Origin of the sequence: Psychrobium sp. 1_MG-2023, assembly GCF_030689115.1 — a bacterium.
In the GTDB taxonomy this organism is placed as follows: domain Bacteria; phylum Pseudomonadota; class Gammaproteobacteria; order Enterobacterales; family Psychrobiaceae; genus Psychrobium.
The window spans coordinates 1-57,671 of sequence record NZ_JAUYVJ010000018.1 but is presented as its reverse complement, the minus strand read 5'-3'; the positions used below and the strand labels follow the sequence as shown (position 1 = coordinate 57,671).

Annotated in this window: 50 protein-coding genes; 28 read left to right on the top strand and 22 right to left on the bottom strand. The window is 41.6% G+C overall.

Annotation, left to right across the window (positions count from 1 at the left end; all coding sequences use genetic code 11):
- Positions 1-14 precede the first annotated feature (14 nt).
- Positions 15-1,892, top strand: coding sequence for a DUF4105 domain-containing protein (locus Q8W26_RS10795; protein ID WP_101214962.1), 1,878 nt, complete (start codon positions 15-17; stop codon positions 1,890-1,892).
- Positions 1,893-1,985: 93 nt separating this feature from the next.
- On the opposite strand, the gene Q8W26_RS10790 is transcribed toward Q8W26_RS10795, so the two are convergent.
- Positions 1,986-2,393 carry a hypothetical protein gene (locus Q8W26_RS10790; protein ID WP_101214961.1) on the bottom strand — a complete coding sequence of 136 codons (408 nt, stop codon included), beginning with the start codon at positions 2,391-2,393 and terminating at the stop codon, positions 1,986-1,988.
- 153 nt (positions 2,394-2,546) lie between these two features.
- On the opposite strand from Q8W26_RS10790, the gene Q8W26_RS10785 reads away from it, so the two are divergent.
- Complete coding sequence (locus tag Q8W26_RS10785) at positions 2,547-4,385, top strand: S8 family serine peptidase (protein ID WP_101214960.1); 1,839 nt, start codon at positions 2,547-2,549, stop codon at positions 4,383-4,385.
- Between the two features lie 116 nt (positions 4,386-4,501).
- Here Q8W26_RS10785 and Q8W26_RS10780 read toward each other — a convergent pair whose 3' ends face one another.
- A complete protein-coding gene (locus Q8W26_RS10780) occupies positions 4,502-6,745 on the bottom strand; it encodes a DUF5916 domain-containing protein (protein ID WP_305473345.1) in 2,244 nt (747 codons plus the stop codon).
- 161 nt (positions 6,746-6,906) lie between these two features.
- Between Q8W26_RS10780 and Q8W26_RS10775 the strand changes: the two genes are divergently transcribed.
- Positions 6,907-8,940, top strand: a complete 2,034-nt coding sequence (locus Q8W26_RS10775; RefSeq protein ID WP_305473343.1) for a winged helix-turn-helix domain-containing protein — start codon at positions 6,907-6,909, stop codon at positions 8,938-8,940.
- Between the two features lie 16 nt (positions 8,941-8,956).
- Positions 8,957-9,142, top strand: coding sequence for a hypothetical protein (locus Q8W26_RS10770; RefSeq protein ID WP_101214957.1), 186 nt, complete (start codon positions 8,957-8,959; stop codon positions 9,140-9,142).
- An 80-nt stretch (positions 9,143-9,222) separates the two neighbouring features.
- Here the strand turns inward: Q8W26_RS10770 and amrS are convergent, their stop codons facing one another.
- Positions 9,223-10,305: an AmmeMemoRadiSam system radical SAM enzyme gene (gene amrS, locus Q8W26_RS10765; protein ID WP_101215034.1), complete on the bottom strand. Its 1,083-nt coding sequence runs from the start codon at positions 10,303-10,305 to the stop codon at positions 9,223-9,225.
- A 69-nt stretch (positions 10,306-10,374) separates the two neighbouring features.
- Here amrS and amrB point away from each other — a divergent pair, with 69 nt between their 5' ends.
- Entirely contained in the window at positions 10,375-11,175 is an 801-nt protein-coding gene (amrB, locus tag Q8W26_RS10760) for an AmmeMemoRadiSam system protein B (protein ID WP_305473341.1), read from the top strand.
- On the top strand, positions 11,144-11,713 hold the full coding sequence (gene amrA / locus Q8W26_RS10755) for an AmmeMemoRadiSam system protein A (RefSeq protein WP_101214955.1): 570 nt from the start codon (positions 11,144-11,146) through the stop codon (positions 11,711-11,713). Before amrB ends, amrA begins: the two co-directional genes overlap by 32 nt.
- 12 nt (positions 11,714-11,725) lie before the next feature.
- Here amrA and Q8W26_RS10750 read toward each other — a convergent pair whose 3' ends face one another.
- Entirely contained in the window at positions 11,726-13,048 is a 1,323-nt protein-coding gene (locus Q8W26_RS10750) for a PAS domain-containing sensor histidine kinase (RefSeq protein ID WP_101214954.1), read from the bottom strand.
- Positions 13,049-13,050: 2 nt separating this feature from the next.
- A complete protein-coding gene (locus Q8W26_RS10745) occupies positions 13,051-14,469 on the bottom strand; it encodes a sigma-54 dependent transcriptional regulator (protein WP_101215033.1) in 1,419 nt (472 codons plus the stop codon).
- A gap of 232 nt (positions 14,470-14,701) precedes the next feature.
- Between Q8W26_RS10745 and Q8W26_RS10740 the strand changes: the two genes are divergently transcribed.
- The 3 genes from Q8W26_RS10740 to Q8W26_RS10730 are packed head-to-tail and all read left to right on the top strand — an operon-like array spanning position 14,702 to position 19,086.
- Positions 14,702-15,964, top strand: coding sequence for an efflux RND transporter periplasmic adaptor subunit (locus Q8W26_RS10740; RefSeq protein WP_101214953.1), 1,263 nt, complete (start codon positions 14,702-14,704; stop codon positions 15,962-15,964).
- Positions 15,965-15,983: 19 nt separating this feature from the next.
- Positions 15,984-16,685 carry an ABC transporter ATP-binding protein gene (locus tag Q8W26_RS10735; RefSeq protein ID WP_101214952.1) on the top strand — a complete coding sequence of 234 codons (702 nt, stop codon included), beginning with the start codon at positions 15,984-15,986 and terminating at the stop codon, positions 16,683-16,685.
- Position 16,686: 1 nt separating this feature from the next.
- The gene (locus Q8W26_RS10730) at positions 16,687-19,086 is read left to right on the top strand and encodes an ABC transporter permease (RefSeq protein ID WP_101214951.1); all 2,400 of its coding nucleotides are present in this window, start codon (positions 16,687-16,689) and stop codon (positions 19,084-19,086) included.
- Between the two features lie 150 nt (positions 19,087-19,236).
- On the opposite strand, the gene Q8W26_RS10725 is transcribed toward Q8W26_RS10730, so the two are convergent.
- From Q8W26_RS10725 to Q8W26_RS10710, 4 genes are all read right to left on the bottom strand, one after another.
- Positions 19,237-20,766 (bottom strand): polyamine aminopropyltransferase, encoded by a 1,530-nt coding sequence (locus Q8W26_RS10725; RefSeq protein WP_101214950.1) that lies wholly within the window; start codon positions 20,764-20,766, stop codon positions 19,237-19,239.
- On the bottom strand, positions 20,767-21,585 hold the full coding sequence (locus Q8W26_RS10720; RefSeq protein WP_101214949.1) for a hypothetical protein: 819 nt from the start codon (positions 21,583-21,585) through the stop codon (positions 20,767-20,769).
- Between the two features lie 11 nt (positions 21,586-21,596).
- Positions 21,597-22,436: a DUF350 domain-containing protein gene (locus tag Q8W26_RS10715; protein ID WP_101214948.1), complete on the bottom strand. Its 840-nt coding sequence runs from the start codon at positions 22,434-22,436 to the stop codon at positions 21,597-21,599.
- 644 nt (positions 22,437-23,080) lie between these two features.
- Complete coding sequence (locus Q8W26_RS10710; protein ID WP_101214947.1) at positions 23,081-23,314, bottom strand: RNA-binding protein; 234 nt, start codon at positions 23,312-23,314, stop codon at positions 23,081-23,083.
- A gap of 125 nt (positions 23,315-23,439) precedes the next feature.
- Between Q8W26_RS10710 and Q8W26_RS10705 the strand changes: the two genes are divergently transcribed.
- Both Q8W26_RS10705 and Q8W26_RS10700 read left to right on the top strand, forming a co-directional pair.
- Positions 23,440-24,285, top strand: a complete 846-nt coding sequence (locus Q8W26_RS10705; protein WP_101214946.1) for an alpha/beta hydrolase family protein — start codon at positions 23,440-23,442, stop codon at positions 24,283-24,285.
- A 621-nt stretch (positions 24,286-24,906) separates the two neighbouring features.
- Positions 24,907-25,689, top strand: coding sequence for a hypothetical protein (locus Q8W26_RS10700; RefSeq protein ID WP_101214944.1), 783 nt, complete (start codon positions 24,907-24,909; stop codon positions 25,687-25,689).
- Positions 25,690-25,734: 45 nt separating this feature from the next.
- On the opposite strand, the gene Q8W26_RS10695 is transcribed toward Q8W26_RS10700, so the two are convergent.
- From Q8W26_RS10695 to Q8W26_RS10680, 4 genes are all read right to left on the bottom strand, one after another.
- Positions 25,735-26,574, bottom strand: a complete 840-nt coding sequence (locus Q8W26_RS10695; protein ID WP_101214943.1) for a zinc-dependent peptidase — start codon at positions 26,572-26,574, stop codon at positions 25,735-25,737.
- Between the two features lie 62 nt (positions 26,575-26,636).
- A complete protein-coding gene (locus Q8W26_RS10690; RefSeq protein WP_101214942.1) occupies positions 26,637-27,854 on the bottom strand; it encodes a cation:proton antiporter in 1,218 nt (405 codons plus the stop codon).
- A 229-nt stretch (positions 27,855-28,083) separates the two neighbouring features.
- Positions 28,084-28,296, bottom strand: coding sequence for a hypothetical protein (locus Q8W26_RS10685; RefSeq protein ID WP_101214941.1), 213 nt, complete (start codon positions 28,294-28,296; stop codon positions 28,084-28,086).
- A 79-nt stretch (positions 28,297-28,375) separates the two neighbouring features.
- Entirely contained in the window at positions 28,376-29,059 is a 684-nt protein-coding gene (locus Q8W26_RS10680; protein WP_101214940.1) for a pirin family protein, read from the bottom strand.
- A 130-nt stretch (positions 29,060-29,189) separates the two neighbouring features.
- Between Q8W26_RS10680 and Q8W26_RS10675 the strand changes: the two genes are divergently transcribed.
- The 5 genes from Q8W26_RS10675 (at position 29,190) to Q8W26_RS10655 (ending at position 33,971) form a co-directional block, all read left to right on the top strand.
- Positions 29,190-30,095: a LysR family transcriptional regulator gene (locus Q8W26_RS10675; RefSeq protein ID WP_305473332.1), complete on the top strand. Its 906-nt coding sequence runs from the start codon at positions 29,190-29,192 to the stop codon at positions 30,093-30,095.
- Positions 30,096-30,115: 20 nt separating this feature from the next.
- Entirely contained in the window at positions 30,116-31,213 is a 1,098-nt protein-coding gene (gene opgC, locus Q8W26_RS10670) for an OpgC domain-containing protein (RefSeq protein WP_101214939.1), read from the top strand.
- 287 nt (positions 31,214-31,500) lie between these two features.
- Positions 31,501-31,770, top strand: coding sequence for a type B 50S ribosomal protein L31 (locus tag Q8W26_RS10665; RefSeq protein WP_101214938.1), 270 nt, complete (start codon positions 31,501-31,503; stop codon positions 31,768-31,770).
- A gap of 2 nt (positions 31,771-31,772) precedes the next feature.
- Positions 31,773-31,898 carry a type B 50S ribosomal protein L36 gene (gene ykgO, locus Q8W26_RS10660; RefSeq protein WP_101214937.1) on the top strand — a complete coding sequence of 42 codons (126 nt, stop codon included), beginning with the start codon at positions 31,773-31,775 and terminating at the stop codon, positions 31,896-31,898.
- 51 nt (positions 31,899-31,949) lie between these two features.
- Entirely contained in the window at positions 31,950-33,971 is a 2,022-nt protein-coding gene (locus tag Q8W26_RS10655) for a TonB-dependent siderophore receptor (RefSeq protein ID WP_101214936.1), read from the top strand.
- Between the two features lie 117 nt (positions 33,972-34,088).
- Here Q8W26_RS10655 and Q8W26_RS10650 read toward each other — a convergent pair whose 3' ends face one another.
- On the bottom strand, positions 34,089-34,316 hold the full coding sequence (locus Q8W26_RS10650; RefSeq protein WP_101214935.1) for a hypothetical protein: 228 nt from the start codon (positions 34,314-34,316) through the stop codon (positions 34,089-34,091).
- Between the two features lie 193 nt (positions 34,317-34,509).
- Positions 34,510-34,965, bottom strand: a complete 456-nt coding sequence (locus tag Q8W26_RS10645; protein WP_101214934.1) for a nuclear transport factor 2 family protein — start codon at positions 34,963-34,965, stop codon at positions 34,510-34,512.
- 204 nt (positions 34,966-35,169) lie between these two features.
- Here Q8W26_RS10645 and Q8W26_RS10640 point away from each other — a divergent pair, with 204 nt between their 5' ends.
- The 3 genes from Q8W26_RS10640 to Q8W26_RS10630 all read left to right on the top strand — a co-directional run bounded on the left by Q8W26_RS10640 (position 35,170) and on the right by Q8W26_RS10630 (position 37,422).
- Positions 35,170-35,553 carry a VOC family protein gene (locus Q8W26_RS10640; protein WP_101214933.1) on the top strand — a complete coding sequence of 128 codons (384 nt, stop codon included), beginning with the start codon at positions 35,170-35,172 and terminating at the stop codon, positions 35,551-35,553.
- Positions 35,554-35,668: 115 nt separating this feature from the next.
- On the top strand, positions 35,669-36,349 hold the full coding sequence (locus Q8W26_RS10635) for a YafY family protein (RefSeq protein WP_101214932.1): 681 nt from the start codon (positions 35,669-35,671) through the stop codon (positions 36,347-36,349).
- A 110-nt stretch (positions 36,350-36,459) separates the two neighbouring features.
- Positions 36,460-37,422: a collagenase gene (locus Q8W26_RS10630; RefSeq protein ID WP_101214931.1), complete on the top strand. Its 963-nt coding sequence runs from the start codon at positions 36,460-36,462 to the stop codon at positions 37,420-37,422.
- 156 nt (positions 37,423-37,578) lie between these two features.
- Here the strand turns inward: Q8W26_RS10630 and Q8W26_RS10625 are convergent, their stop codons facing one another.
- A complete protein-coding gene (locus Q8W26_RS10625; protein ID WP_305473327.1) occupies positions 37,579-41,649 on the bottom strand; it encodes a hypothetical protein in 4,071 nt (1,356 codons plus the stop codon).
- A gap of 173 nt (positions 41,650-41,822) precedes the next feature.
- On the opposite strand from Q8W26_RS10625, the gene Q8W26_RS10620 reads away from it, so the two are divergent.
- The 3 genes from Q8W26_RS10620 to Q8W26_RS10610 all read left to right on the top strand — a co-directional run bounded on the left by Q8W26_RS10620 (position 41,823) and on the right by Q8W26_RS10610 (position 45,914).
- The gene (locus Q8W26_RS10620; protein ID WP_101214930.1) at positions 41,823-44,321 is read left to right on the top strand and encodes a cation:proton antiporter; all 2,499 of its coding nucleotides are present in this window, start codon (positions 41,823-41,825) and stop codon (positions 44,319-44,321) included.
- Positions 44,322-44,509: 188 nt separating this feature from the next.
- On the top strand, positions 44,510-45,265 hold the full coding sequence (locus tag Q8W26_RS10615) for an ABC transporter substrate-binding protein (RefSeq protein ID WP_101214929.1): 756 nt from the start codon (positions 44,510-44,512) through the stop codon (positions 45,263-45,265).
- A gap of 199 nt (positions 45,266-45,464) precedes the next feature.
- Positions 45,465-45,914 (top strand): redoxin domain-containing protein, encoded by a 450-nt coding sequence (locus tag Q8W26_RS10610; protein ID WP_305473324.1) that lies wholly within the window; start codon positions 45,465-45,467, stop codon positions 45,912-45,914.
- 22 nt (positions 45,915-45,936) lie between these two features.
- Here the strand turns inward: Q8W26_RS10610 and Q8W26_RS10605 are convergent, their stop codons facing one another.
- Positions 45,937-46,125, bottom strand: coding sequence for a DUF2892 domain-containing protein (locus tag Q8W26_RS10605; protein WP_101214927.1), 189 nt, complete (start codon positions 46,123-46,125; stop codon positions 45,937-45,939).
- A 114-nt stretch (positions 46,126-46,239) separates the two neighbouring features.
- A complete protein-coding gene (locus Q8W26_RS10600) occupies positions 46,240-46,887 on the bottom strand; it encodes a Crp/Fnr family transcriptional regulator (RefSeq protein WP_305473322.1) in 648 nt (215 codons plus the stop codon).
- A gap of 327 nt (positions 46,888-47,214) precedes the next feature.
- On the opposite strand from Q8W26_RS10600, the gene Q8W26_RS10595 reads away from it, so the two are divergent.
- On the top strand, positions 47,215-48,615 hold the full coding sequence (locus Q8W26_RS10595; protein ID WP_305473319.1) for a tryptophanase: 1,401 nt from the start codon (positions 47,215-47,217) through the stop codon (positions 48,613-48,615).
- Positions 48,616-48,850: 235 nt separating this feature from the next.
- On the top strand, positions 48,851-49,057 hold the full coding sequence (locus Q8W26_RS10590; RefSeq protein WP_101214925.1) for a cold-shock protein: 207 nt from the start codon (positions 48,851-48,853) through the stop codon (positions 49,055-49,057).
- Positions 49,058-49,171: 114 nt separating this feature from the next.
- Here Q8W26_RS10590 and Q8W26_RS10585 read toward each other — a convergent pair whose 3' ends face one another.
- Positions 49,172-51,466 carry a peptidase U32 family protein gene (locus tag Q8W26_RS10585; RefSeq protein ID WP_101214924.1) on the bottom strand — a complete coding sequence of 765 codons (2,295 nt, stop codon included), beginning with the start codon at positions 51,464-51,466 and terminating at the stop codon, positions 49,172-49,174.
- A 126-nt stretch (positions 51,467-51,592) separates the two neighbouring features.
- Here Q8W26_RS10585 and Q8W26_RS10580 point away from each other — a divergent pair, with 126 nt between their 5' ends.
- Positions 51,593-52,264, top strand: a complete 672-nt coding sequence (locus tag Q8W26_RS10580) for a glutathione S-transferase (RefSeq protein ID WP_101214923.1) — start codon at positions 51,593-51,595, stop codon at positions 52,262-52,264.
- Between the two features lie 70 nt (positions 52,265-52,334).
- On the opposite strand, the gene Q8W26_RS10575 is transcribed toward Q8W26_RS10580, so the two are convergent.
- Together Q8W26_RS10575 and Q8W26_RS10570 are read right to left on the bottom strand one after the other, a co-directional pair.
- Complete coding sequence (locus Q8W26_RS10575; protein ID WP_101214922.1) at positions 52,335-53,009, bottom strand: hypothetical protein; 675 nt, start codon at positions 53,007-53,009, stop codon at positions 52,335-52,337.
- Between the two features lie 69 nt (positions 53,010-53,078).
- Positions 53,079-53,420: a hypothetical protein gene (locus Q8W26_RS10570; protein ID WP_101214921.1), complete on the bottom strand. Its 342-nt coding sequence runs from the start codon at positions 53,418-53,420 to the stop codon at positions 53,079-53,081.
- 378 nt (positions 53,421-53,798) lie between these two features.
- Between Q8W26_RS10570 and Q8W26_RS10565 the strand changes: the two genes are divergently transcribed.
- The 3 genes from Q8W26_RS10565 to Q8W26_RS10555 are packed head-to-tail and all read left to right on the top strand — an operon-like array spanning position 53,799 to position 55,486.
- Positions 53,799-54,443: a CsgG/HfaB family protein gene (locus Q8W26_RS10565; RefSeq protein WP_370694277.1), complete on the top strand. Its 645-nt coding sequence runs from the start codon at positions 53,799-53,801 to the stop codon at positions 54,441-54,443.
- Between the two features lie 13 nt (positions 54,444-54,456).
- On the top strand, positions 54,457-54,816 hold the full coding sequence (locus Q8W26_RS10560; protein ID WP_101214919.1) for a DUF4810 domain-containing protein: 360 nt from the start codon (positions 54,457-54,459) through the stop codon (positions 54,814-54,816).
- Complete coding sequence (locus Q8W26_RS10555; RefSeq protein ID WP_101214918.1) at positions 54,803-55,486, top strand: DUF799 domain-containing protein; 684 nt, start codon at positions 54,803-54,805, stop codon at positions 55,484-55,486. Before Q8W26_RS10560 ends, Q8W26_RS10555 begins: the two co-directional genes overlap by 14 nt.
- Before the next feature lie 122 nt (positions 55,487-55,608).
- On the opposite strand, the gene Q8W26_RS10550 is transcribed toward Q8W26_RS10555, so the two are convergent.
- A complete protein-coding gene (locus Q8W26_RS10550) occupies positions 55,609-57,396 on the bottom strand; it encodes a choice-of-anchor I family protein (protein ID WP_101214917.1) in 1,788 nt (595 codons plus the stop codon).
- Between the last annotated feature and the right edge of the window lie 275 nt (positions 57,397-57,671).

The following is a 57,671-nucleotide window of genomic DNA, read 5'->3' as shown; positions in this document are numbered from 1 at the left end:
GAACTTAATACCACATGAAATCGATTACCAAGTTAGTGTTGCTGCTTTGCCACCTTTATCTAGCTGCCCCAGCTTTAGCCGCGCCACAGTCGTCAGCCGTTTATACCACCGAGCAATTACAACTGTTAGCTACGCACCCTACTTGGTTAAAGTTAGGACATTATGAAACAGGTTTTCTTTCTTCACTAAGAAGTGAAGTAACCTCGGATAGTTTTTTTATCGCTAAAGAAGGTAAAAGCTCACCTTTACACGAGCTACAGGCCACCATTTCTGAAATGCAAGTCAAGGTTGACGATGACAATAAATCTGCACAATGTCGTTTTCCAGCGAGAAGATTGTGGCTGATTGGCAAGCTTCCTAAACTTACAAGCCAGCTTCCTCCAGTTAACTGTACCGAGTATAAACAGCATCGTATCGATAATCATGCAGATCAAATTAGTTTGGTCTATGCATCTGGCTACCTAGGCAATCCAGCCTCCATGTACGGGCACTTACTGCTAAAGCTCAAAAATAATAATAATGAATTATTAGAGAATACCTTTAACTATGGGGCGATGGTGCCGCCTAAAGAAAACAAATTAAAATATATAACATTAGGTATACTTGGTGGCTACCAAGCGCGATTTTCATCTGAAGAGTTCCACCGCCATAGCCATATTTATAATGAATCCGAACTCAGGGATTTATGGGAATACGAACTCAACTTAACCCAAAATGATATTACATTTCTGCTAGCTCACCACTGGGAGTTAAAAACTCAAACCTTTACCTATTACTTTTTTAAGCAAAACTGTGCTTATCAAATAGCCAAGCTATTAGAGTTAGTAGTCGATCTGCCGTTAATGAATGATAACAAGCCGTGGGTTATGCCTTATGACGTCATCTCAGGTATCACGAAAGAAAAACCTTCAGGGGGCAGTGTTGTTGATAAGATTCGTCGTCATGAATCAAGACAAGAGTCCTTAAGTAATAAATACCATCAATTAAATAGAGAAGAACAGTCTACTGTAAAAGCTATTGCCTCAACCAATAGCACGTCACTAAAAGAAAGTTTAAGCCCTTTGAGCTTATTAGAGAAAAACCGGGTTATCGATACACTTTTTGACTATTATAGCTTTTTAAAAATTAGCCAAAGCGAGTTAAGCAAGCAAGATACAGAAAAGAAAAGACAGTTGCTCGCGCAACGATTTTCACTGCCTCCAGCTAAAACAACGTGGAAAACGCCCAATAAAAATCCGCCACATCAATCCCAGTACCCGACAATGTTACAATTATCGCCAACCTATAATGATAAGTTGGGTTCAGGCCTTCAATTACGTTTTAGAGCAAGTTATTACGATTTATTATCGCTCGATGCTGGGCGCTTACCGTTTTCATCCCTAGCCATGTTTGATTTAAAGGTGATCGCACAAGATGACAAGCTGACGCTCAAGAGCTGGGATTTGTTTAACATTGAAAACTTGAGCGTTTCAAATACAGGGCTTGCTGGCGACGGCGGTTACAGCTGGTCATTACGTGCAGGCGTCCATAATATTGATCTAACTTGTAACGATTGCTTAGTAACCAACGTCTCGGGCGCATTTGGTAAAAGCTACCGAATCAATGAACAAACAGCCTTTTACAGCATGGTAGACGGAAGGGTTCAAGTACCAGATAGACAAAGGGGTCACCTTAAAGCAGGTATTAAAAGTGGGTTAGTATCCCAATTAACACCTTACTGGCGTACTTCAGTTTCTGTCGGCTATCACTATTATTTAGATAATACGGAACAACACAGTCATTCAATAAACTGGGAGCAGCGCTTTGGTGATGCTAAAAGTTGGGATGTTCGCACCCAATATCGTTATGATGGTGCCTCAGAATTAAGTCTGTCGTACAGTTATTATTGGTAACAAAGCGGTACCAACTGCAACCTAAAAGCGTTAGGTAAAATATAGTGCCATGGGTATTCGTTGGTGCCAATAAGTTAGATATGGGGGCTCAATTTACTCCCAGAATTTCCACCATTTTTTGCTTTTTTCTGCGGTTGCTTCTTTCGCTTTTTCTGATGCCTTACTTTTTTGGCTCTCAAGCTGCTGAAGTTTTTTCTGTTTCTGCTTTTCTAAACCATGATTAACTTTTGCACTGGTTTCACTGACTTTCTTCTCAACGTTTGAGCGCTGCTTATCAAACTCTTTTTGACCCTGCTCTTTGAGTTTGTTGTATTTGTCTTTTGCTTGAGCTTTCGACTCTTTAAGTTTTTGCTCGGCCTTATTCTTTTCCGCCATTGCTTTTTTGTGCAATGCCTTTTGCTCTGCTGTTGGTTTACCATTACCAGCCCATTCAGGCTTATTGGCTAATGCAGGTGTTGAAACCACAGCTGAGATAGCTAACATGCTTAATATCTTTTTCATTAAATCCTCTTATTTATTCATTCACACCATAGGGTTAACCGTCAGTATAACAGAAGCTTTTGCAAGCCTCTTTACAAAACGAGCAAACGGTTGTTAAATTAATGTTAATAACATGAGTAAACTATAATAATAAAATATGCCTTGGAGCTCAGTATGAAGTCAATTGCGATAAAATCTTTACTAGCCATCGCTGTAGGTTGTGCTTTCACCGCACAAGCTGCCGACCAGCGTTACATCATTCAAGTGGATAACCAACATAAAGGGTTAATCAAAGCACTTAGCAAGAAAATGGGCGGGGAATTGCAGGTCGATGCCCAAGGCTTTATTGCGGCAACCTTTAATGGTAAAAGCCTGACTCAGGTAAAAGGCTTGCTAAAGAACCCCCATATTACGCTTATCGAAGAGGACCAACGCCGAATTCCTTTTGCAGCATTTAATGATGATGCAGGAGATCCTAGTGTTACACAGGTCACTCCTTATTCAATCTATCAGTCTCAAGCTGACCAGTTAACTTACCAAACCAATACAGCCACTAAGGTCTGTATTATCGACTCAGGGCTTGACCGCTCAAACTCAGATTTTAATTGGAATAATATTACCGGAGACAATGATTCAGGTACGGGTAACTGGGATGAGCATGGTGGCCCTCACGGCACGCACGTCGCTGGTACAGTTGGCGCTGAAAATAACAATGAAGGTGTGGTTGGAATGGCTCCTGGTGTGCCAATGCATATTATTAAAGTGTTCAATGCTGACGGTTGGGGTTATTCTTCAGATCTCGCACATGCCGCTCAAAAATGTAGTAGCGCGGGTGCAAACATTATCAGCATGAGTTTAGGTGGTGGCGGAGCCAATTCGACAGAGGAAAATGCATTTAAGAGCTTTACAGAGACCGGTGGCTTAGTGGTCGCAGCTGCCGGTAATGATGGTAACAACGTACGCTCTTACCCCGCTGGCTATTCATCAGTAATGATGGTTGGTGCAAATGACTCAAACAACAATATCGCGAGCTTTTCACAATTTCCTAGTTGTACTGTCACAACAGGTCGTGGTCGCAACCGTCAAACGACCGATGACGAAACAATTTGTGTCGAGATCACCGCTGGCGGCGTTGACGTACTCTCTACCTACCCCGCTGATTTAGCGACAACCGCAACGTTAAATGCCGACGGACAATACCTCGAAACCTCTGCCATGGAAAATGCAGGGGATATCAGTGCCGCGACCTTCTATATGGGCACAGCCGAGACAGAAGATGCCAATGCTAATGGCAAAATATGTGTTATCGACCGTGGCAATATTTCTTTTCACGATAAAGTTAGTAACTGTGAGAACTCAGGAGGACTAGGCGCTGTTATTATCAACAATGAGCCAGGTATGTTATACGCGACCCTTGGAGAGACAAATAGCACAACTATTCCAGCCGTTGGAGCGGCAATGGAAGATGCGACATTATTATACTCAGCAAACAATGTAAGTATTAATATTGGCACTTCTAATTACGGTTTAATGAGTGGTACATCAATGGCGACACCTGCCGTATCAGGCTTAGCTGCATTATTGTGGTCAAATCACAGTGACTGTACTGGTACTGAAATTAGAGGCGCATTAAAAACAACAGCTTATGATGCAGGACAGTCAGGTAAAGATGTTTATTTTGGTTATGGTATTGCTAAAGTTGCAGCAGCGGATAATTACCTAACTCAACAAGGCTGTGCTGGAGGGGGAACACCACCACCACCGCCACCAGCAGGCGATATTTCAATGAGTATATCAACTGAAAATGCTAAAGGAAAACAACGAATAACCTTATCATGGAGTGGCGCAAGTACAGCGTCTGTTGGTATCTATCGCAACGGACAATTAAAAGCGACCACTGCAAATGATGGTGATTACACTGACACACTAAAGCGCCCATCAGGAACTTACACTTACAAAGTATGTGACGATCAAACTACGAACTGTTCACCCGAGCTTTCTGTTAGTTTCTAAGTGAATCAACCGCTATAAACCAAAATAACAAATAGAGACAGGCTTTGCGCTTGTCTCTATTTATTCGTTTACATAGCAGTTAGTTGTTTTATACCAACTCTATTATTTGAGTATCGTTAAAACATATATCGAATCTTAGCCGTTATTTGGTCTTGATCTCGCTCTTGCCACAGTGTATTGAGGCTACGTAACCAAGGACGGCTGCCAACCTCTTGTTGGAAGTCGACACCACCGCGACTATAAACTAAGTAAATATCTGAATAGGCCCCTAAGCGATAGCGCAATTTAACCTGACTAGTGAAGCGCTTATCTTCAAGGTCTTTACCTACAAACTCGCTGCGAGCTAATAGACGATCCCTAACATGGTAATGATCTTTGGCTTTCGCTTCTAAAATCGCCCACTGCAAATTAAAACTTAGCTCTAAGTTCTCTCTTAACAGGCCAGTCACTCGAATATGGTTAACAAAGAAATCGCGATCATATTGGGTGACCTGATTATCTCCAGTAGCGATAGCCCAACCGTCACCCGTCCTAAAGAAATTATTAAACTTAATATTCCAATTCGGATGCGGCATCAACGTCATATCGACCGCATATTGCTGAGCGTGACCACCAAAACCTTCTTGATCGTTTTGATAACTCGCCGCCCAGCTAAACCAACCAGTATAAGGACTCGCATAAAATATCCGAGCGCCTAGGTGGGCAGGATAGCTAAACGGGTCGACTTGATGACCAATATTATCTTCCATGCCGCTAGTTAAGTAGGTCAATGTGGTATTTAACTGCGCACCATCATTAAGCAATAACGATGTCGTATATTGCTGCTGAGCACGTAGTTTCATGCCATGATCATTACTTTCATAACTGGCCTTAAGCCCATGTTTAACTCGACTAAACAATGAATTTTCAAGGTTAATCGAATGGTTATAATTAATATCACTGTAACGCCAATTATTACGAATAATGTAACCGAGGTCGCTATTGTCAAAGCGATCGTCTAAGCGTAAGTAACTTGCAGATAGATCGATATTTTGATCAAACTGATATTTGGCACTGCCTGAAAAACCATACCCTTGAATAGTTTGCTGCTGTTGCTCTATCTTTGATTGTAAAAACGCGCTCTGAAATGACCAAGTTTCACTTTGATATTGACTATCCCAAGCCGCAGTCGCACCTTTGCGATCAAGCCCAGGACGGTTGACACTGGTTGCTAATATCCCCGATTGCCATTGTTCACTCCGATATTTAATCCGACCCGCATAAAAATCTTTGCCAATATCATTGCTTAATTCATCTTCGGACACAGCAAACGCGCCAAATTGTAATGCCTCTCCTTGATGTACAAAACGCACCGCAGCATCAATGGGTGTAATATTTGTTTGGCCATCATCACTGCCTCCACCTATGCGGCGAGTATGAATCAGTTTAGTATCTCGACCAGCCTGAACATTAAATACGTTAATATCTTGAGTGAAGAATGGACGCTTATCGGTGCGTAGGGTCTCAACAGCGGAATAATTTAAATCGATTTCATCGCTATCAACTTGGCCAAAGTCAGGATTGACCGCGAGACTGACTTTTTGATGGTGGTTTGGCTTATAAATTAAATCAAAACCTACATCAGTCGTGCTCTCGTCGCTCAGTACATCATGCTGCTGTGTTACGTAGGGAATAAACGCCAGTTGCTGTTTTTGCGGGATCTTCGCCTTAATTTTCGGCATGTTTAAGTAGAAGTCACTATTCCCCGTTGTTTGCTGTTGAGAAGCGTAGATATGATTGGTTGCCAAATCATAAAGCTGCAATGAAACACCAATGCTAGACTGCCCCTGATCATCAAGCTGTGCTTTAAACGAGACACTATGCCACGGAATAAACACTTCACTTGACCAGTAATCATCATTTTCATCAATGGCAAACTCCCACGCACCATCCCAATCCGAGTCGGTTGTTAATTGCGGCGTGAGTACAGCGTCTTGCACACCATCACCAAGCGCGACAACAAATTGATAAGCACCACTACCATCACCGGAAAAATCGATAACAAAACGGTTAAAGTCTGCTTGCACAAAATCGTCTTGCAGGTTGTACTGTTTCTTTCTATCCCCTTTTGCCTGATAATTAATAAAGCCTAAATAAATACCCTGTTCATTAGTAAAAACACGAGCATTGACCTTGTTATTAGTTGACTCCAAGGTCGCTGGCACAACCTTGTAAAACTCATCGTAATGTGTCGCTTTTTGCCATTGGCTTTCGGTTAATTTACCGTCAAGCGTTATTGTATTACTGGCAAAAACCACTGGAGAAATCATTGCCCCTGAGAAAAATATTGTCATTAATGACCGGGCTGAAGAATGCTTCACGAGACCACCTATTAAAAATTTAAACAGCCATTATTGAAACAAAAACAGTACTTAAAAGTTCTTATTTTTTTCTTATTAAAGCTAATGAAAGCCTGATAAATATTGACTTTATGCTCAATGCAGGTATTTTTAGCACAGAAAGCGGTCAACTTAAAAAACACATGCATCAAAATACTTTTCCAGCAGCATTTCCTCTGATAACGCACTCATCTTCGAGGCAATTTTACTTTGATGGCTTTGTCTTTATTGTCGATGAAGATGCATTAGTTGAATTAGCGAGTGGTCAACGCCATAAGCTGGAACCGCAAGTCGCCGCGATGTTACTATTAATGGTCGAACATCAAGGGCAAGTTCTTAGTAAAGAATCAATTCAACAACAATTGTGGCCAAACACGGTCGTTGAAACTAATAGCCTCTATCAGCCACTGGCTAAATTGCGTAAGTTACTCAACGACTCATCGAAGTCACCTAAATTTATCAAAACGCTACCTAAGAAAGGGTATTGCTTTATTGCCTCAGTCGAAGTGGCCTGCGCGAACGAAAATGATAATGGCACGTCCCACAGTGATACGGTTCAGCCCCGACGTTTATGGTTTGGGTTAAGTACAGTCATTCTGTTGGTAAGCTTTGTCATCATAGTTTCTTTCTTTAAGGAAAAGACGACCGAACCACCACAATATAAAATTCACGATATTAGCTACCAACTCGGTTTAGAGTTTGATGTAGCGGTGCATAGACAACACGACTTGATGGCCTATATTAAAGACATACACAACTTACATATCACCAATAAAGCTGGCGATATAAAGTTTCAAGTCCCGTCCGATTATCGTGTCGCTTTTCCTGTGTGGCACCCAGAACAAACCACACTCGCTTATTGGCGCTACCGTGAGGATAAATGCGACTTGATCTTAGCGAACGCGCAAGGGCAAACGCTGCAGCAAGCACCGGCACTAACCTGTGAGTCGGCACGAGCTCCAGTGTGGAAAAACAATGAGCAATTGATTGTTTCAATAAAAAAAGGGCACCAGTTCACTCCCCAGCTTTATGATGTCAAAACAAATCAATTCTCACAAGTGATAGTAAAAAAGCCTAGCCATTCTCATTATAAAGGGGTGGTAAAAGCTTGGGATCAACAGGTCTATTATCTGATAAACCATCGTGACCACACTAGTACGTTGGTTTCAGAAACAGGCAATGCAGTCATGAAGTGGGATTACCCCATCTGGCTCGCTGCATTTAACCCTGCGACTAAAGCTGTCATTACCAATAACGAAAGCCAGCGGCATGGCCTCATGGCTAAAACACTTGATGGAGGTCAATATCAAGTGAGCTATACAGCACAAGGGTTGTACACTAGTTTATCAATCGATAATGCCGGAGATATTTTTACCTCTGTTGAAAGCTGGCAGGTCAATATTCGTGATCAGCAACAAGATCCCATTTTTTCCACGTCAAGTATCGACTATTTGCCGGTTAGTAACCGTGTGGGTGAGACAGCGTTTATGTCACGCCGTAGTGGTATTTGTGAGGTTTATTTACATGCGAATGATCAAGTAACACGCTTATCACATCATCAGGGCTATGAATATGTATCGTTTCTTGAATGGCGACCAGACCTATCAATGCTACTGTCTAATCGTGATATGAATTTAGTGATTTATAATCGTAATAGTGTGGTGAATGAACTGAGCACCACCTTTTCGCAGCCCATTATCAATATCGGCTGGCTCAGTAACGAACATTTCTTTGCCTTTGATGGTACTCAGCTAGCGACCTATAACATTCAGGGGCAATTGCTGAGTATTACTGATATTAACGCGAGATTTGTGTATTTTGATCTTGTAAACCAGCAGTGGTTAACCCTCGTTGATAACACTCTTTATAGTGCAGAAACGCTCCAAGGCTCAACGCAAACGCTGGCGAGCTTAACGCCTGAACAAACAAACCAATTGCTTAATATTCGCATTAAAAATAATGCGCTTTATTGGCAATCATCGTGGTCGAAAAATGAGTATATTTGGCGACTCCCTCTCAATAACACCGCTCAAACACAGACAAAACAGCCCCTTGTCGAGTTAATCAAGCAAGGTAATTTAATTTGGCATTTTGATGTCACACCACAAAATGAACTCCGGATTGCCAAAATGGAAGCGTTAGAGGGCGATATAAAACGATTAAGTATAAAAGATTGATTGTAAATAAAAAATCTTGGGGATACCTCGTGGGTTTAAACCAATTGACTATAACCGCGATAGCAAGGTCAGGATAACAACCTATCGCAATAAGATATTTGAGGGCGTAGCTCAGGACATTATTGTAATAGATGGCCAAGAGATCACAGAAATCACTGGCCATGATGATGCCCAGCGAGTCGCTTTAGTTGAGATTAAATAGTTACAAGCCCATGACAGCATAATTTCACGATTGACTTATCGATGCTCCATCGGCCATAAGCTCCCAGTTTGCAACAAGGTTTAGGTCATACTAATCGGAATTCTCCGGCTGCCAAAGGTCCCCTTATCTCCCGAGTAATAACCAGCGATCGTATAACCACAGTGCTGACAATGCCCTTTAGCATCTAGCTGATATCTTCCCAACTGATACCAATCTCGTTCAATCACGCGCTGATGGCACTGCGGACAATAGGTCGAGTCGGATTCACTATCATGAACATTGCCACAATAGACATAATGTAAGCCATAAGATAGCGCGATATTTCTCGCTTTTTGTAATGTCGCTAACGGTGTCACAGGTTTATCGAGCATTTTAAAGTCAGGGTGAAATGCCGAAAAATGTAAAGGAACATCTGAGCCTAAGTTCTCTGCGATCCACTGACACATTAGATTAAGCTCTGCCTCACTATCATTCTCACCGGGGATCAGCAAATTGGTAATTTCAAACCACACCGTGGTTTCGTGCTTCAAATACAATAAGGTCTCTAACACGGGCTGTAAATGCGCATGACAAACCTTATGATAAAACTGTTCGCTAAAAGACTTTAAATCAATATTGGCGGCATCCATGTGCTGAAAAAACTCAACACGCGGCTCATCACAAATATAACCAGCACTCACTGCAACACTATTAATGCCTTTTGCCTTTGCGGCAATGGCCGTATCAATGGCGTACTCAAGAAAGATAACCGGATCGTTATAAGTAAATGCCAAACTGCGACATCCATAATGGGATGCGGCCTGAGCAAGCTGCTCAGGCAGTGCGTTATCACATAAACTATCAAGCTGGCGCGACTTACTAATATCCCAGTTTTGACAAAACTGGCAGCTTAAATTACAGCCAGCAGTGCCAAAGGATAAAACACTGCTACCGGGTAAGAAATGGTTTAGGGGCTTCTTTTCAATAGGGTCAATACAAAATCCCGACGAGCGGCCATAGCTAGTTAGGACAATCCCCCCTTGGTGATGCTTACGCACAAAACAGCTGCCTCGTTTTCCCTCTCTTAAAGTGCAGTGCTGTGGGCAGACATCACAGCGCACGCGCCCGTCATCCAGCGCTTGCCAATATTTAGTGGGAAAGTTTTCAATAATCGCCTTATTCACCGTCACAACAATACCTTTTTAACTACAATTTAAGTGTAGTGAAAGATTCACGATAAGGAGTCAATGATTGTGAGTAAGCGAATGCCCGCGGTGGCTGGTAGTTTTTATCCCGAACAAAAAATACAGCTACAACAAGAATTAACACAATTATTTTTATCAACACAGCCATTAACTAAGTACGGTAAGGTTAAGGCGTTAATCGTACCTCATGCAGGGTATTGTTATTCAGGAAACATTGCGGCAGCAGGCTATCACTACCTAACACAGCAACCTATAAATAAAGTGGTTATATTAGGTCCGAGCCACCGAGTTGCATTGCGTGGATGCGCAGTACCTAGCCATTCACTATTCACCACCCCATTAGGTGATATTCCAATTGATTTAAACACTTGTCGAGAATTGTTAAACCAAGGCCTAGTCGTTGAGAATAACCAAGCGCATCAATGGGAACACTCTATTGAAGTCCAATTACCTTTTTTACAGCAAGGCTTAAGCACCTTTGAATTGCTTCCTATCGTTGTCGGGCAATGTTCATCACAGCAAGTTTGCGACATTCTTAATTACATCGAGCCGCTTAATTCAACCTTGCTTGTTATCAGCACTGACTTAAGCCATTTTCATTCATATCAACATGCACAAGCCATAGACAATAACACCATCAATAAGATACTCGCTTTAGATACGGATGTTTCCCCTGAACAAGCGTGTGGTTCGATGGCGCTTAACGGTTTATTAGCTTATGCCCAACAGCAGCAATGGCAACCACACTTAATAGCCAACGCCAACTCAGCTGACATTAGCAATCAAGCAATAATCAATAGAGAAAGGGTAGTCGGTTATGCCAGCTTTATCATGTGTTCACTTAACTGAAGCGGCAAGAGAATCACTTAAAGCGTTAGCTTGGCAAGTGCTCAGCGACGCGATAAAGCATCAGCGTTTCATTCTCCCCTCCTCACCCAATATGGCCGAGTTAGAGATCATCGCAACCAGCTTTGTCACGATCTATTACAATGGCCACTTACGCGGTTGTATCGGGTGCGTCACAGCAAGCCAGCCACTCTGGCAAGATGTATGTCATCATAGCTATAGCAGCGCTTTTAGGGACGCTCGCTTTAAGCCACTACAAGAAAATGAATTAGCCTCATTGCAGATTGAAATCTCTGTACTATCACCACTTAAAGCAATCAACAATGAGGGTGAAGCGGCTTTACTTGATGAATTACAACCTAATATCGATGGTTTATTGATCAAGGATGATAACCATAGTGCAGTATTCTTACCTACCGTGTGGCAATCACTGCCCTCACCGACGCAGTTTGTTAACGAACTTAAGCAAAAGGGCGGTTGGGCAAGGGACTATTGGGCTTACGACATAGAGCTCTATCGCTTTCACACATTAGTGATTTAACAGCACAAAATATCAACCAAATAGACACCTAAAACACGCCCCGCTTTCTCGCTTTAGGTATATTAAATCACCACCATGACTGACCATAATTTGTTTTGACAGGCTCAAGCCAATACCAGAGCCTTGTTGCTTAGTGGTAAAGAATGGGACAAAGATCATCTCAACAACATGCGCAGCAACCCCCATGCCATTATCGCTCACTTCGACATAAAGCTGCTGTTTACTATTTTTAGCAAGTATTATTGTTACCTCAGGCTCTTCAGATTCACACTGTTGCGACTGTATTGCCAAGGCCTCTATCGAGTTCTTAACTAGATTAATTAACACTTGTTCGATTTGAGCGCTATCGATCATCACCAACTGTTGACACTCAAGCTTCAGTGTCAACTTAATCCCCTGCTCCTTGGCTTGCTGCTGATGGAGCGCCAGAGTACTTTCTAATGATTCGGTTAAATCATGGGGCTTAAGGGTTGGCTTTGGTAAACTGCTGACCTGACGAAAACGGGCAATAAAGTCACTTAAATGCTGAGTGCGAGAAGCAAGAGTCGTTAATGCTAGCTGTAAATCCTCTTTATCTTCTTGCTCATCAAAACACAATTCATCAGGCAATAAACCTTCACACGTAGCCGCCAGAGATGATAATGGTGTGATTGAATTAGCAATTTCATGAGTCAGCACTTTGGTTAAGCGTTTGTAGGCTTGTTGCTCTTTATGCACTAACTGGTCATGAATAGACTGCAAGCTGACGATTCGCCGTGTTTGCCCTTGAATTTGTGCAATAGTTAGCTGAATCGACAAGGTATCTTGCTGTTCCCCTACCTGCCATTGCAACGTAGTTCGCATATTGGTTTGTGCCTTTTGTAAAACATTACCAATCCCGCCTAATTGACTCAGGTGACCGTCATCGGTGGTAAACTTTAGGCCGAGTAATCGACTAACGGCAGGGTTAGACTCAATGATATGCCCTTGCTCGTCACACACTAATACCGCTAAATCAATATGAATTAATAAGGCCTGTAAAAACTGCGCTTGTTGCTCGGCATCAAACCTCGCTTGTTGCATCTGCAGTTTAACCTGCTCAAATTGCTGCCGCATTGGATGATGACGTGCCAGACCTAAAGTGCTATCGCCATTCGCTAGTGCTAAGATCACTTGCTGTGACTGCTGATGTTGGCGCTTAAAAAGCACCAATAAATGTCCCGATAGTGCAACAACGATTAATAGCATCATCAAGGCAGTTGCCGATAAACCTCGGCTAATAAAAATAGAGCTAAGCATAATGCTACTTGCGATTAGCGCAATAATATTGATTACCAATAAATAATAAAAACGCATCATTACAGTCCATACTTATCAAGACGACGATACATCGCGCCACGCGTTAACCCTAAGGCTTTCGCCGCATGACTGACATTGCCTTGGAAATGCTTTAAAGCCGCGCGAACGGTACGCTGCTCAATCACTTCCAGATCAAAGGTATCGTAATCAACTACTGTACTTTCAGCGCTGTTTGTTGCTAAGTCACCTGTCGCAGGCGTGTTACTCACATTGCCAATCACCGAGCTGATATCTAACACTGAGCTATCCGATAAAATGACTGCACGCTCAATTGCATGGGCAAGTTCACGAACATTACCCGGCCACGAGTAGCGAGATAAGGCATTCAGGTCACTTGGGGCCACCGTTAGCTCTCGTTTATATTTTTGGCCGAAGTGATTAAGGTAATAATTGACTAATAAAGGAATATCTTCTTGTCGTTCACGTAATGGTGGTAAACGAATTTCAACGGTATTGATTCGATAGAGTAAATCCTGACGAAAACGCCCTTCTGCAACAGCCTGAGCCAAATTATCATTGGTCGCACAAATCAAGCGAATATCAATATCAATGACTTGACTCGAACCAATCGGTGAGATTTGCCTATTTTGCAACGCAGCAAGTAGCTTAACTTGCTGTGATAACGGCAGGTTGCCTAATTCATCGAGAAATAAACTACCCTGATGAGCAAGCTCGAAGCGTCCAATTCTATCGCTCTTCGCATCGGTAAATGCCCCTTTCTTATGACCAAAGAGCTCACTTTCAAACAAGTTATTGGATACTGCCCCCATATCCAAGCTAATAAATGCTTGATCATTACGTAAGCTGGCTTGATGAATGGCATGAGCGGCAAGCTCTTTACCTGTACCACTTTCACCGCATATTAATATGTTAGCATCGGTAACAGCCGCCTTTTCAATCAAGCTAAATACCTGTTGCATCGCTTCACTTTGCCCTAAAAAGTCGAACTGCTGACCACTTAGCGCTTGAGTAAGGCCTTGGGTTTGACGAGTTAGCTTACCTACTTGTTGTTTGTCTTTAGCATGGGAGAAAGCCGCGGCGACAGCACCTAACAACTGCTCGTTTTGCCAAGGTTTAGCAATAAAGTCCGATGCTCCTGCTTTTATTGCATCCACCGCAATTTGAATATCACCATAAGCAGTCATCAATAACACGACAATGCTGGCATCTTGCTCAATAATTTTCTTTAACCAATAAAAGCCTTCCTGACCACTAATCGCGTCTTGGCTAAAGTTCATATCGAGCAATACAATATCAACCGATTGCTCAGCCGCTTTCTGTTCATTAATGATCGACTCGATCTTAAATGGATCATCGGTCGTTTTAACACATTGATAATGCTGTTTGAGTAATAAACGCGCCGCAATCAGGATATCAGGATTGTCATCAACGATTAGAATAGAACCCGCTTGTTTTATGGTCATATTTTATAACTACTTTTTTCAGATATGCCTAGCGTACAACAGATGACCTGACACTGTCCATAAACGGACACCGATAAGTTTGAAACTGTTCTATAAGCGGACACCCAATACGTCACAACCATACAAGAAACACAATAAACCACTGAAAAAAAACAAAAATAAAACATGGCACAAGACTTGTTATATAGAATCATATAATTCATTACCCTTAAAGCAGACCTATAACATGGATAAGAAAATTACACACCAAGGTAAAGCCAAGCACATTAAACGCTTCGTGATTGCAGGGCTATCGTTAGGATTAATTGCCGCCACTTATGGTTATGGTTTTAGTCAGCCAACGGGAACTGGTCGTAGTCAGAATATTGAGCTAACTAGCCTAACTGTCAGTACCGTAACTCAGGGCGCGTTTAAGGATGCATTAAGTTTACGTGGCCAAGTTGTACCAAAAACAAGCATTTACCTTGATACTATCGCTGGCGGTCAAGTAGAAGAACGGCTTGTCGAGCAAGGCGAGTATGTTGAGCAAGGGCAACCGTTAGTGCGTTTAAGTAATACCAGCTTACAACTCGATGTCATGAGCCGTGAAGCACAAGTAACCGAGCAATTAAACTTCTTACGCAATACACAAATGAACATGGAAACTAACCGCTTAAATTTACGTCGTGATCTGCTAGAAATTGATTTAAAAATAACGCACCTAGAGCGTCGTCTAAAGCAGTCTCAAACATTGGTTAATCAAGGCGTTCTAGCTAAAGACACGCTGGAACAAACCCAACAAGATCTTACCTATTATAAAGCGAGAAAAGAGCTGACCTTAGAGCGTCAACAGCAAGAAAATAGCATCCGTAAAGTACAAGTAGCCCAGCTTGCAGACAGCGCAAAAATGCTTAATAACAACTTACAGTTTGCTCGTAATAATTTAGATAATCTATTAATAAAAGCACCTGTTGCGGGTTATTTAAGCGAGCTTGATGTTGAAATTGGGGAGTCTAAAAATCGTGGATCACGCCTTGGCCAAATCGATATTCCCAATGAATATAAACTAGTGGTTAAATTAGATGAGTTCTACCTAAATCAAGTACAACGAGGCATGAGTGCGATGGTGTCATTTGGTGGTGAGATCATCACCGCCACCGTGACTAAAATTGACAGCCGAGTAAAACAATCTCAATTTAAAATCGAAATTAACTTACCAACCAACATCGAAGCGATTAAGCGTGGTCAAAGCATCAACTTAGAGCTGATGCTCGGCAGCAATACTAATAACGCCCTATTACTCAACCGCGGCGCATTCTTTTCAAGCACTGGCGGCCATTGGGTCTACGTAATCGCTGAAGGTGAAACCACTGCAACTCGCCGTGATGTTCGCTTGGGGCGAAAAAATCAACACTATTTTGAAGTACTCGCGGGATTATCAACGGGCGATAAGGTGATCACCTCTGGCTATGCCAATTTTGATAAAGCCCAGCAACTTAATTTACACTAATTTTTTAAGGATAATAATAATGATTAAACTGACTAACTTACATCGCGTTTTTTTAACTCAAGACGTCGAAACAACGGCTCTAAATGCAATTAACTTAACCGTTGAGCAAGGCGAATTCCTCGCCATCATGGGGCCGTCAGGCTGTGGCAAGTCAACCCTACTTTCAATTTTAGGTATGTTGGACTCGCCGAGTAGTGGCAGCTTTGATTTTGCAGGCACCGACATCGCAAACTACAGTGAAAAACAATTAGCACAGTTACGTAAAGAGTCGATTGGTTTCATTTTTCAAAGCTTCAACCTAATTGATGAATTAACCGTGGCCGAAAATGTTGAACTGCCACTGCAATACCAAAACATTTCAAAAGAACAGCGTAAAGCACGGGTTTCAGAGATTTTAAAACGCGTTGCTATTGATCACCGCGCCGATCATTTACCACAACAGCTTTCGGGCGGACAACAACAACGTGTAGCTGTAGCGCGAGCTTTAGTGATTAACCCAAAACTTATCCTTGCTGATGAACCAACGGGCAACCTTGATTCGAAAAATGGTGAGGAAGTAATGACCATGCTCAGAGAGTTAAATCACGAGGGCACTACCGTTATTATGGTGACTCACTCTGAAAAAGAAGGTGCTTATGCCGATCGTCTAGTACGTTTGCTGGATGGCCAAATAATGGTCGATAAAGCTAATACTGTCCAACAAAATAACAAGGTTGCATAAGATGTTAGGTAATTATTTTATTACTGCTTTTAGAGCATTCAAGAACCACAAACAGCACTTTGCGCTTAACCTATTTGGTTTAAGCATTGGTTTAGCGGCGGCTATTCTCGTGGCACTATTTGCAAAATATGAGCTATCGTATGACAAATTTCAGCCAGATGCAGAGCGTGTTCATCGCATTGAGCAGTTCTTTGTCAGCCTTGACCAAAGTGCGCCAATTATCAGCCGAGCGGCCATTTCTAGCATTGAAGACATCGCAGGTGTTGAAGAGGTGCTTACTTTAATCAATGCATCACAGCGTATTGATAATAAAGTTTTTATCGATAATAAAGCGTTCAAACTTGAGAACTTATATGCGGTAAGCCCTAACGTTCAGCAATTTATCAACTTAGAAATTTTAAGTGGGGATTTCACTCAAGCATTAACTCAACCCGGCATGTTAGCTCTAACAGCAAGGGAATCACTGCGCTTGTTTGGTAGTGTAAGGACTGTGGGGCAAACACTGCGCAGCAATGAAGGTCAATGGACTGTTGCTGCCGTTATTCGTGACTTACCCCAAAATACCCATTTTGATGGCCATAGTTTTACCGGTATCCATCAAAGCCAACTAGGTGAACCACGCATTATCATCAACGATAGCTTTGCCTACTTAAAGCTTACACCACAAGCTGATATCAACGTGTTAACGGAGCAGATAAACAAAACAGTTACGCAATTAATCAATAGTAACGATGTACTGGTGAAGTTTTCTTTACTGGCATTAACTGATATCCACTTATTTAGCCAGTCGCGCTTCGAACTTAAAACTAATGGGTCTAACACTACCGTACAAATCTGTATCGCCTTAAGTTTGCTGCTTATTTTTGTCGCTAGTTTTAATTTCATTAATATGAGTACTGCGCAAGCAAGCCGCCGCGCACGAGAGGTGGGTGTTCGCAAAGCGCTTGGCGCGAGTAAGTCTCAATTAATCAGTCAATTCCTATTAGAATCAACATTAATTACCGTGCTGTCAGCCATTTTAGCCTGTGTAATGGTCGAGGCAGCACTGCCATGGTTTAACCAGCTAGTGGAACGTTCATTAGCCCTAAATTACCTATCAATTGAAGGTGCTGCCATTGTAGTGATGACTCTGCTAGTGGGTATACTATCTGGCCTTTATCCTGCCTTATTTATTTCATCATTTAGCGCTAAGCGTGTGTTAAGTGGTGATCTGCAACGCGGTAAAACAGCAGTGATGGTACGAAAGTGCCTGTTGATATTACAAGCCGCACTTTCAATTGCCTTAATTATTGGCGCCGTGATGTTGCAACAACAGCTCAACTTTTTAAGCACACTGCCTGTCGGTTATCAAAAAGAACACCGCCTTGATGTTGCAGGTATTGATAGAAATGACTTATTTTATACTCAAAATACTGCGCTATTATCATCTGTTTCACGTATTGAAGGGGTTAAAGGGGTGTCAATTTCTGACTCAGCACTCACCTTAACCACTCAAGCATCAACCCGTTTATTCTGGCCAAATAATAATGATGGCGCTATTGTCCCTTTTATTGGCTCAGGTTTTGACATTGTTAAAAATCAAGGGCTGGACTTGCTGGCGGGCCGTGATTTTGAGCCAGCATTTCAGGCGGATTGGTATAAGCCATCAGAGCAAGGCTTGGCGACAGCGTCAGCTATTGTTACTCGCTCACTAGCCAAGCAAGCTGGGTTTGCTAACCCACAAGATGCGATTAACCAAACATGGCGTTTCACCGACAGCATTAACTTAAAAATTGTTGGCGTGATTGAAGATATTAAAATTGGTTCAGCCCGTACATCAAGTACACCCATTATTTATATCTGTGGTTACTCTTGGAGTACCTTTGGACGCCTCGTTGTGAACCTAGAAGATAACGTCAACACAGGGCTGATAAAACAACAAATATCAACCATATTACAGCAACAACTCAAAATGGTTGAGCCAGAAATTACTTCTGTTGCAACTAACTATCAAGCGATTTACAAAGATGATCAACGCATGGTTAGTGTGGTAATGATCTTTACGTTATTAGCGATTTTTCTGACTTGTCTAGGCACCTTTGGCTTGGCATCATTTTCAGTGCTGCGCCGCCAAAAAGAAGTGGCTGTTCGTAAAGTACTTGGCGCATCGCGTGTCAGTATCGTTAATCTACTGGCAAAAGAGTTTCTAATCCTGATTGCAATTAGTGTAGCCATCGCTTATCCAATCACGTTCTGGTTAATCACCGATTGGCTGGCTAACTTTAATGACCGTATTGGACAAGCTATCTGGGTCTATGCTGTAGCAGCTATTATTGTGGCAAGCATCACTTGGTTAACCGTTGCTAGTCTCGCGTTTAAAGCAGCTAGCACCCGACCATCATTAACATTACGTTATGAGTAAACTTCTAACTTGCTAACAAAAAGGCTTAGGGGCATATATCCCCTAAGCCTTGCTATTTGTCCTTTAAAGCAGCCATCGACTAGTTACAACAGTTAACGCATTCATCACCTTTTTTTTGCTTCCAGTAATAACTGACTTTTCAATAAACGACTAATTCCAGTACTTCCAGCCATCAAGGTAATAATACAACACATTAGGCTTATCCAACGTACTAACTAAGCTATCTTTAACCACCATATCCTTTGGAAATATGCGCATTGACTGTTCCATTTTAGCGGAATAAAAGCGTGTTTCAGGCGTTGGTTGTAACTGCGTTTGACATTGAATATGACACGCCATTACAAACCCCCACTCACCAAAAGAGGGAATGTTTACGTGATAAGGCATCACTTGAGCAAACCCGACATCTGCAATCGTATTATGAATCGACCAAAACGCTTTACCAGCAAAGAAGGGGCTAGTTGCCTGAGTCACTAAAATAGCGCCTGGGGCCATATTACGACGTACCGAATGGTAAAACTGCTTACTATAAAGCCGTGCTAGGCTAATTGTTTTTGGGTCGGGTAAATCAACCAATACAAGATCAAAAGTTTGACTCTCTTGCAGTGCCTGATTATCCGCTAAAAACACAAATCCGTCTTGATGCAGTACCCTAACTTTTGGGTGGCTCAACGCCTCTTGATTTAACGTCGTTAAGTAATGATTGGTTTTCGCCAATTTTGCCACGGCAGGATCTAAGTCAACAACCGTGATTGATTTCAGTTGAGGGTACTTTAAAAGTTCGCGCACCGCTAAACCATCTCCGCCCCCCAGTATTAACACCGATTTGGCATGTTTTAATCGCGCCATTGCTGGATGAACGAGTGATTCATGATAACGATATTCATCGATACTGGAGAATTGTAATCCACCATTTAAATACAACCGAATATCATCTTTATACCGTGTTAAAACCAACTGTTGATATTGCGACTGCTCAGAGTGTATCACTTGATCTTCATAAACTGCCTCATTCCATTTTTCGTTAAGGAGCTTACTAAACACCATTAAACCAACTAATAAAATAAACACACCAATCAAAGCAGCACGTAGCCACTGTCTACGAGATAAACTAATTTGAGGAAAGAAGTACCATAATAACGACAGAGCAATACTAAGATTAACTAAACCGAACGCCAATGACGTTTTAAAAACACCAAGCCACGGTAGCAATATAAATGGAAAGACTAAAGTAGCGATCAACGCGCCAAAATAGTCAACAGACAGCACATTGGCCAAGTTCGCTTTTAAGGTATAGTGCTTTTCCATCAATCGGCTAAGTAATGGAATCTCTAGCCCAATGAGCACACCGATTGCCGCAGTTAAGATTGCAGAGACCAGTTGTAATGGTAACTCGATCGCATAGGCATAGTATAATAACGGCACACAACTACCGCCAATTAAGGCCAGTAGCAACTCAAAACCAATAAATGACTCAAGTAACGTTTTATCACTGACCCAACGAGAGCAATAAGAACCCACGCCCATAAAGGCCATATAGATACCAATCGTCAATGAGAACTGGGTGATACTATCACCCAAGAAATACGAGCCCGTTGTCGCGATTAATAGCTCATAGACAATCGAACAAAACCCTGCAATTAAGATACTAAAAAGCAGGATATGACTTTCACGAACCATCTACTTGCCGCCTCGAGAGCCACCTGTCCTGAAATACGATCCACTCATACTCTGCTGTCTCATGTCACGATCAACTACAATGTGAGGGCTACGATATGACACTGAAACCCAATCAATATCATCGTCATCATCCTGTAGGGCGATTAAAGAAGCAGCAGTCAGAGGAACATAAAAAATTAGGATTAATATGACTAACCCTTTATAGCTTTTGTTTGGTTTCTCTTGCTTAATACGACGGTGATTCATGTTATATAACTTGCTTTTTTTCTTCTCATTTTTTCGATCCAATATAAAAAAGAGAAGAAATAAACTCAACGCAGCAATAATGCCAGAGATCCATTTAATTGAGGTTAGTACGCTACCATCACCACGGATCGGCACCGCACGAATGGTATAGGTATGCCCTGCAGTACTTTTGTGAGTGCTAGCAGAGTCGCTTAATAAGATTGAATAAGTCCCTTGTTTTGGAAAACGCTGTTCTAAAGATGCTTTTCTTTTATATTCAGTCCAATAGCCATCTGAGTCATAACCACTTTCAGCCCATAAGTCATCTTGATAGGTAAATAAGTATTTACCTTGGCCATCAAATACAGATAACTCCATCGCTTTCCAGTCATTGAGCGGCATAGTGCCTCTAATTTCAAAGCGCATCATTTGACCATCTTTAGGCACTTTAAATTGATAAGGCTTCTCTAAATTGGCAAAGTCACGACTCCCTTGATAGGCACGGAGCTCGGTCGCACTTTCGATATAACCTTGAGCAAACAGCGTCGATACAAAGGTAATTGCCGCAATAATAAATAACTTCAATGTGCTCATCACAACATCCTTTAAAGAGCAAAGAAGATAACTAGCGCGACACTAATAGCGATGGCACCTTCTAACAACGCCACCGCAATATTTTGTTCTTGCTCAATGGCGTTATCAATATTAATTGAAGGGAACAATAGCTTATCAATTAAAATACGCACAAGCGGTAATGCAGCAAATGCAATTAACGCATCAATGAAGAATAACGTTAAGCTTGATTGCCAAGAGACAAACTCGCCGGCTAAGGCATGCAGTAAAATTATACCAATCGCGATAACCGTTGCTGAAAAACTCGTTGCTGCTGCAATATTATTTTTTTCAAGCTCGGTTAATAATTTGAACTTAGTGAAGATATCGTAGAACTTGGTGAATACAATCAACAGGACTTGACCTAAGGCATAAAAAGCTAATGCAGAAATAAAGCTACCTTCGCCCATTAATGCACCACCAATAATTAAACCGGAAGTAATGTAGCTGGCCGCTTGTGCTAAACCCACTGACATATTTTGCTTTTCAATCAGTTGATTACTATTACAAAAAGAATGTAGCAAGACCTTATCATTGATAAAGCGTGAGACTAATAACAGTCCCATCCCTAATAACGTATACATGCCAACATTGAACACATCAGCTTTTAAGCCATGACTTGGACCAATGAGCATTGATACATAAATAATCGTATTAGCACTAACAAAACCCATAATCGAGGTCGAGAGTGCTAAGTTTTTATGCTCGGTTATTTGCTCAAACGTGTTATAGCTTGTGGTTAAGTTATATAGCCACTTAGCAGCAAAAATCACCACAAGGAACATGACAATGAATGTTAAGTTTGAGAGGTAAGCCGTAATTGATAGATCCATAATTGATTACTGTAAATGATAATTATTGTTGCAGTGGATTCTATCACAAAACAATAATAATCAGTAGCCAAGCTTAAATCACTAAACAACTGTTTAATAAAACTAAATACTTATAAAGCTGTGAAATCAGCAACTTTCCACTTGTGTATTTGAGTATTATTTTTCTCTTAAATTGCATCGATTAGGCGTGATGCAAGGTAAGCGTTGCCCTAGAATAGTTCGTAGTTGTATATAGCTCAGGCTACCGCTAAAAGTGGCAGGCATAACGAAACGCAGTCATAGCTAATGTGATTGAGTTAAGCTCTTATATCGACAAACAGCCTAGCAACATCGCTAATAACGCCTAAGAAAAATAACATTTGAATATGAATTTTTTCTTACTCGCTTTAACCGCTTTTCACCAATTGATTGTTCTTATTGCTTTAACTCCATGAATGGTGTTCATCTCATCCATGACATACATTGGCTACGTTAAGTGGTCTCACTTTTGATTTTCGAGTCAAGGGAATTAATGCCAATTCCATTACTTAAGTAATCAATTTTGTAACGAGGACAAACGAATTAGAACACGGGGTAAGAAAAAGCCAGCAGTGCTTCCACTACTGACTTTTACATTCATTATCAGATGAAATAAGATGGCGATATTAAGCGATCTTTACACGGATCTTATTCTTGGCTAATTTAGTTTCGTGTAATGCTGCAATGGCAGCTTTCGCTTCACTGGTATCTGCCATTTCAACAAACGCAAAGCCTTTTGAATTGCCAGTTTCTTGATCTAAGACCAAGCTACACTCGCTAACCGTTCCGTGTGTTGAGAATAAAGTATGTAATTCCGCTTCAGTGGTTGAACGGGAAAGATTTCGAACTAAAAGTTTCATTTTGAGCCATATGGTGGGTGATTGCGCTCTAAATTGTCTCATATATTAAAAATACACCAAGACATTTATCAATTTTAATTGCTGAACATTGATGTCTGGCAATTATAACGTGGGGAATACCAAACGTGAAAAAGTGCTTAGCCTTTGTTTTATTTAATCTATTAATTAGCTTTTCACAAATAAATAAGGCCGGTGCTAGTGAAGTCATCATTAACACCTTTATCGGTCAGAAAACAGGAATAAAGCACCCGATCACAGTCACTCTACCCAAGGGTTATAATACCAAGCAACGTTATCGCGTTATTTATGTACTCCATGGTTTTAGCGGTAACCATGCAGACTGGACAACGAATACAAACATTGAGGCACTGGCTGATCGCTATAATGTTATTATCGTTAATCCTGACGGTGGCTATGATTCATGGTATATGAACTCGGCCATAAACTCAGAGTCCCGCTACGAAAGCTATATTGCCCATGATGTGGTGAAGTACATTGATCAGAAGTTTTCAACCAAGCCAACTCGAAACGGTCGCGGGATCACAGGGTTATCAATGGGTGGATTTGGCGCACTGCATATCGCGATAAATCACCAAGATATTTTTGGCGCCGTAGGCGCTATGTCAGCGGGTGTTGACTTACGCCCTTTCGCCGCATCATTTGGCATTAATAAAGTGTTAGGAAATTACCAAGAAAACCCGACTTTGTGGGATGCTGTAGCGATAAAAAGTAACTTATACAAAATTGCAGCCACAAACAACCTCTGGCAAAAAGATGATAATAAACTCCCTATCCTATTGGATGTCGGCGTCTCTGATTTCTTTTTATCGGTGAATCGGCAATTACATCAATCAATGCTGGAGTTAAACATTGAGCATGATTATATTGAACGCCCTGGAGGTCATGATTGGGATTACTGGCGCAATGCGATTACCTATCAATTTCAGTTTTTGAGCGATAATTTGCAGTAGTCAATAGCCCAAAAAAGATAACTAAATCAACTTAGTTCTCCCAAATAAAGTATAGTGTATTCTTGGTGACAAGGTTAATCGGTCATATCCGCGAACCTTAAGCTCTCAATCAAACGATAGCTCTCAACTAAACGATAGCTATCTATCAGGTCACTGATTAATAACAAGGAAAGTACTATCAAACACCTAACTATTATATTCATTTTGCTCCTGTCAGGCTGTTCAGCGAACCTGCACGAGACAATAGATGTAAAGCCAACTACCAATCAAGAACCTAAAGCAACGAGTCTTGCCACAACCAGTCAGGTTATTACGCTAAAGAAAGCATATACGCCCCAACTGTGGTCAGATCATAAGGTAGTAAACGAGTCGCCAGATTTATGTGCAATCAAAGGCGTATCTATTCTGAAGTCATTAGGATTTAAGCTGGTGACTAAGAATCATACCTATGTGTATGGTAACTTTAGTAATAATAGAGCGGTAATTAAGTGCACTCCTGTGAACCAGCAAACATTCGTTTACACTGCGGTAGCAGGTGAAGATGTAAAATTAATTGAAAGACTAAGAAACGAAATCATGTGGAAGCTATAGCAATAACTCAGCCACTGGGAAACTAATCCATTGAAAATATTATTACTTTTTTTTATCTTGTTGCTAACGGCTTGCTCTAGCACCAATCAACCACCGCAAAAGACATCGCTCACCGCGAGCTTATTTGCAATCACCCCCCTCTCTCTTGAGGTAGCCCAACAGCGCGGTCAACAAATTTACGCAAAGGATCGCTACGCGGCTACAGCAACAGACTTTTTACTACAGCAAGGTGTTTTAAATCGCCAAAGTGGTGTAATTGGCTGGATCACCGAACTAGATAGCAATAAAGCAACCACCTATTTTATTGGCAGTACTGGAGATAAGCCTCAAATAATTTTTGAAGTTCGATTTGGTTACGACGATAACGCCCAAGGCAGGCCAGAATTAGTGCCACCATCGACAATAACTAAGCGCTTAATTAATAAGTTTAAAGTGAGGCAATTGGCGTTGCAGTCCATTCAAGCGCCGTGTACTCGTAACTACAATACCGTGGTATTAGAAGAGCAAGACCAACTGATTGTTTACACGCTCGCGTCAACCACAGAGCCGAATAAAATAGTTGTCGGCGGCCATTATCGTTTTACTTATTTTAAGTCTGACCTTAAATTAAAAGCCAAAGAGCGCCTCTCAAGATCGTGTTTAACCTTAAATAAGTCAGCAGATGCGATTCCTTTTGCTACCCATATTTTAACTGAAACGCCATTAGCCATTCATGCTTATCTAGGAATGCTCCATGGGGAGTTTTATGTCAGTACTAAAAACGGTTTATATCAAGCAAAAAACGGTAATTTAACGCTAATAGAACAACCGTAGTGACAACGTTTAAAATAGCGCCTCCTAACAATTAGCAAGGCGCTATTATCTAAACCAACTCACTGGGTCAACTTGATAATAGCGATATAAAATCTCATATAATGCGCTGTGTTCTTTCCTTAATTGCAGTGGGCGTTCAAAAAAGCTTTCCGTGATAACGGCAAAAAACTCTGCTTCGTTAGTCGCCCCATAGGTATCAATAACACTTGATTTGTTTTGCCATAATTGACTACGCAACTGTTGATATTCTTGACTGAGCACTTTATTCCACTGCTGATACATCGCGCGCTCTTTTAATTTAGGTGTTCCGGTCGCCCCACCATTTTGCTGATCAAGTTGATGTGAAAATTCATGTAAAATGACATTGTGACCATCTTGCTCATTAATCGACCCAGCTAAACTATCAGACCAAGACAATACGACCGTTCCCCATGGCCATGACTCACCTAAACGAGTCTGCTCAACGTCCGAGACAATTTGATTATGCTGGTGTTGCTGTTTCGCACGATAGGCGCCGGGATATAGCACGATAGTTTTAACATTAATAAAGTTATCACTATGGCGATTTAGTAAGAGTAAACACGCATTGGCAGCAACGACTAATCGCATATTGTCATCCACGACAAGCCCGTCTCCACCAACAAAATGTTTCTCCGCTAAAAACACCTGAATGTGACCGCTCAACTGTTTTTGTAAGGTCGGTGGCAAACGTCGATAAAGTGGCATCGCCCGATTGAGTAGGTGTAGTTGCTGTGAAGATAACGGCTTTGCATGATGCGCTACCCGCCTTTTTTCAAGCAAGTACTTTTGCCCCCAAATCACATAGCACCATACAGATGTCGCAACAAAACACACAAGAAAGATCGCCAAATGGACTGCCATCATTTATCCAAACATACTAAAGACTTGGTACCATTTATCTTAAATTCAAGAGGTTGATTGATAATTTAAGGGGCATTTCCCATATCATCAGCTCCATAGCGCCCATAAAACCATTTCATAATTAATGGCGGCAATAAGGTCGTTAAAGCGATTACAATCACTAAAGCAGCATAGATTTCGTTGTTAAAAATGCCACTGACACGTCCGAGCTCAACGAAAATTAATCCCACCTCTCCCCGTGGGACCATCGCCATACCAATCATCCACTTCGCTTTTAACGGCTGATTAATAAAGAATGCACCACACATCTTACTCACAATAGCAGCAATCAAAACCAATAATGAAAAGCTCCAAATAAACGTCGAACTCCAGTCAATTTCTCGCAAATTTAACGACAAACCAACATAAACAAAGAAAATCGGAGTAAATAAATAAACGATTGGGCTCATTTGTTTTTCGATACGTTGAGCAAATTGCTCATCAGAATGAAAGGCGATACCAAGAGGTAAGAAAAAGCGCCGTGATAATGCAAGTCCAGCAGCAAAACCACCAAGTAATTCAGGTGCACCCATTGCATGAGCGAGCCATGCAAAAAACAGCACTAATGAGACAACGGTCGTGGGCAACAACCCTGGGAGTTCACTGGCTTCATCAAAACGTTTAATTAATAAGGAAATAAGCTTTGCCGCCATAGGCGCAAGAACAAAGAACGCCCCAACAAACATCAATACTTTACTGGCGTTAACAATATTAACCCCACCACCGACCGAAAACTCATAGAGCAGCGCTAATAATACCACCCCTAGCACATCATCAAGTACCGCAGCCCCAAGTACAATTTGCCCCTCGGTAGACTGCTGCCGGTTTAAGTCAGATAACACCCGCACCGTCACACCAATACTGGTAGCCGTTAAAGTACCACCGATAAATAAGGAGACCAACAAGGTCAGGTCAAATAGCCAATAACTGATCAAAAAGCCTAAAACAAGCGGTAAAATGAACCCAGCCACTGAAACAATCACTGACTCAGTCCCCGTATTCATGAGACGCTTTATATCAGTTTGTAAGCCCACCTCAAAAAGCAATAATAAAATACCAATTTCAGCCATCAATTTGATCGCTTCAATCGGCTCAATCCACCCAAGTAAACTTGGCCCCAGCACAATACCCGCAAGTAATTCACCGATTACCGATGGCGCTTTTAAACGCGTTGCAAGCTCAGCTAAAATACGAGCGGTTAGGAGGATAACCATCAAATAAAGAAAATAATCATGCGTTGCCATAAATATTCTCACCAATATAATATGTGATAGTAATTGTTTTGAACGCTACTAAACGGAACACGCTCTACTCTCTCCAGCGACAGCCTCACAATATAATCACAGTCAATATTTACTACCTATGATACGTCGATCACAAGTAGTCGATAGTTAAACTATAACAGAAATAAGCTGTTCATTAATTACCCACTTTTATTTTTCACTAGTGCCTCACCCTCTTTTTAATCAACACCTAAACCCTCTTAGGCTGATACCATTGATAGAGGTGCATAGTTATCGGCATCACCATGTAAGTAATAATTGGTACGATGATAGCAACATCAACAGCCACTTTAATCAGCTTGCTACTCGGCAAAAAAGGGTTAATCCATTCCGGCACAAAATACACCAGAGGCACAAGCGCCAGATACGTTATTAATGCGATAAAATGTCTACTTGGTTTCATGTTTTTTACTCCTAGAGTTCAATTTAAAGCACACAAGTAGCCAACATGTATGCTTTAATTAGTGAATTAATTCCTCTTTTTATTGGCTAATAACCACAAATTCTACAACTGATTGCGCCTTAATTTCAGTATTCAAGCTGCGGATTAAATCCCCGTCTTGAGCGTCAAAGGTACTGCGGTCATCAGCTATCTGTGCTGAACCATTAAAGACATAAACTAACGTTTCACCGCTGAAGCTCACTTGCTCTTCAGCCTTTAAGCGCACAATATCAATCTTAGTTTTACTATCAAAAGTGTCAGTCTGCGCCTTACTACCACCATAGATGCGAGTGATACCCTGCATTTTCGGTGTATAAAGCTTATATCCCGCTGGCTGTCCCAACTCATCAGGCAATACCCAAATCTGCAATAAACGATTTTTTGTCGCATCAGGGTTAATCTCATTATGTGCAAAGCCTTCGCCACCAGCGCGTTGTACTTGCGTTTGTCCTGCGACTAAACTTTGACCATGTTCTAATGAGCCTTCATGGGTCACCTGACCATCAACCATCACTGTGATTACATCAATCTCTTTATGCGGATGCATATGAGTTTCTCCGTGAGGGTTAAACTTCGCATCCGCTAAATACACAAAGTTACCTAGGCCATTAAAAGTATTTGGTGATTTTCGACCAGCAAATACGCGTTCATCGGTAACGATACGATGCTCTGTTAACCCTGCAAAGCCGCCTAAAGGTAATGTGTCTCTGTTTAAAATTTGCATGTTTGCTCCAGTAATTATTGTTGTCTGCGTTTCAATAAGTTCATAGTAGCCCCCTAACACTGTTTGATAAATACCAGATTATTGTTATGATAATCTCATTTATGACAACAATTAAATTTCAAGGACAACGATGGCACTAGAACATGACCTAAATGACATGATGATCTTTTTAGCCGTGGTTGAAACTGGCAGTTTTACGCTGGCGGCGGATCGTTTAGGGATCCCTAAAGCCAATGTCAGTCGTAAAGTGTCTCGCCTAGAGCAACGTCTTAATGTCACCCTATTAGAACGCTCAACTCGCTCACAGCACCTCACCGAAGCAGGCAGCCGCTATTTGCAACATTGTAAACGAATCAATGAAGAACTTGATTTAGCTTCGGCTGCGGTATCAGAAATTTTGCATAGCTATAAAGGCAGTTTAAAAGTAGGCGCTTCTATTACTACAGGCCAGCAGGTTTTACGCCCCGCCTTAGCCACTTTCATGCATCAATACCCCGAGTTAAATGTACAGCTAAGCTTAGTTAACCGCCGCGTCGATTTTATTGAAGAAGGCTTTGATGTTGTGATAAGGATCGGAAAGTTAGATGACTCATCACTCATTGCTAAAAAGCTTGGTACTATCTCTCGCCGTTTTTTCGCCAATCCGAAATACTTAGCAAAAGCAGGCACACCAACCGCATTAGAACAGCTAGCAGATCATCAGCTATTAGTTATCAACCCTGTTAATAGTGACGTTCGACTCAACCTCACCTCCACTGGCGGTCAATCACAAACAATCAATCAGCAACCGCGTTTATTAGTCGATGATTTCTCGATGCTAAAACAATCGATGGTTGATGGCCTTGGCGTTGCCGTGATCCCTGATTATATGTGCTATGACGAAATCGATTCAGGCGCACTAGTTAACATACTACCGGAATGGGGAATGGAACCGCTTGATATTTACGCCTTATACCCTCGAAATAGAGCTAAAATACCGAAAGTAAAAGCCTTTATTGAATTTGTCATCGATTTATATAACGATGTATTGAAATAAACTACAGGCAGCTACCGATAATGATAACCAGAGATTTAACTTACGACGGCCTGCGTGGCTGGCTATTAATTGTTATCGCCTGTAATCACCTTTATGGCAGTTTCGTTACTCAATGGACTCGAGAACCTTTTGGCTTAGTCTCTGCCGCAGAAGGCTTTGTCTTTTTGTCAGGTTTTGTTGCTTATCTTGTTTATAGCAAACTCGTCGACCAACCTCAGCGCCTCAACCAAAAAGTGTGGCGACGCTGTTTTACCATTTATCGTTTTCACCTTCTCGGCATCCTAGTAACCTTTAGCCTTGTGAGTTTGTTTCCTGTTTATATTCCGTTATGGTCTGACTTTTTTGCCGCCTCGAACTGGTTTGAACAACCACTACATTCCGCGATAGCGGCGACCTTATTACTGGAGCATCCTGGGTTTCACGACATCTTGATTCTGTATTTAGTACCGATGTTATTTTTACCCTTGGCGATTAAACTCATCAAGCAAGGACAGGCAGTGGTTGTGGCCATAACAAGCTTTAGCATTTGGCTTATTGCTCAATACATCTCAATTGACTTTATTACGCCATTGTTTAATCTGTTATTACCGCAAATCAAATTAAACGTCAGTTATTTCGACCCGCTGGCATGGCAAATCTATTTTTACCTAGGGGTGTTGCTGAGCCATCTTAAAATAGATAAAGCTTGCCAATTTAACTTTTCCCCGATAATTAAAGCGCTACTGTTAATGGCGGCGGCATTGTTCTTTATGCTAAGGCATTGGCCACCTGTAGAATTGGAAAGTTACTTAACGGGTCACGGTTCAGCGCCACTGTTACGCCAAATCAATCTCTTATTAATGGCCTATGTTTTGATGTTGGCGATGCGCAAACTGCCGCAACTCTTTACCCTGCGTTATCCAGTATTTCTCGGCCAACACGCACTGAGTGTTTTTACCTTTCATGCGGTTGTGGTGTATTTCTTATTGCCGATTAGTCAGCCTTATACCACAAGCGTTTGGTATTGGGATGTGGTAGCTTGCCTATTCTTTATTGCGCTACTGGCAATACCGGCCAGGCTCGATCAATGTTTTCAGCAATACCGCAAAAAATTTACTAAAAATGTGTTAACCATATAGCGCCTTCGCAAGTTTTACTGTTGCGGCTCAACTGTAAACATACCAAACTCGAAGTCTAGGCTAACATCAATTCCACTCATTATCTGATCATTTTCGTCTAGACGAATAATAGCTGTGTTATTCATTGTCGATGTAGAGTAACTACATCGACCAATCAATACCGACCGTTGTAATACTTTGCCACACACCAAATCTAAATAACATTCATTCTCAATAAAAGTTTACAAACGGCAACGTTATGTTATAACATAATAAAATTATTTGACGCAATATCACATAGGTTACACATGAAAGCTAATATCCACCCTGAATACCGTTCAGTACTATTCCACGACATTTCTGCTGATTCTTTTTTCTTAATCGGATCAACCATCAAGACTGATCAACAACACACATGGGAAGAAGATGGACAGACTTACCCATACGTTACCCTTGATGTTTCAAGCGACTCACACCCGTTCTACACAGGACAACAAAAACAATCGAGTAAAGAAGGTCGTGTGGCCAGCTTTGGTCAACGTTTTGGAAAGCTTTTTTCTAAGACAAAAGGAAAATAATCATGAAAGTGCTCTCATCACTAAAATCAGCTAAAAGTCGTCACCCAAAATGCCAAATTGTACGTAGACGTGGAAAGCTGTATGTCATCTGCAAAGAGAACCCTCGTTTTAAAGCACGACAGCGCTAAACCAGTTTTTTTAAGAACAATGTAATTATATCGACAGGGTGAAGTAGTTTTATGAAGTGGTACCTAACGACGTTTGTATCAATTGGCCTCATCGCAAGCCCTACGTTTGCGAAACAGCAGAGTAATAAGCAGCTTTTTGATAAAGCATTCTTCGCAAAATATACCGTTCAAACGGCTTGGGATATGACACAAATCATCCCAGGCTTTCACCCTGATTACGGTGCAACAGTACGAGGATTTACCGGTGGCGGCGGTAATATTTTAATCGATGGAAAAAGACCTTCAGTTAAGTCTGGTAATATCAGTGATATCTTGCATAACCTAGCAGCTAAAGATGTTGATAATATCGAGCTTATTGTCGGTAGTACAGGTGTTGGTGATGCCGCGCAAAAGTCGACTATTATTAATATCATTCGCACTAAAGCCACCACAAGCTTACGTGTAGAAACGACAGCCAATTATGTTGACCAAGGAGAAATAAAGCCTAAACTCTTATTGAACTATGCCAGTCAATGGCAAGATTGGTCATACCAAGTAAACAGCTTGTATGAAGAAAAGAAAATACCTAAGAACTCTCGGGTTTGGCAATATGACAAACAGGACTTAACAGCACATTATCAACAATCCCAAGTCGCAGCATTTCGCGAATATACACTCACTACCGACGCTTCTCGTTTTATCGAACAAAACAAACTCGATATATTCACAAAAATAAAGTGGAGTAATTACCACCCTGTCACATCTAGAGTGACACGAGATAGAGAGCAACCATTTTTCCACAACGATCGTGATAGTGAATATTACATGGCCGAGTTCGGACTTGACTATGGCTTCAATTTAAATAACCAATGGCAAGGTCGAAGCCAAGCTATTTTTTTAGCTAATCATTGGACCGTTGATCGCAACACAACTCACTCACCGATAACGCCTTCACCAGATGCATCGGCAATCGAATTATTACGCTACGACTTTGAACGCGATAAAACTGAGTCTATCATCAAAGGCACTTGGTTCAACACTGAGCTCGACTGGCAGCCAGAGTTCGGAGGGGAAATAGCATTCAATCAAAGTGACTTTGACTCAACATTTACCTCAAGCATTGATGGTATCACTCAAGCCATTCCCCAAAATGCCGCTAACGTTGTAATCTCCGAGTTAAGGAGCGATATTTTTCTTCGCGGCAACAACGCTCTGACACCACAGTTACGACTTAATTACGCGCTTGCCGCGGAATACTCACAACTGAAAGTAACGGGTGAAGCAAGCAATCAACAAAATTATCTATTTTTCAAACCCAGTCTCAGTTTAATTTACACTGCTGAATCAGGGTGGACATGGCAAAACCAAATCCAACGAACGGTGGGGCAGCTCGATTTTAAACTTTTTGCAGCGCAGTCAAATTTAGTTGATGATAGAAATACAGCGGGTAACCCTCAACTGAAACCAGATTCGGCAACGAAGCTTAGCACAACGTTTAACTATACGTTTATTAACCACGCTGCGTTTAGCTTCTCTCTTTATCACGATTGGCGACAAGATGTGCTAGAACAGATAGTGCTTCCCTCTGGCCATATTGGTACTGGAAACGCTGGCGATGCTCGCGTTATTGGGGCAACAACCCAATTCACATTGCCCTTAGAACATATACTGCCCCAAGGGCAACTCTCTCTAAATGCCACAACATTCGATGGTGACTTCACCGACCCGCAAACAGGGAACTCACGTCAACTCACGGGCACTAAGAAGCCTGAAATCAAGGTCTCAATTCGTCAGGATAATTTGTGGGACTCAGTTTCTTGGGGGGCATCATATACGGCCGAGAACACTACAAATAATTACTACGTTGCTGAACATAGCAAGGTGATACAAGATGAGATTTGGACATTCTTTATTGAAAAGCAATTGGCCAGTGGCTGGCGTATCAAACTCGATGTCACTGACTTAGGTACCCCTTTACAGCTTAATAAGCGCAGCTTCTTTACCGATAGTCACGCTAAAACCATTAACGCTCATCATCACAATGAAACAGAGCAACCGTGGCAAGCCAACTTATCCGCTTCTATTGTATTGTAAAAATGCCTTTCTTGGGCGCTATCTCTAGCGCCCAAGCTCTATTTTTGTGGTATCACTAGACAGAGCAGTCCTTCAACGCACTAACCAGTTTCTCTTCTAATGGGTGAAGCTCAGTGGCTACCAGCTTCTTACAATAGCGGTGACCAAAAATTTTTTCTGCGGTTGCTGCTCGTTAGGCAACTGACTAATAAGGGTTAATTCCTTGGTTGTTGAATCGCTTCTAAATATCGACAGTTGATGCTGTGGCTGCCCTAACTCATTATAGTCAGTACTTACCACACGCAAGAACTCACCATACTCACTAAAACGATATTGACTATTGCTCCAGCCAAAGTCACCTATCATTGATGCTGATGCTGATGCTTATCGTATTTTCATTAAGTGAGAACTTATGGATCACGGGATAGTTTTTATTACCTTCTTGATCGTAGTGCACGCCATAAATAGAAGATACTAGCGCAACGCTCCGTTGATAGTACTCAACTAAAGTCTAGACAACCCCCGATATAATGAGAGAGCGAACCGCTACTTCATCAGGTTACTTTTTCGTTGCAACAAAGGTTTTATTAACGATACGCCACGCATCATTACGCTTATACATTACTAAATAATCTACGTAATGTGTTTTTGGTGTTTCGAAATCAAGCTTCACCATTGCCATTTTATTATCGACAATATCTACAGATAGTATTTTCGCCTGCCAAGTATCCTTTGTGGCTTTTTTAAAAAAACCAGCAAATTCCTTGAGTGGCACTGTTCGAATGATTTCTTGCCCAGAGTCTTTATCAATCCTTATCATTTTCACATCGCCAAATGCTGTATCGAAAGCCTGCTGTAACTGTTTTTGATCGCCATTAGCAGCGCCATTAAAATAGTTATATGCCGTATCAATGACGGCTTGATGCTCCAAACTGGTGATAGACTCTGCCCGCACTGTCATTGAAATAGCAACCAGCACAATTATCGTCGTCGCAGTCTGTTTAATAAAGTTCATGAGATTTAATCCATTAATAGTTAGTTTCAGTTCATTTGATATCGATTACGTCTAAAAGTAAATGATTCAAAATGTAAAAAAGTATGTAGGTAGATTCATTACTGACACTACGCTGTCAGTAGCCCAGTGCTATTGTTCCCTTACTGCAATTAATCAATAAAAATAATTAGTTGCACACTTAAAAACTAATCAAGGAGAATACTGATGTTAGAACACCAACCACTTGTCTGGGCCGAAATTGCTGTCACCGATATGGACCGCGCTGTCGCTTTTTATCAACGTCATTTTGAGGTGTCGTTTAAGCTAGAAACCATGAACGATATGGAAATGGCGATTCTTGAGTCGACGAATGAAGAAAACGCCACCATCGGTTTAGTTAAACATGAAATGATGAAGCCAAGTCTGGATGGCAGTACTGTCTATTTACATCTAACACCAACACTTAACGCAAAAGTGTCAGAGTTAGAACAAGCAGGTGTCACTATCTTGCTACCTGTTATGCCTATTAGTGATGGTGAATGTGGTTACATTGCCATTTTCGTTGATAGTGAAGGTAATAAAGTCGGTTTATGGTCTAAAGACCTATAAACCTTTGGCAACTATCTAAATAATAAAACGTAAATATGAATAGCCCGAATGTTTCATTTGGGCTAAATTACAGTTGAGCCTTCGCCTTTCTAGCAAGCAGAGACCTTAGAACGTTATGCGCCGAGCAGATCGATTATTTCAAATTATACAACTATTAAAAAACCGCCGCTTAACCACCGCGAGCTTACTTGCCGAAGTACTTGAAGTTTCAACGCGCACCATTTACCGCGACATTCAAGATTTAATAGCCAACGGTATTCCAGTTGAAGGTGAAGCGGGGGTCGGTTATTTATTGCGAGAAGAGGTGGATGTACCACCACTGATGTTTAACGAGCAGGAACTCGAGTCCATTCAAGTGGGTTTAAGAATGGTTGAAGCCTGGGCAGGTAGTGAGTTAGCCAGCGCAGCCAAACAAGCCATGATTAAAGTGTCAGCCGTACTGCCACAAGAGTTACAGTCATTTAATTCACTCATGTTTGCGCCTGACTTTTATAGTGAATCTCTTGAGTTTAAACACCTTGACGGGTTACGCCGTGCCACTAAAAAACGTCATTACATTACCATTAATTATACAGACGCTAAAGAAAATCAAACACAACGTCGGGTTAGACCACTTGCTATTCATCTATGGCGTGGTGCTTGGACATTACTGACTTGGTGTGAACTTCGCCATGATTTTCGTAACTTCCGAATCGACCGTATCATCGACTTTGTAACTAGCGAAGCGACTTTTTCACACACTCCCGGACAGGAGTTAGCTGACTTTATTGAATATATTCAGCAACATTATAAGTAGTAGCCCCTAATTAATAAATAAGTTACCTACCAAACAGAATTAAAGATGCACAGCCACACAATTAAAGTATACTGTATACAATAATAATTCTACTTAACTTATGAGCATCCATGATGAAAACAAAATTGGTTATCGCCCTCCTTAGCGTTGGGCTTATTGCTGGCTGTCAAACAACCTACTCACCAAAGATAGTCGATTACAGTAAACTCAAACTGGCCAAAGGCAATATCGTTAATGACGGAGAAGTGTACGTGCCAGCTTGGGTACGTAATGAAAAGCAAATCAATCAAGTATTAGTCAACGAACATCATTGCGCCGATAACTTAGTACTTCGTTATCAAAACATGAGTGAACAAAATATTACTGATTCTTGTCAATTACTAAAAGACACTGAAACTCGCTTCCATCAGTTATTTAAACGCCAAGGTAAGCCGCTACTCCATGATAACAACCAAGTGCTTCGCGCAAATATCTACGCAGGACGTGACGATTACGTCAAATATGTAACCGATCATTTTGATGTTCCATCCAACAATGGCGGGATGTATTTGGAAGGGCTTCCACACATGGAAAACAACAGCGCTGAATATGTTGCTTATCTACGTAATGGCCAAGTATGGAATTTAAATCATGAATTTGTACATTACCTTGATGGCCGCTTTAATACCTATGGTGACTATTGTTCACCGCCACACGATAATCATTATGGGCCTGAATATTGTCCAGAGCCAGCACCAGAGCCCCCTTATTTAATCTGGTGGGGAGAAGGCTTGGGTGAATACGTCGCTCACATGAACAACAACCCATCAGCACTTAAGCTAGCTGGCAATAAGACCTACCAATTAAGCGAATTATTTTATAATAGCAGTGCTAATTGGGATACCGACCGTGTATATCGTTGGGGTTATTTAGCCGTTCGCTACATGATGGAATTTCAGCGCGATAAAGTGGATCACATGCTAACTCATGTTCGTCGTGGTGATTACGCTCGCTACCAAAAAATCGTCAAAACTTGGGGCACTAGCATGGATGCCGACTTTCATGTTTGGTTGGATACGGTTGCAATAAAGTAGCATAACAGACGCACCATGCAATGCGTCTATTCAGGGCTACATGACAAACTCATCACCCTGAAGCGCTCTTATTAAGGACCTTTTAAATTACCCGTCGCCCTGAAGTTTTTATTCAGGGCCTTGCTTTTATACCCACGCACAAATACTCGCTAACGCCTACTTCTCATCGTCCTTAGTTTGAGCTTTCTTCTCTTCGGTGCGCCAATATCCCTGAACACCTAGCTGTTGCCATGCCCATTTGATCCAGCTAATAAATGAAAAGCTTAGCCAGATAACCCATATCAGCATAATCCCTTTATAGAACAGGTTAGAAATATTAAACACTGTCACTTGTGGTAACTCACCGCTAGACTGATCTGCAAACCACTTTAAATGATTACCGTATGAATTATTACCAGCCACTCCCATATCAGCCGAGCTTAACAGGCTCGCTGGGATCACACTAATAAGGGATAAAATGGCAATAATAGATAGGCCATATAACAGTAATTGCGAAATATTAAACGCGACTCGATCCAGTGTTTTTGGTCGATAAGTACTTGCGCTAACAGCGCCAAACCACAACGCTAATAGTATGAGTACGCCCCAGTTATTCAGGCTTAAACCAAATCCGAGAATTATCCAATTAGCGGTATTAAGTGGTGAGAACTTTACTCGTGCTAATAGTAATGCTAATAAAATAAAGGCGATTAGCTCTCCCCAATAAAGTACTGCTGGGCCTAATGCTGGCCCCTGTGTCCATAACACCCAGCGCTGCTCACTTATATCGTAAACCGTATCAATATTGCTCACTGGTGCGCCTAGATTGACCTTTGGTGATGTTAATAACAGCTGCTCAGATACGCTTGCTCGCATCTCGATTTTAACGTGATGATGGCCCGGCTGAATCGGAAGGGTTAAACGCCCTTGCTCCAGCTGTAAATTAATCAATTTATTATCTATTCGAATCTCTTTAAGTTGATACCCTTCAGGGAGTTCAATGGTATGTTCCCCGCCTCGAGTACTGCGATACTTAAAAGCTAAGTCTAGGGTCGACGTCCGTGTACCTTGCTCGATATGATAGCGAACGTTATCAATAGCCAATACATGCCCTTTGCTCACTGTAGGACGAGACAAAGCCATAGTTAACGCCTCACCCGCATAAGGGTAAAACGATGTAACAAAGTAATCATCAGGGTCTTGTTCACCTAAAATTACTGGAGGGCCATCAAGTGACACATGCCAAGCAGGGCTAACCACGACATGCCAAATTTCACTAAACGATTGTCCAGCTTCTGTTTGTAACCTAAGTTGCTCAGTTCTATCTAAAGTTGAACGCCACGAAAACTGACTTTTTCCCGACGCAATGGTCGCAACAACACTCCCTTCATTAACTTCTATTTCATTACTTAATACATGCTCACCTTGCAACGTTGGTATCGTAAGCGTAATCGAACCAGCATGGGGAGCAACCCGTTCAACTACGGTATTGACACTCCATTGCTGGTCGATAGTTAATGTTCGCGTCACCTTAACAAAAGGAGAATAGGTATAACGACTCGACGCCCTTTCATTATCGCCTTGTTTCGGTTGCAAACTAGTAAACTCTAACGTGTTTCCAACCAAGCGGTTATTTTGATAACCAACCACTTGCCACAGCTTAGTCGGCTCAATCGTTATAAATTTAGGGTTTTGTTTAAACTTGAGCTGAAATGCATCCACAGGGGCAACCTGCCCTATTAAATTTAGCTTGGTAATGCCTTTAGCTACTGGCACGTAGACCCAGTTATTATGCTTAAACAAACGTTTCGCTAGTTTGCCATTAATGAGCACTCGCTGGGGTTGCCAAAATAGCGATTTAGGCAGCGCAACGGCACTACTAACTTGCGCATGAACGTTAAGGGTTAGCACTAATTCTTTCCCTTCTGTGACTAAGACTAAGTCATTAATCGTCGCACACTGCGGCGCGCACTCAGGCGATTTCGTTAAGCGCTTTTTTAATTCTGTTAATAGTGGCTGATCAGGGAATTGCGACGCACTGGTATCAAATGAACTTAGCGGCAGCAATAACAATAATGCACAAGCTGCGCTTACATTTTTCTTGTCAATGCGCTGCACTAGTTCGCTAATGCTAGCTTTCAATAATAAGAAGAGGCAAAAAACACTTAACAGCACACCCAAAACCTTAACCACGCGATAGCTATTTTTCGATAAAATCAACACATCAAAGGATTGCTCTTGAGCCACTGGACTATGCCAATTAATATGATATTTATTCCATTCCCAACTTGGAATACCTGAGCCAGCCTGCATCTGAGCATCCGATTGATAGAGGGTCATTGACTCAGATAACTTAACTTTCGAAGCCGTCACTTCAATACGCTCATATTCGTTGGCGTCAGTCATTGGTCGCGCCATAGCCTTTTGCTGCGATAGAGCCTTTTGCTGTGCTTGGCGAGCACGAGACTCTATCGCCTCCTGCTTATGCCTCATTTCATCCTCTTTTTGCATCACATAACTTACTTGTTTTGATTCCAGTTGCGGATGAAGCACTGTACGAAGCTGTATTGCCGAGAAATACAACACGGTGGCCACCGCAATGACAGCACTCATTAGCCAGTAAGTTCTTACCATCCCTTCGATACGTTTAAAAGGTTGATGTTGTTTTAATGCAATAGCTAGCAACAAATTAAACACCGCCGCGATAGGTGCGCCGCTTTCTTGATACACAAATAGCATCATTAACCCAGTGACGACACCGGCCACAATGCCAATTAATCGCCCAGCTATCAGCGCAAGAAATAAAACAATAAAACTTGCCCAAATAGACCAGCTGCTTAACCAACTATTTGAAACATGATCTGCACCAAAAACGGCGAAAAGTTGATGACCAGGGGGGAGGTTCAATTCAAGCGAGACGCGCTCAAAATGACTTTGCCAACCAGTAATAGGAAGCGAACTCGTTGCTTCAATTTGTCCTCGCGCTTGAACATCAAGATTCGGGTAACGATTCTCGATTCCACGCTCATTGTTATTGAGGCTAGTAATTAACATTGGGCCATCTTGATTCTCGGCTGATTCCAGTTCAAAAGGCGCTGACATGCCCAAACGCCAGTTATCTAACATCGAGCCTCTAAGTCGGTCATTAAACGCAAAAGAATCATTGTCAAATGACAGCCACAGCGAACGCGTTAGTGTCAGTTGGTTCTCTAAATGCAGTGGCTTACCACGATGCTGCACCTCAAAGGTTAAGGTGTCTTTACTTGTCATCAAGTAACTTGGTAATTTATACCAATCATTCGGCATTTTCGCCTGATTACTATCAATGGCAGGCACACCCGTTAACTTACCAATACGCAGGCGCTCATCGCCTTGAAAGGTCCAAACCTCTTGCTGTGGCCATTGATGAGACTGAGCTGGCTTAGTCCATGATAACAAGGACGGTTTTGCATAAGCGTAAGCCATGATTTCATGACGCCCCGGCTTTACTTTTGCTTGCAAAACGCCCTCACTATCTAAAAAGACACTGAGTTTTGAGTTTAAGCCAACGAGTTTAAAACCTTGTGGTAACAACGTGCCTAACGCGACTTCTCGCATTTTTCCGGATACATTTAAACTAATATAAGTTGCTAATGATAAATAAGCTCCATCGCTCACGCGTCTCGCCACTTGAATATCAAGCGCATCTTGTTTGGCCGCTATAGGGGTTAACTTTTTCAGCCACAGCATATTTGCTTCAACTTTAGGGAAGTCAATTGCTTGGTCCTTCACCTGCATATCAATTAAGGCATATTGTGGCGGCACGGCTAACGTTTGAGGAATTCTCTGCCATTTAAATAGTCCTTCAATATGATAATCACCAGTGGTCAGCTTAATTACAGGTCGGCCATTTTGTTCAATCACCGCTTTAGCTTTACCATTGACTTCAACTTGCTGTGGCCAGTGCTGATGATTACCCGGTAATGGCACTGTACTTGGCGTTAAGACTTGCCAATTTAGCGAAAAACGTGCTGACTTATCAAACACCTCTAACTGTAATGTACTTGGCCATGCACAAATATGATTATGTTTTTTACCAAACCGCGTATTGTTGATAAACGGACAGTTGCGCTGATCGTCACCAGCAAGGACCCAAGGAACCCAAGGCTTCAGTGGTTCAGGGATTGAGGTATTAGCCAGCACGTTAGCCGAGAAAAGTAAAAAGAAAAAGCCTGCTATTAAAGCAAGTGTAGTAGTTGATTGTTTCACGATAAATCCTTTTGCGTAAGCTCAAAAGTAGTGTGCACGAAACGCCGCTAAAAATACAACTGATTTAACGATTCCCCCCTCTTAATACATAGTGGCGCGATGTAAAATCAGCAAAGTCGACCATTATCGCTAATACTTAACGTTTAAGGTAATTCCCTTTTCGAAGGTTTGTTATGCATTTGGGGTCAGGTTTATTAGCTCTAGTCTTTGTCATACTCGCACTTTTTCTTGGTGCGTTGGTTCGCTATAGTCTCAAGCGAACTCAAATTCCCTACACCGTCGCCCTACTGCTGCTTGGTATTATGATTGGGTTAGCCCACCGCGCTGAATACTTCACTGGCAACGCCGAGGTTATTGGTCAAAGTTTTGGCTTGGTAGCTGCGATAGATCCTCATTTATTATTGTTTTTATTTTTACCAACCTTGATTTTCGAAAGTGCTTTTTCCATGGAAGTGCACTTGTTTCAACGGATGTTTACTCAAATTACCTTGCTCGCCGTCCCTGGATTAATGGTCGCAATTTGGCTCACCGCCGAATTAACCCAAGTGATTGTTCCAGCTGATTGGGGCTGGAGTTGGGCAATGTGTTTGATGTTTGCAGCGTTAATTAGTGCAACCGACCCTGTGGCAGTGGTTGCACTCCTTAAAGAAGTGAGCTCGCGTAAACGGTTAGAGACGTTAATTGAAGGAGAGTCATTGCTCAATGACGGTACCGCGATTGTATTTTTTAGCTTTTTCTACGCCTGGGTTATCGCTAGTTTTACCAGTAATAGTGAAGCTGTTATGTCACCTCCTTGGCAAGTAGTTGGGCAATTTTTAGTCGTGGTGTTTGTCGGTCTCGCTATCGGTTTAGTATTAGGTGGGCTGTGTATTTTTTGGATCGACCGTGTATTTAACGATCCAATGATTGAAATCACCATTACCATTGCCGCCGCTTATTCGGTTTTTTTTATTTCTGAAAGCTTTCATGTTTCCGGTGTTGTTGCTGTAGTCACTTTAGCGCTTATGTTCGCCAGTATCGGGCGTACCAGAATAAGCCCAGAAGTGGCTGGATTTTTACATCATTTTTGGGAAATGATGGCCCACATTGCCAATACTTTGATTTTCTTATTAGTAGGAATTTTAGTCGCTATTCGTGTGCCTTTGGATGATATGGCGGCTTGGAAAATGTTGTTCATTTTGTATTTGGGTATTTTGCTCATCAGGGCCAGTAGTATCACTTTGCTTATGCCTATTTTAAAACGAATTGGCATCGGAATTACTTTTGAGAAAGCCGCGGTATTATGCTGGGGCGGACTGCGAGGTGCAGTGTCACTAGCATTGGCACTCACTGTCGCTGCTAGTGAAGTTATCCCTAAACAAGTAGGCGACCATGTTTTGTTTTTATGCGCGGGCATTGTGGTTTTAACCATTTTAATCAACGGTAGTACCATGGGCTTTTTATTAAAAATGTTAGGATTAAATAGCTTACCTCCCGCTAAGCAAGCCACCGTAGACAAAGCGCGTAGTACGGTAAATGTCGCACTCAATGAGATGTTGCCTACCATGATGAATAATCAATTTTTACAAGGCGCAGATTGGAGTTACGTCAAACATAAAGCAAACCTACATGCAATTAATAAAGCCTGCGACGCTCAGGATATAACCACGGATGATTTAGCTACGGCATTTGAGCGACGCTTACTTGAAACCGAACGTAAGCATTATTGGACTCAATTTGAGCAAGGGATATTAGGGAAACAAGCCACATCTCGCCTCGTTGAGGCCGTTGAACAAGCCCTCGACGGAGAACCATGTATTGGCCCAAGAACTCACCTGCTAGCAGGTTGGCAATTGCCCCGTTGGTTAACTCCGCTACGACAATATCAAGTATTTAATTACTTATTATTGCGGATCTACTTTAAGAAGCTTGCGCTGGGATACGACGTCGCTCGCGGCTTCATTTTAGCGCAAGAGGCACTTGAAAGTCATATAGAAAGTCTTGCGCCAAATGAACAAGCCGCTGATAAGGTTTATCAACTTGTATCTCAAAACAAGCTCCTCACCTTAGAGCGCATCGACTCATTACGCAGTAGTTTCCCAGAGATCATCCAAGCTTTGCAGTCTCAAGCCGCAACGCGTTTATTATTAAACAGAGAACGGGCAATCATCGATGAACAATTAAAACAAGCAGTATTAGATACGCCTGAGGCAATGAGGCTACTTAATGATGTCGAAAGTAGAATGTGCGATTTGCAGAAACTATCTATTTTTAATAAATCTCAACAACAAAAACTCACCAAAGAGATCCCATGGGCTGAACATTTAAAGCCGGCTACGAAAGAGCAATTATCAACGATAGTAGAAAATAGTGTTTATGACGCTGGGCAAGTCATTTGTCACCAGCAACAAACATTTAATAAGGTCGGTGTAATCAGCCGTGGTAGTATCAAGGTTGAGACTCTTTTCACTAATGAAGGCGTTGAACAGACCCGCATCATGACTAAAGGACCTGGTGAAACCATCGCAATTGAGAGCATTTTAACTCAGCATGTAATAGCAAAATACACGGCCGACACTCCTACCGATGTCATGTGGGTTAACAATGAAAAACTAACCTCTTTAATGCATAAAGACAGTGCATTGGTAAGTGCAATATGCCAGCTATTAGCTGAATACAATCATGAAACTTGAAGTAGGCTTACTTTTGGGCTCAGCTTTTTTAGCAATGCCTTCCTAGAATTATTTCGCTAATCCGCTTAGAGTCTATTAATAATCACCCACACTACGATAATAGAGAGCTTCCTCTAACAGTATTTTCTCTTTCATTATCTTTGCAACACTCTATAGTTAAATTAATAAAGCTAGAAAAAGTGAGTTCGATGAGAATAAAACATTTCATATTATTAGCACTTATGAGCATTACCACCCTTGCCTGTCAGGAAGCTAATGCGAAAGTCACTTTAATTGTCGGTTACGGTGATCACAACAGTGAACCTTATGCTATTGAGCAAGGGGATCGTCTCTATAATGGCATTATAAAAGATATTGCGAGTGAGGTAGCTGCCGAGCTCGATATCGATGTTAAGTTCGTAAAGACACCGCGTAAACGCATTGAGCGCCACTTGGGCAACAATACAATGCATTTATATTTGATCGCTAACCCTCAATGGTTTTCGAATAGCCATCAGCTTCAATGGAGTGATGAAATATTTGTTGAACGGGATAAAATCGTCGTTCGAGCTGATAATAATGAAATTTATAACACACTTGATGACCTTAAAGGCATGACCATAGGAGCCATTAGAGGTTATAGTTACCCCACCCTACAACCCTTTTTTGAGCAACATCATTTCAAGCGTTATAACGTCAGTAGCCTTCAGGTTAACTTTATTCGCCTCGATTTAAACCGTATAGATGCTTTTGTGGACTCTGAAATACTCATTGATTACCATCAAAAACACTTAAAAACACCCCCAAGCTTCAGAGTTTTACCCCTTGACGTGAGCCAGCATGGCATCCATGCAGCCTTGTCACCACAGGCTCCCATAACTCTAACGCAATTCAATCAGGTACTGGCTAAATTAAAGCATGAAGGTGTTATTGCAGCGCTTTTAAAGAAACATAAAATTAAATAAAAATTAATATATACGCCCTCTATCAATCAAGCTTTCGGTAGCGCTTATTGCTCAATTACAATATCCGCTCTCTTTGTTATTATGCTCACTAAAATACAGTCCAGAGTTTACTATGTCAGATCTCCAACAAAAGCCTAAAAGTAAGATAATTCGTATAATAAATCATTGGTCTACTCACCTAGTGTTAATAATATTCATAATGATGTTCTTAACGCAGCTATTAACTCGACACATGCTCTCAGATAATCAACATGTGAGTAACTTAACCAGTAGCGCTCACGCCCAGCTATTAAAGCCTGAAGACAGCCTCAAAGAGTGGGCAGATGCTCCCCAACATTTGGTCTATTTCTTTGCACCATGGTGTACGGTGTGCGCATTAAGCCAACCATCTCTTGATGTGTTCACTACCATGAAGCCCAATACGCAGGTTATTATGGTGGCATTAGATTGGGATAACCCACAAGCGGTTGAGGACTTTAAACAAAAGCATCAATTTGACTTACCAACGTTGCTTGGCGATCAAACCTTAAAGCGTCAATGGCAAGTCGACGCTTACCCAAGCTACTATTTTATCGACAGCCAAGGTAGAGTGACTAGTAAAGATCGAGGCTTAGTGACGCTACCTGGGCTATTAGCTCGTTCGATTTAAACAGTCCACAATGATTCAATGCTTATTGTTCTTTGCTAACAGTACTTAACCCAATGATTTTATAAAGTGGACAAAAACTAATAAAAGCAGTCAACAATGGTACCAACCCTATTAGTCCCCATAATGTTTGGGGACCAATAAATACCGTACTTAGCAATAATAATCCAACTGCAATTCGAATAATTTTGTCTATCTGACCAACGTTTTTCATCTTGTTTAACCTCTAATTAAATTATCAAAACAATTGTTGGTTAAACGATGTAAAAGTTCAGTGACTAAGTCACATAAGGACGATATTTTCCTGAGCAGCTATCCCTTGCATGATCTAAATCAAATGAAACTCACCTAAGGCTCTTAACGCCTCTTTATCATCAAGCACGATAATCCCTCTTGAGAGCCGCACCCATCCGCGCTTTTCAAATTCTTTCAAGTGACGACTAACCACTTCTCGGGCTGATCCTAGCTCAGTAGCAAGTTGCTGATGGGTAATGTTAAGTTGATTATTCTCACACTGAGTTAAAAGAAACTTAGCAAGACGTGCATCAATACGGGAAAAATTGACTTCCGATATTAATGAAATAACGTCCTTTAATCGCTGAGCATAACTATTAAAAATCGCCGCTCTGAACTGGCTTGAACGGTTTAATTCAGACAAAAATGCTGGTTTAGAAAGTACATAAGCAACGACATCACTTTCTGTCACTGCTTCTGCGGGGTAAAATGCATCCCCTAATAAACAGCTAGTCGTTAGCGTACAAGATTCATTGGGTTTAATTCGATATAGCACCAGTTCACGACCATTCTCACTTCTGGTAAACACTTTAACCCCACCAGACTTAATAAACACATACTGTTGGCAGGAATCCCCTTGACGAAAAAGAGTTGTTCCAACGGGGATCTCCACTTTATTACCAAATAATTGATAAAGTAATTCATCGATTGTCTGCTCTTCATTTCTTTCATTAATCGTCATGTTTTTCAACCCTTTCATGCCATAGTTAATGGTGCTGCTTCTAGGCTCTACTAAGCCATACTACGTCATGAGAAAGTTCAATTAAAGGGTCTCTTTTCATACTTAAATGCCTATCTGTCACTGTTTTTATTGGCAACTTTCAGCATCTAGTTCCATAATGATTGTATGGCTAAAAGAAACTGTCACCAACTCACTGCTCAGCCCAAGTGGTATAACTGCGACTTCCGCTTAGTTCGCGCTTGCCTCCATTGTTAAAACACCACACCACTCTAGCAACTCATGTCTCTAGCGTAAATTCGAGAACCTTTAACAAATATAGAGTAATGAATGATGAAAAGAATTCCTGAACCTTTTCGAATTAAAATGGTTGAGCCGATCAAAATGACAACACTACAAGAGCGTCAAAAGGCATTGTGCGAAGCAGGCAATAATCCGTTCTTACTCAAGAGTGAAGATGTGTACATCGATTTGCTCACAGACTCAGGCACTGGCGCGATGAGTGCAAATCAATGGGCAGCATTAATGATTGGTGATGAGGCTTATGCTGGTAGTCGTAGTTTTGTAAAATTAGAAAAAAGCGTGCAAACATTATTTAAATACCAGCATGTCATTCCTGTTCATCAAGGCCGTGGTGCAGAGCAGATCTTATTCCCAAATATGGTCAAACATAAACATTGTGAGCACCCCGTATTTATTTCAAACTATCATTTCGACACCACGGCGGCCCATGTTGAAATGAGCGGTGCTAAAGCCATTAATGTTTTAACGCCACAAGCGCTTGAAACTGGGCAATGGGCCGACTTTAAAGGCAACTTTGACCTTGATGCCTTACAACAAACTATCGATGATTATGGGGCCGATAATGTCGTTGGCATCATCATCACGATTACATGTAACTCTGCAGGAGGTCAGCCAGTCTCTTTAGCCAATATTCAGGCGGTTGCGGCCATCGCGAAAAAGCACAACATCCTTGTTGTCATTGACTCAGCCCGCTTTGCTGAAAATGCTTACTTTATCAAACAACGAGAGCATGGCTTAGCACAAAAACCAATTGGCGATATCATCCGCAGTATGTTCGCATGCGGTGACATTTTTACTATGTCAGCTAAAAAAGATCCTATCGTCAACATGGGAGGGTTATGCTGCTTTAAAGATAATAGTGAAATGGCATTATTTAGAGATGTCCAAGTAAGCTGTGTGCCCATGGAAGGCTTCATCACCTACGGTGGACTTAATGGGCGTGATATGGAAGCGCTAAATGTTGGCCTATGGGAGTGTGCGGATGAAGATTATCTAGAGTATCGTATTGGGCAAGTAGCCTACTTGGGAGAACTACTCCACGAAGCAGGGATACCTATTCAATATCCGACCGGTGGACATGCTGTATTTATTGACGCAGGTAGGTTGTTACCCCACATCCCACCTGAACAGTTTCCTGCCCACGCTTTAGCTAACCATTTATATTTAGAAGGTGGAGTCCGAGGTGTAGAGATCGGTTCATTATTGTTGGGACGAGATCCAGCGACGGGACTGCAAAAAAAATCACCTCTGGAGTTATTGCGTTTAACTATCCCTCGGCGCGTCTATACCAATGATCATATGAAATACATCGCAGATTGTCTTATTGCGGTTAAAAATAGCGCTGCCAGCATCAAGGGGCTCACTTTTGAGTATGAACCACCGTTACTAAGGCACTTTACTGCCCGATTGATAGAAATAGAAAAATAATAGGAAAAGTACAGAGATTAACCTCACAAAACACGTTCATTTATTAATCAGCTATTGACTTTAATTTTAGATTCTATAAAGTTGCCACCAGCAAAAAAAGAAAGCCTTTTGTTTATATTCTTCATTTCGTTGTTTTATTAGTAATACCTCGCTCTGTAGTTTTAAAGTTTCGCTCTGTTTTTACGCTATTCGAGCCTATTAAAGGCATTATTACATTAAGTTACAGGATATTATTATGTCTAAAGTTCAAGGTACAGTTAAGTGGTTCAACGAATCTAAAGGTTTTGGTTTTATTGAGCAAGAGTCTGGTCCAGACGTTTTCGCTCACTTCAGTGCAATCACTGGCGAAGGTTTCAAAACTTTAGTTGAAGGCCAAAAAGTAGAATTCACTGTTAGCCAAGGTCAAAAAGGCCCTAACGCTGAGAACATCGTAGCTCTTTAATTAAATATTTTAATTAACGAGTGATGAGTTAGCTTTTTAATGAGCTAATTTAAAATTTAAAAAGGTAAACCATCATGGTTTACCTTTTTTGTTTCTAAGGTCCACTGATATCAATTACAAGCCAGTATGATATTGATTATTAGTTGACTGAGGCACCATCTCATTAACTACTGACTCTACAGCTCCATTACCTGATAACAGCTGCTCAAACTGAGCAATTAACGAAACTCGATCAGGCAAGGTTTTATCGCCCATCCCTATATTCGTTAAATCAATCATAAAGCCATCAAACATACTCGAAAGATCGTTAATGATCTCCATATTTAAAAATTGATCTTTATTATAGATCGACGGATAACCCGCTTTTTGCTTATCAATCGCAAAGTCAACGCCCTTCAAGTTAGTAATACTCGTTGATTTATCACATGACAGCATACAACCGTTGTCAATACGAGGCTTCTCACAACCAACGCTTTGTTGGAAAAAGCACTGTCGACTTGTCATCAACAGAATTGGGTGATAAATACTATAAAACAACTTAAAGTTTTCGGGGCGTGCAATGTGTCTAATCTGACCATGATTAATCTCGTTAGAAATAAATGCGCCAGTACAATCAAAGTCTTCTTTTAGTGCCATCAATGCATACGAGTTAGTCGTATTTAAAAACGGACCAGCAATCCATTTAATTCCCAGTTCATGAGCTTTATACGCAATCCCCGTGTTATTGGTAACAATTAATTCAGGCTTTACTTGCTCTAAAATATTGACCGCAACATCGTAATCTTTGCCGATAAGTACCGCAGGGAACCATGGGATTAAGCGAGGATTATCATTAAAGAAGTCCACATACTTTGTGCAACCTCGCTTATATGCATCAGGTAACTTAAAGTAGACATCGGCATCAGTAGCATTAGCCAAAACTGCGTCTTCAGGCTCGCTTATTAAAATTGATAACGCCGTCTTGCTAGGGTCGGCCTTCGGATGATTTTTCAGTTTAGGTAAGTCAACGGCAGGTAACAACGCTTGGGAATGATTAAGCAGCGTCGCTAATTCTTTTTTCATCCCATCGAGTTCTTTATAAGGGATCACTACCCCATCATCAAGCTGTTCAATTGATAACTCGGTTAGGTTGTATTCAGCGTTATTTAATGATTTAAAACGCTGCTGAACCACCGTTTCGTCGATCCCGCCTTGCTCACTTTGACTTAATACGCTCGTTGACGTCACCACAAAACGCTGAATGTTAACCTCATTAATACAATGCTCAGAGTTATCTTTAGCCGTTGCGGTGATTGTTAATGGCTGGCCTAACTGACCAGAAAAGTTGAGTGCTAACGATAACTTCTCAATGCTAAGGTATTTGATCTTATCGTCTACACAAGCATTGATTTCATTTTTATCATCATAATAGGCTTTGCTCGCATCATGGATTTGCACCACCGATATTTGCTGTTCTGACTTCTCCTTCGCCTTTTCAATCGCATAATTCTTTGAGTTATCGCGTGGATTATCGATGAACATCGATTGATTTAAATCACCACGTAAAAAAGCATTAGAGAAATCACGATTAAAGACCTTGTATAAACGTTCCCCATCTTCTAGTAGTTCACCGGTTTCAAGGTATCCATCAATTTGTTTTCTAAAACTATCCACTACAGTATGGACATAGCTAGAACCTTTAATCCGTCCTTCTATTTTAAAGGAATCAATCCCTGCATCGATAAGTGCTGGCAAGTCAAAAAAGGCAGAGTTATCTTTAATGTTTAATGGGAAGTTATTACCCGATGGCGTGGTTTCATATTCTTCACGACACGCTTGACTACAACGACCACGGTTGCCCGAGTTACCGACACTCGCCGATGTTGAATAACACAGACCAGAGAACGCAACACATAACGAGCCGTGAACAAAGACTTCGGTCAACGTGTCATTTTCTTTAGCAACTTGATTAATTGCGGTAATTTCGCGCAAGTTTAATTCACGCGATAAATTAACGCGTGAGGCGCCTAACTTTTTCAGAAAGGGAATTTGCCCAATGTTATGGGTCGTCATTTGCGTTGATGCGTGAATATCTAAGGTTGGAAAATGCTTTTTAATTAAATTAAACATGCCAATATCTTGCACAATCACACCATCAAGCGTGGTGTTAACCAAGCGGCTTAGCAGCTTAGCCAGTGCCTTAAACTCGCGTTCTAGAATCACGATGTTTAAGGTTAAGAATATTTGGCAATCGTATTGATGTGCTAACCGAATGATCCCGACCAATTCATCAAATGAAATATTAGCAGCGCGATTGCGCGCATTAAAGCTATCTAAACCACAATAGACCGCATCCGCTCCTGCGATAATGGCCGCCTTAATTGCTTCTACACTGCCACCAGGCGCTAATAATTCTATTTTTTGATTCATTGCTACAACTTATATTTCGGTCGGTTTTGATAAAGGAAGGTGATTTTACCTGTATATTCGGCTCATGAATATCGTTAAAATAGATTAATAATTGATAAGTAACCGTATTAAAACGGCGGACACCTAATGCAACCACCAATCCTTTACTCTTTAAGAAACTGCCCTTACGCGATGCGTGCACGTATTGCCATCTACAAAGCTAAACAAAAGATAGAGTTACGTGATGTAGTATTAAGTGATAAACCACCAGAGATGCTAGAGGCATCGCCAAAAGGTACGGTGCCTGTACTCGTGTTACCGCAAGAAGGTGACAATGCGCGGCCACAGATTATTGAAGAGAGTTTTGAAATCATGCAATGGGCACTAGGGCAAAGCGACCCTGATAACTTATTACACTGCCATGATGAGAACATTTTGCCGCAAATGGTGAGCTTAATTAATCAATTTGATAATGAATTTAAGACGAGATTGGAGCAGTATAAAAGTGCTAAGCGCTACCGTGAAGCCAACGTCGCTGAACAACGTCAAGCCTGCGAACACTATATTCAACTATTGGAACAACGCTTAACACAACACGCTTTTCTTTTTTCAGATAAAGAAAGCTTTGCCGATATAGCGCTTGTTCCTTTCATCCGCCAATTTGCCCGTGTTGAACGCCAGTGGTACCTACAAGCGCCTTATCCACACCTTCGTCAATGGCTTAATAACTACCTGCAAAGCAAAATGTTTTCAAAAGTCATGGCTAAATACCCACTATGGCTCGAGAGCCGTGAGCTAATTTTGTTTGATTGCAACTAATCGTTTGTTCTCATGGATAGTGTCTTGAACACGTTTCATTCAAACATCACTATTAGTCTTTAGTGACTCATTACCAAGCGAGCCAAATCACATGACGTGCACCTTTACCATTGGTATGAGCACGCACTGTCACTGGTTTAACTTTAAAGCCTGCTTTAGTCAGCTTTGTCGTAAATTTAGAATCTGCGCCTGCTGACCAATAAGCAACAATACCACCTGAGGTTAGCGCAGCTTTCGCAGCCTTTAGGCCTGCGGGGGTGTAGATCCATTCATTGTCATCGGCTGTATGTCCCTCTGGACCATTATCGACATCAAGTAAAATAGCATCGAACTGCCCTTTGGCCTGTTGTAATACTTCTTTAACGTCACCGACATGAACATGAGTTCGGGGGTCATTAACCGGGAAGTTATTCAACGCCCCTAATGGCCCTTTATTCCACTCGACCACTTCAGGGACTAATTCTGCAACGGTAACTTGAGCGGTATCACCCAATGCACCCAGCGCTGCAGTTAAAGTGAACCCCATTCCTAAGCCGCCAATAAGTACCTTCGGGTTAGCACGACTACGAATACGCTCACAGGCTAAAGTGGCCAGGGCATCTTCCGACGCATGCATGCGGCTATTCATTAAGTCACCAGGGATGCCTGCAATTTTAATGGTAAATTCGTTGTTTCGTTCTAATAGGCGTAACTGACCTTGTTGACCGGGAATAGGCGCAGTGCCCAAAACATTAAAGCGAGCCATGTTGCTTCTCTATCTAAAATAATGAGTGCGATTATACCCGATTACTTTGCTAGGGACATAGGAAGAAAACTACCCCGTGCCTTTATTATCTAATAGCTCGATATTCATCAACTTATCTACGGCACCACCCTCACAACGGCTATGATACTCCAACCAATGCAATGTATTACCCACTAACACCACACTACCAGAGACGACCAAAGAAGCGGCAGGCGCACCAGCCACAGCAACTAAACAGCCAATAGCATTACCAGCACAATCCAAGCTCTCAACTTCCTTTACTTCGAGTGTGTATTTTTTCGTTATCGTATCGCATGGGCGAATTAATTGACTCGGGACTGTTTGCTCAGGAACAAAAACGCATGCACTTGATAATAAAACTAGAAAAGTAATTAAGAGAAGTCTAGACATTAAAATATTTCCTTTAAAGTTAACCAGTTAAGATTACCTATAAATATATTTTAATCAAATAAAACCCAACGCCAATCATCGCGAAGTGTTTATTCACTGTTTGTCATTGAGGTTATGCTCCATAATGAAATCACCTCCTGGCTCATCACAATATAAAAAACAACTTAGGAGACCTTATCCTCTATTGTATTTGTATGTCTATTTACGGTATAAAACTTAACCAACAACGGTTTTAGCTCTTAATCTCAAGTTCAGATTAGCTGTTTTACAATCCAAGCTCTATCCGTTTGACTCTAAACGCATACCGGTTTTTAGCCATTAATTTATTACAAGGAAATCTCTGTGCTCAACAATACAACAAACTCATTAAAAACCGCTTTGGTTGGAGTGATTGCGCTAGCAACAATCTCAGGGTGTGCAACCACGTCTTCAAAAGTAGTCGAAACTCCAACTGTTGCAAGCTATAACACCAGCTACAAGGGTGAACAAACTAAACTCGTGGTAGGTAGCTTTGTCAATCGCTCAAGCTTTCAAAATGGTATTTTTTCAACAGGGCAAGACCGCTTAGGTTACCAAGCAAAAACAACATTAATGAGCCACCTACAACAAACAAATCGTTTTAGTGTTCTCGATAGAGATAACATGATACAGCTAGCCGATGAAGCCGCCCGATCGGGTACGACACAAACAATCAAAGGGGCAAAGTTTATAGTGACTGGGGATGTCACTGAATTTGGTCGCAAAGCAATTGGCGATAAGCAGCTTTTTGGTATTTTGGGCAAGGGAAAAACACAAATTGCTTATGCCAAAGTAACGCTTAACGTGGTTAATGTGACAACATCTGAAATTGTTTATTCGGTTCAAGGTGCAGGGGAATATAGTCTTTCTGAGCGTGAAATCATTGGGTTTGGTAGCACCGCTAGCTACGATGCGACCTTAAACGGTAAAGTATTAGATTTAGCGATTCGTGAAGTGGTGAATAAGCTAGTGACAGGCATTGAGTCTGGACATTGGAAAATCTAAGGCTATCAAGCTCATGAAAAAGATCATGTTCGCTGCGGTAATAATTACCGCCGTTTCAGGCTGCAAGACTATCGAACCTCAGTATTACTACGGTCAGTATAATAATGCTGTTTATAGTTACTTTAAGGCTGAGGATGTTACTGTTGAACAGCAAATTTCCGTGTTACAGGCCGTCATTGACACCGCCGCAGCAAAAAACAAAGCTATAGCTCCTGGTATCCATGCCCATTTAGGAATGTTGTATTTTGAAACAGGCAATAATACGCTCGGTGTTGAACACTTCGAACAAGAAAAACGCTTATTTCCAGAGTCAGCACATTACATCAACTTCCTATTAAATTCTGGCAAGGAAGTTCAAGATGCATCAAGTTAAACTAATTCTAACACTAGTAGTGATCACTCTAGCAAGTGGCTGTGCCAGCCTGCCACCCGCACATGATTATAGTGCATTTAGAGAGGCTAACCCTCACTCGATTCTAGTCCTTCCCCCAATAAATAACACTCCTGAAATCATTGCTCCTTACAGCTTTATCTCGCAAATAACCGCCCCAATTGCGGAATCTGGTTATTATGTGTTTCCCGTCGCTGTAGTCGATCAAACCTTTAAGAGTAACGGCCTTACTGTGGCCAGTGATGCGCATGCGGTTCCGATACAAAAACTTCATCAAATCTTTGGCGCTGATTCCGCGCTATATGTCACTATTGAACAGTACGGGACTAATTATGTGGTCATTGCCAGTGATACCACAGTTGGCGTATCTGCGACCTTAGTTGATCTCCGTACTGGGACGACATTATGGCAAGGTAGAGCCTCGGCGTCATCGTCAGAACATCGGAATAATGAAGGTGGGGGGATTATTGGCATGTTGGTCGAAGCAGCCGTCAACCAAATTGTTGAAACGACTGCTGATACAGGGTTTGATCTTTCCGCGATTACAGCAAACCGACTACTATCATCAGAGCGCCATAATGGCTTGCCGCACGGGCCTCGCTCACCTAAATATGTTCAGCCAATCACCAGCGAAAAAAATAAAAGTAAATAACCAAGTCCTCGCTGATATTTCCTTGGTGCTATAAGCCAAAAAAGCGAACCTACGGTTCGCTTTTTTATATCATGAGCCACGTGAAATTAAATTAATGACGCTTACCGAGGTATCAACTGCCACTAGCGCTCAACGATTTGCCAGACAGCCACGGTTCCCGATATCTCATTGCCAATAATCAATAACGCCTCGTCGGTAGGGCTGTCACTTGCAGCAACAAAAACCATCCCTTCAGGCGCTAGGTCGCCAGTAATATCAGCACCTTCCACCGTACCGCGGTTAATAAAGTAGTCTAAAAACTTACTGTTATAAGGGTTTGTAATATCAAACGCCATAATACCCGCCATACGCTCTAAACCAACAAACGCAATGGTGCGATCCCCGACTTGACCAATGGCTAATGCCTCTGGCTCAGCCCCTTTAGCATCAGAACGTGTATCCCCTTCATTTTCATCTTCATCATTATTAAACTGTTCACCATGAATAGAAGCAGTGATGCGATCAACCATATCCCCTGAGTCAAAAACGACTAGACCGTTGCTGTCCCAAATCGTAAATGAGCGACCCCCAAAGGTATACAGAGACTCAAAAGTGCCATCGTTATCAGCGTCACCTAATATTGTTGATACCTTCAATCGACCGATATCATTGTCGTCATTATTGAGGTAATCAAAGTTAGCCGCTAAGCTAAGATCTTCAACTCGACTTTCATCGGTATAGGCCAAGCACCCATCGTCACTATCAAAGTCGAGACCGCCAGCAGCGAGACAGCTCGTTTCATCGGCAGAGTCAAAGAAATACTCACGGCCATCCCCCTCATTAGCAGTGACAATAAAGTCAGCACCTTGCCATTGAAAGCTCGCCACAGAATCTGGCTGATACATCCCTTTTAGGCCAGGGTAACGCATAAAGTTGATGCCGCCATCTTTATCAGAGGCATCAAAATCAAGATCCCCCCACTCCTTAAAGCCAAAGCCCTTAATAGACATCGAATTATCGTTAAGGTTAACCGTAACTAATGCATTATTCTCTTGCAGCGTCACAAACGCTTTGCTGCTATCTTGTGATATAGCGACATATTCTGGCTCTAAATCCATCGCTACAGTGGTGCTAATCAGCTTACCGTTAATGGTTCTGCCATTAGGGCTTGAGAAAATAACCCCTTGGGCCTCAAGTGCCTCTTGCTGGCCATTAAAGACGGTTAAGCTAAGATCGGTCGCCGTATCCTGCGGGGTACCAGAAACAATATCAATAATTGATATTGAGCCCTCAGGATCAATAGAATAATCACCTGCAGGTTCGCCTTCATTGGCAACCACAGCCTTTAAGCCATCATGAGAAAAAGTCACCATGTCGGGTAAATAGCCAACAGTCACGTTTTTAATAAACACTGGAACGTCTGCTGAAATGTCATAGAAGGCAATCTTACCCAACACACCAGTGTCGGCAGCCATAGCCACTGCCAGTAAGTGATTCGCTTCGGAAATAGCAATACTATTAGCATCCCCGGTTGTGTTTGCCGACAAGTCGATAGTACGTTGACTGACTAAGTTACTATTGTTTATAACACCTTCACTGTCTTTGACTAATGCCGCGCTATCAAAATCCTTGGCTGACAAGACTTCAACGACGGCTTTGTCACCCGAGCTATTTAAAGCAAAAATTTGCTGTGACGCTTTATGATAAGCCACTATTTCAGCAGCGCCTTCTGGAGATTCAACATTCAGCTGCGCACGTGCAACAAGTGACACATCCAGCAATGCGTTCGCATTTTCACCATTACGCCCGTCACTACCATTAAGCCCTGTAGCCCCTTGTTGACCGGCCACACCTGGCTGACCATCATCACCTTCAAGACTACAGCCCGCTAGCAGTGTCAGTAGACTAATCGCAATTATCGACTTCTTCATTTTATAACCTATTGATAGTAAATATATAAATTACTACTTATGACAACAGAGCAAAATGACGAGGTGATGACAGAAACATGACGCCACTGATAAGAATAAGCCGCTCAGCCGACAAGCAGCGAAAAAACAAGAGCAAATGGCTAAGTGTTCGTTGATATTTCCTTGGTGCTATAAGCCAAAAAAGCGAACCTATGGTTCTAATGCCGATCAGTTAAGTAAAAAATAACTTGAAAAATGGCTCAATGAGATCAAAATCCGATGAATGCTTTTCATCG

Bases quoted from the DNA above. Each gene is read 5' to 3' on its own strand.
- Q8W26_RS10795 (WP_101214962.1), top strand. From the start codon at position 15: ATGAAATCGATTACCAAGTTAGTGTTGCTGCTTTGCCACCTTTATCTA.
- Q8W26_RS10790 (WP_101214961.1), bottom strand. From the start codon at position 2,393: ATGAAAAAGATATTAAGCATGTTAGCTATCTCAGCTGTGGTTTCAACA.
- Q8W26_RS10785 (WP_101214960.1), top strand. From the start codon at position 2,547: ATGAAGTCAATTGCGATAAAATCTTTACTAGCCATCGCTGTAGGTTGT.
- Q8W26_RS10775 (WP_305473343.1), top strand. From the start codon at position 6,907: ATGCATCAAAATACTTTTCCAGCAGCATTTCCTCTGATAACGCACTCA.
- amrA (WP_101214955.1), top strand. From the start codon at position 11,144: ATGCCAGCTTTATCATGTGTTCACTTAACTGAAGCGGCAAGAGAATCA.
- Q8W26_RS10750 (WP_101214954.1), bottom strand. From the start codon at position 13,048: ATGCGTTTTTATTATTTATTGGTAATCAATATTATTGCGCTAATCGCA.
- Q8W26_RS10740 (WP_101214953.1), top strand. From the start codon at position 14,702: ATGGATAAGAAAATTACACACCAAGGTAAAGCCAAGCACATTAAACGC.
- Q8W26_RS10735 (WP_101214952.1), top strand. From the start codon at position 15,984: ATGATTAAACTGACTAACTTACATCGCGTTTTTTTAACTCAAGACGTC.
- Q8W26_RS10730 (WP_101214951.1), top strand. From the start codon at position 16,687: ATGTTAGGTAATTATTTTATTACTGCTTTTAGAGCATTCAAGAACCAC.
- Q8W26_RS10725 (WP_101214950.1), bottom strand. From the start codon at position 20,766: ATGGTTCGTGAAAGTCATATCCTGCTTTTTAGTATCTTAATTGCAGGG.
- Q8W26_RS10720 (WP_101214949.1), bottom strand. From the start codon at position 21,585: ATGAGCACATTGAAGTTATTTATTATTGCGGCAATTACCTTTGTATCG.
- Q8W26_RS10715 (WP_101214948.1), bottom strand. From the start codon at position 22,436: ATGGATCTATCAATTACGGCTTACCTCTCAAACTTAACATTCATTGTC.
- Q8W26_RS10710 (WP_101214947.1), bottom strand. From the start codon at position 23,314: ATGAAACTTTTAGTTCGAAATCTTTCCCGTTCAACCACTGAAGCGGAA.
- Q8W26_RS10695 (WP_101214943.1), bottom strand. From the start codon at position 26,574: ATGATGGCAGTCCATTTGGCGATCTTTCTTGTGTGTTTTGTTGCGACA.
- Q8W26_RS10690 (WP_101214942.1), bottom strand. From the start codon at position 27,854: ATGGCAACGCATGATTATTTTCTTTATTTGATGGTTATCCTCCTAACC.
- Q8W26_RS10685 (WP_101214941.1), bottom strand. From the start codon at position 28,296: ATGAAACCAAGTAGACATTTTATCGCATTAATAACGTATCTGGCGCTT.
- Q8W26_RS10680 (WP_101214940.1), bottom strand. From the start codon at position 29,059: ATGCAAATTTTAAACAGAGACACATTACCTTTAGGCGGCTTTGCAGGG.
- Q8W26_RS10675 (WP_305473332.1), top strand. From the start codon at position 29,190: ATGGCACTAGAACATGACCTAAATGACATGATGATCTTTTTAGCCGTG.
- opgC (WP_101214939.1), top strand. From the start codon at position 30,116: ATGATAACCAGAGATTTAACTTACGACGGCCTGCGTGGCTGGCTATTA.
- Q8W26_RS10665 (WP_101214938.1), top strand. From the start codon at position 31,501: ATGAAAGCTAATATCCACCCTGAATACCGTTCAGTACTATTCCACGAC.
- ykgO (WP_101214937.1), top strand. From the start codon at position 31,773: ATGAAAGTGCTCTCATCACTAAAATCAGCTAAAAGTCGTCACCCAAAA.
- Q8W26_RS10655 (WP_101214936.1), top strand. From the start codon at position 31,950: ATGAAGTGGTACCTAACGACGTTTGTATCAATTGGCCTCATCGCAAGC.
- Q8W26_RS10650 (WP_101214935.1), bottom strand. From the start codon at position 34,316: ATGATAGGTGACTTTGGCTGGAGCAATAGTCAATATCGTTTTAGTGAG.
- Q8W26_RS10645 (WP_101214934.1), bottom strand. From the start codon at position 34,965: ATGAACTTTATTAAACAGACTGCGACGACGATAATTGTGCTGGTTGCT.
- Q8W26_RS10640 (WP_101214933.1), top strand. From the start codon at position 35,170: ATGTTAGAACACCAACCACTTGTCTGGGCCGAAATTGCTGTCACCGAT.
- Q8W26_RS10635 (WP_101214932.1), top strand. From the start codon at position 35,669: ATGCGCCGAGCAGATCGATTATTTCAAATTATACAACTATTAAAAAAC.
- Q8W26_RS10630 (WP_101214931.1), top strand. From the start codon at position 36,460: ATGATGAAAACAAAATTGGTTATCGCCCTCCTTAGCGTTGGGCTTATT.
- Q8W26_RS10620 (WP_101214930.1), top strand. From the start codon at position 41,823: ATGCATTTGGGGTCAGGTTTATTAGCTCTAGTCTTTGTCATACTCGCA.
- Q8W26_RS10615 (WP_101214929.1), top strand. From the start codon at position 44,510: ATGAGAATAAAACATTTCATATTATTAGCACTTATGAGCATTACCACC.
- Q8W26_RS10610 (WP_305473324.1), top strand. From the start codon at position 45,465: ATGATGTTCTTAACGCAGCTATTAACTCGACACATGCTCTCAGATAAT.
- Q8W26_RS10605 (WP_101214927.1), bottom strand. From the start codon at position 46,125: ATGAAAAACGTTGGTCAGATAGACAAAATTATTCGAATTGCAGTTGGA.
- Q8W26_RS10600 (WP_305473322.1), bottom strand. From the start codon at position 46,887: ATGACGATTAATGAAAGAAATGAAGAGCAGACAATCGATGAATTACTT.
- Q8W26_RS10595 (WP_305473319.1), top strand. From the start codon at position 47,215: ATGATGAAAAGAATTCCTGAACCTTTTCGAATTAAAATGGTTGAGCCG.
- Q8W26_RS10590 (WP_101214925.1), top strand. From the start codon at position 48,851: ATGTCTAAAGTTCAAGGTACAGTTAAGTGGTTCAACGAATCTAAAGGT.
- Q8W26_RS10585 (WP_101214924.1), bottom strand. From the start codon at position 51,466: ATGAATCAAAAAATAGAATTATTAGCGCCTGGTGGCAGTGTAGAAGCA.
- Q8W26_RS10580 (WP_101214923.1), top strand. From the start codon at position 51,593: ATGCAACCACCAATCCTTTACTCTTTAAGAAACTGCCCTTACGCGATG.
- Q8W26_RS10575 (WP_101214922.1), bottom strand. From the start codon at position 53,009: ATGGCTCGCTTTAATGTTTTGGGCACTGCGCCTATTCCCGGTCAACAA.
- Q8W26_RS10570 (WP_101214921.1), bottom strand. From the start codon at position 53,420: ATGTCTAGACTTCTCTTAATTACTTTTCTAGTTTTATTATCAAGTGCA.
- Q8W26_RS10560 (WP_101214919.1), top strand. From the start codon at position 54,457: ATGAAAAAGATCATGTTCGCTGCGGTAATAATTACCGCCGTTTCAGGC.
- Q8W26_RS10555 (WP_101214918.1), top strand. From the start codon at position 54,803: ATGCATCAAGTTAAACTAATTCTAACACTAGTAGTGATCACTCTAGCA.
- Q8W26_RS10550 (WP_101214917.1), bottom strand. From the start codon at position 57,396: ATGAAGAAGTCGATAATTGCGATTAGTCTACTGACACTGCTAGCGGGC.